This is a genomic window from Enterovirga sp. (assembly GCF_028290205.1).
In the GTDB taxonomy this organism is placed as follows: Bacteria; Pseudomonadota; Alphaproteobacteria; order Rhizobiales; family Beijerinckiaceae; genus Enterovirga.
This window is the reverse complement of record NZ_JAQGKF010000135.1, coordinates 1-45,016: the sequence shown is the minus strand read 5'-3', so window position 1 is coordinate 45,016 and position 45,016 is coordinate 1. Positions and strand designations below refer to the sequence as shown.

Sequence of the window (45,016 nt, the reverse complement as noted above, 5' to 3'; positions counted from 1 at the left end):
GGGGCGGCGGTGGCGGCGGTGGCGGCGGCGCCCTGGCCCGCGCCTTTCAGGCCCCGCGGCCCGAGCCCGAGACCGTGGCGTCCGCGCCCGAGCCGGCCCGGCCGGTGGTGCTGCGGCGCTTCGAGGATGTGGTCGCCATGGCGGGCGAGCGCCGCGACATCCGGCTCAAGGGCGCGCTTGAGCGCGATGTGCGGCTGGTCAGCTTCGAGGAAGGCCGGATCGAGATCGCGCTCGCCGACGGCGCCTCCCGGTCCATTCCGACCGATCTCGCCCGCGCCCTGCGGGATTGGACGGACCGGCAATGGTTCGTGAGCCTGTCGGCCGAGGACGCGCCCGCGGCCCCGACCATCTTCGAGGAGCGGCGGCGGCGGGACGAGGAGCGCCGGCACGGCGCCTCGGAGCACCCGCTCGTCCAGGCCGTGCTGAAGAGCTTTCCAGGAGCGCAGATTGTTGACGTGCGGGAGCGCCTGCCCGAACCGGAGCCGGAGGTGCTGACCGCGCCCGATCCGGACGAGGCGGGCGGCGCCCCAGAGGAGGACCAGGCATGAAAGACATCATGGGGCTGATGAAGCAGGCGCAGGGCCTGCAGCAGAAGATGCAGGACGCCCAGGCCGAGCTCGAGACCCTGCAGGTGGAAGGAGCGGCCGGCGGCGGCATGGTCCGGGTCGTCTCCACGGCCAAGGGGCAGGTGAAGTCGCTCCACCTCGATCCGTCGCTGCTGGTCCCGGAGGAGGCCGAGATCCTGGAGGACCTCATCGTCGCCGCCCTGAACGACGCGCGCGGAAAGGGCGAGCGGCTTGTGGCGGAGCGGATGCAGCAGCTCACCGCCGGTCTGCCGCTGCCGCCCGGCCTGAAGCTGTTCTGACGGCATGGCCCAGGCCACGGCCGGGCCGGAGATCGAGCGTCTGGTCCAGCTCCTGGCGCGGCTGCCGGGTTTCGGCCCGCGCTCGGCCCGGCGCGCCGCGCTCCATCTGATCGGCCGCCGCGAGCAGCTTCTGTCGCCCCTGGCGGACGCCATGCGGGTCGCCGCCGACCGCATCGTGGTCTGCGGCGCGTGCGGCAACCTCGACACCAGCGACCCCTGCACGGTGTGCCGCGACCCCGGCCGCGACACCTCCATCGTGGTCGTGGTGGAGGGCGTGTCCGACCTCTGGGCGCTGGAGCGGGCCGGCGCGCTCCGGGCCGCCTACCACGTGCTGGGCGGCGTGCTGTCGCCGCTGGACGGCGTGCGGCCGGAACACCTGTCGCTGGACGGGCTGGTAGCCCGCGCCTCCCGGCCGGACACCCGCGAGCTGATCCTCGCGCTCAACGCCACGGTCGATGGCCAGACCACCGCGCATTACATCACGGACCTGGTTGCCCACCTGCCCGTGAAGGTGACGCGGCTCGCCCACGGCGTGCCGATCGGCGGCGAACTCGACTACCTGGACGAGGGCACGCTGCAGGCCGCCCTGCGGCAGCGCACCGCCATGTGAGCGCAACAGGCGCCGGCGGGCCATCCGACGCTGGCGCCCCTGTCCTCACGTGGTTAAGCTTTGCTTGAGCGTTGCCGAAGAGCAGCCTCGTTGGAGGCTGCGCTCATGGTTCGGTTCTGTGTGGTCGGCGTGCTGGCCGTCGGTCTCTCGGGCTGTGGCAGCATCGTCAGGGGAACGTCCGAGCAGGTGGCCTTCGTCACCGACCCGCCCGGGGCAACCATGGTCACCACGTCCCGATATGCCTGCCCGGCAACGCCGTGCTCTCTCGAGGTCGAGAGAACCGACGAGTTCGACGTGACCTTCGCCAAGCCGGGGTTCGAATCCCAGGTTGTCCCGGTCCGCACGCGCGTCGTGGGGGCGGGCGCGGCCGGGATGGCCGGCAACATTCTGCTCGGTGGGATCATCGGCATCGGCGTGGACGCGGCGACCGGCGCCGCCATGGATCACGTGCCCAATCCCGTGGTCGCCACCCTCGTCCCGCTGCGGCAGCCCGACCGCAAGCCAGCCGTGCGACGGCGACGCGCCCCCGCGGCGCCGGCCACCTGAGGCCAAGCCGGCTCGGCCGCGGGCGGGCCATCCCCGCCCCGGCTACATCTCCCGCGCGATCTCTCGCAGGCGGAATTTCTGCACCTTGCCGGTGGAGGTCTTCGGCAGCTCGGTGAAGACGAGGTGGCGGGGCGCCTTGTAGTGGGCGAGGTGCTGGCGGCACCAGCCGATGAGTTCCTCGGCCGAGACCATCTCCGAGCCCTTCAGCTCCACAAAGGCGATCGGCGTCTCGCCCCATTTCTCGTCGGGCTTGGCCACGACAGCTGCGGCCGCGACGGCCGGATGGCGATACAGCGCCTCCTCAACCTCGATCGACGAGATGTTCTCGCCCCCCGAGATGATGATGTCCTTGGAGCGGTCCTTGAGCTGCACGTAGCCGTCCGGGTGTTTCACGCCGAGGTCGCCCGAGTGGAACCAGCCGCCCGCGAAGGCCGCGGCCGAGGCCTTGGGATTCTTGAGGTAGCCCTTCATGACGAGGTTGCCGCGCATCATGACCTCGCCCATCGTTTGCCCGTCGGCCGGGACGGCCTCCAGGGTCTCCGGGTCCAGCACGTCGAGCCCTTCGAGCGTCACGTAGCGGATCCCCTGCCGGGCCTTGCGGGCCGCCTGTTCGGGACCCGGCAAGGCGTCCCAGGCGTCGTCCCACTCGTTCACCACCGAGGGGCCGTAGGTCTCGGTGAGACCGTAGACGTGGGTGACGTCGAACCCGGCCTCCCGCATGGCCGCCAGAACGGCCTCGGGGGGCGGCGCCGCGGCGGTCAGAAACGAGACGCGGCCGGGCAGCGGCTTGCGGTCCGCGGCCGAGGCCCCGAGCAGCGTCGACATCACGATGGGAGCGCCGCACATATGCGTCACCCCGTGCTCGGCGATGAGCGAGAAGATCGCCCCCGCCCTCACCTGCCGGAGGCAGACATGCGTTCCGGCCAGAACCGAGATGGTCCAGGGAAAGGACCAGCCGTTGCAGTGGAACATCGGCAAGGTCCAGAGGTAGACCGGAGCCCGGTTCATGTTGCCGGCGAAGACGTTGCCGAGCGCGGACAGGTAGGCGCCGCGATGGTGGGTCACCACGCCCTTCGGATCGCCCGTGGTGCCCGAGGTGTAGTTCAGCGCGATGGCGTCCCACTCGTCGGGCGGGGGCGACCAGGCGAAGTCCGGGTCGCCCTCGGCCAGGAAGCTTTCGTAGTCGAGGGCGCCAAGCGGCTCGCCCGCACCCGTGAATTCCGGGTCGTCCACGTCGATGACGAACGGCCGGGACTTGGCCAGCGCCAGCGCGGCCCGCATCAGGCCCGCATATTCGCGGTCCACCAGGAGGACCTTGGCCTCGCCGTGGTCGAGCGAAAAGGCCAGCACGGCCGCGTCCAGCCGCGTGTTCAGCGCGTTGAGGACCGCGCCCAGCATTGGCACGCCGTAATGGCATTCCAGCATGGCGGGCGTGTTCGGCAGCATGGCCGCCACGGTGTCGCCGCGCCCGATTCCCCGCCGGGCCAGGGCCGAGGCGAGGCGGCGTGAGCGCCCGTAGAACTCGGCATAGGACCGCCGGATGCCGCCATGGACGATGGCGATGCGATCAGGAAAGGTCGAGGCCGCCCGTTCGAGGAGGCCGACCGGCGTCAGCTGCTGGAAATTGGCCGGATTGCGGTCGAGGTCGCGATCGTACACCCGGGATCCTCCCTTCGGGACGCGGCGCTCTGCGGCGCGGCTAGGTCCCGTCCCTGTGCCGGCCCGCCAGCGCCGCCGCAAGGGCCAGCGCGAGCCAGCCGGCGATCAGCGCCAACCCGCCGGCCGGCGCGGTCCAGCGGAGCAGGCCGCCGCCGGTCAGCCCCCGCAGCGTGAGATCGCCGCAGAACAGCACCAGCCCGATCGCCAGCAGCGCCGCGGCGGTGCAGCCCGCGGCGCGGTGCAGCAGCCCGAGATGGAGGAGAATGGCGAGGGCCAGCAGCGCCGGCGCGTGCAGCAGCAGGAACCGGGCCGCGGTGTCGAGGCTGCCGGGAGCCGCGTGTGCGGCGACGGCTGACATCACGACCCCGAGCCCGCCGGCAAGGGCGGCTGCGACCAGCAGCGCCCGCACCGGCGCCGCGACGCTCACAGGCTGTTGCGCTCCGAGAGGAGCTGGGCGACGTCGGCCCGCAATTCGGCGACGCCGAGCCCCGAGCGGCTGGAGGTCGGGCGGATCAGCGGAAAGGCGGCGGGGCGCCGGGCCAGGGCCGCGGCCGTGTCGGCCACGCGCCGCTCGAGTTCGGCCGCCTTGGGTTCGTCCGCCTTGGTGAGCACCACCTGATACGACACCGCCGCCACATCGAGGAGCTTCAGCACCTCGAGGTCGAGCTCCTTCAGGCCGTGGCGGGAATCCACCAAAACATAGACCCGGGCCAGGTTGGCGCGCCCGCGCAGATAGGCCCGAATCAGCCGCGTCCAGCCCGCGACCTTCTCCTTGGCGGCAGCCGCGTAGCCGTAGCCCGGCATGTCCACCATGGTGAGCCGGCCGCCCAGGTCGAAGAAGTTGAGCTGCTGGGTTCGGCCGGGGGTATGCGAGGTGCGGGCGAGCGTCTTGCGCCCGGTCAGCGCGTTGACCAGGCTCGACTTGCCGACGTTGGAGCGTCCCGCGAAGGCGATCTCCACCCCGCCCATGGGCGGCAGGTTGTCGGCCCGGCTCGCGGCCCAGATGAACTCGGCCTCGGCCGCGAACAGCTTGCGGCCGGCTTCGAACACCGCCTCGTCGTGAAGTGCAGGCTCATCCATGGGTGTCATGGCCGGGTTCGCCCCCGCCGTCCGATGCGGGTTGAGCCCCGCGGCGCCGCGATGAACATGGCCGGGTCACGCCCGGCCACGCCGAACCGTCAGCTCTTGGCCGGAGCCGGTTTCTTCGCGAAGAGGCCCCGCAGGTTGTCCCACAGTTCCACCTTCACGCCGTTGCGCCGCATGATGACGTATTGCTGCGTGACCGACAGCAGGTTGTTCCAGGCCCAGTAGATCACCAGACCGGCCGGGAACGAGGCCAGCATGAAGGTGAAGATGAGCGGCATCCAGGCGAACATCGCCTTCTGGACCGGATCCGGCGGCTCCGGATTCATCTTCATCTGCAGGAACATCGTGATGCCCATGATGATGGGCCAGATGCCGATATGCAGGAATTCCGGCACGGCGAAGGGCAGCAGGCCGAACAGGTTGAAGATGGAGGTCGGATCCGGCGCCGCGAGGTCGCGAATCCAGCCGAAGAACGGCGCGTGCCGCATCTCGATGGTGACGAACAGCACCTTGTAGAGCGCAAAGAACACCGGAATCTGGATCAGGATGGGCCAGCAGCCCGCCACCGGATTGATCTTGTCGCGCTTGTAGAGCGCCATCATCTCCTGTTGCTGCTTGACCTTGTCGTCCTTGAAGCGCTCCCGGATGGCGACCATCTCGGGCTGCACGGCCTTCATCTTGGCCATCGAGACGTAGGATCGGTTGGCCAGGGGCAGGAAGAAGCCCTTCAGGATGACGGTCACGATCAGGATCGAGACGCCGAAATTGCCGAACAGGCGGAAGAAGAAATCCAGCGCCTTAAACATCGGCTTGGTGATGAAATAGAACCATCCCCAGTCGATCATCAGATCGAACTTCTTGATGCCCAGCGCACGCTCATAGGCGTCGATCTGCTGGGTCTCCTTGGCGCCGGCAAACAGGCGGCGGGTCACCTCGACGGTGGCGCCGGGCGCGACCGTGCGGGCGTCCGACAGCACGTTCGCCTGGTAGGTGAAGGCCGTGCCTTCCTGCCGGGAGGTGAAGCTGCCCTGATAGGGCGTGGCCTGGTCCGGCACCACGGCGGCGGCCCAGTACTTGTCGGTGATGCCCAGGAAGCCGCCGACGGCCCCGTTCCACACCTTGCCGCGGGTCGACTGGCCCGGAATGGGGGTTTCCTTGTCCAGCGTGGCGTAGCCGTATTCCTGCAGGCCCTGGTCGCCGACGACCCCGATCAGGCCCTCGTGCAGCACGTAATAGCCCTGCGTCGGCGGCTTGCCGTGGCGGGAGACGAGCCCATACGGGTGCAGCGTCGCGGGCTCCTGGCCCTTGTTCTCGACCGTGTCCTGCACGGTGAACATGAACTTGTCGTCCACCTCCAGCCGGCGCCGGAACAGGAGACCGGCCCCGTTGTCGGCGGTCAGCGTGACGGGCCGTTCGGGGGTGAGGACGTCGGAATCGGCGGTCCAGACCGTGTCCAGGGTCGGCGCGCCCGGCCCGACCCAGCCGAATTCGGCATAGTAGGGAGTCGGGCTGCCCGACGGAGACAGCAGGACGATGCGGGGCGATTTCGGGTCGACCGTCTCGTGGTAGCCCTTCAGAGCAACGTCGTCGACGCGCCCGCCTTTGAGCGAGATGGAGCCGGACAGCGCCGGGGTCTCGAGCCGGATCCGGGGCGTGCGGGCCAGCGCCGCCTCGCGGGTCTCGACGGCCGGAACGTTGGAGGCAGTGCCCGGAACGGTGCCGGGATTGGGCGTGGAGGGCTGGCCCTCGCGCGGGGACGGGCTCGGCACCGTCGGGTTGTCCGCCTGGCCGGCCACGGTCGGCTGCGCCTGGCGCTGCCGTTCGAGCTGAGGCGCGCCGACGAAGTAGTTCCAGCCGATCAGGACCGCCACGGAGAGCGCGATCGCCAGGATCAGGTTCTTGTTGTCGGTGTTCAGCATGGGGCCAGTCAGGTGGAGGAGCGCCCTCGCGCGTCCCGGCCGGACCCGGATCGGGTCACGGCTTCCAGCGCTCGGGCAAGATCCTCGAGAAGGAGAGGGAACGGCGCCGACAGGGCTTCGCGGCGGCCGATCAGGACGACATCAACGGGCTCGGCGAGATGCCGCCCTGCAGCCTCGGCCGCGGCCGCCCGAAGCCGCCGGCGGATACGGTTCCGCTCGGTCGCGTGGCCGACCTTGCGGGTCAAGGTAAAGCCGATCCTCAGCCCGGAGGCTGTCCCGTCATCCGCCTCGCGTCGCCGTCCCTGGGCCGTGACGCGGCCCGTATGGAAGCGGCGACCGCGCGCGGCCTGCAGGAAATCCTGGCGCTTGAGGAGGCGCCCCCGCGCCGGAATGGGTCCGACGCGCAAGGCGCGCCCCAAAAGCTCAGGCCGACAGGCGCTTACGGCCGCGGGCGCGTCGGGCCGCGATGACCCTGCGGCCGCCAACCGTCGCCATTCTGGCGCGGTAGCCGTGGCGACGCTTGCGCACGAGCTTCGACGGTTGATAGGTCCTCTTCACGGCTCATCTCCGGTCGCGTGTCCGGGCAGGCACTCCCGACCGCATTGTGGTGCTGCTGGCGTGGTCTGAATAACCGGCGGGCGCCTGCGCGGCGCCTTTTCGCGTGGGCGGCTTATAGGTGTGCCGCGCCGGAGAAGTCAAACCTTGTCGGCGGGACCGGATGGCGCATGCCGCGGGCGGTCGCGATTGAGCCGGGAGCCGAAACATGCATGGTCCGGCGCCCCAACCGGAGGAGCCTCGTGCCGTACTGGCTGTACAAGTCGGAGCCGTCGTCCTGGTCGTGGCAGCAGCAGGTTGCGGCCGGCCCGGACGGCACGCCCTGGAACGGCGTCCGCAACCATTCGGCCAAGCTTCACCTCCAGGCCATGCAGGTCGGTGACCGGGGCTTCTTCTACCATTCCAATGACGGCCGGGCGGTTGTCGGGGTGGTGGAGGTGATCCGCCCCTATTACCCGGACGGCACCGACCCGAGCGGCCGCTTCGGCATGGTGGACGTGAAGGCCGTCGAAGAGCTGCCCAGAGCCGTGACGCTGGACGCGATCAAGGCCGAGCCGGGTCTCGCCGAGATGGTGCTGGTCAAGAACTCCCGCCTGTCCGTGCAGCCGGTGACGGCGGCCGAGTGGCAGATCGTGCGGCGCCTGGGCGGGCTCACGGCCGACTGAGCGAACCAGCTCGCCGGCCGGACGTTCTCTGGGAAACCGGAGCGCTCCGATGATCCGATTCCTGGTTCCCATCCTGCTGGCCGGCACGTGGCTCCTGGCCGGCCCGGCGCGGGCGCAAGCCACGCCGCCGGCCGGGAGCGGGCTATCCTCCTCCTCCGGCTCCGGTCCGGCCGCCCCGCTTCCGAACGCCACGGCCGGGGCCCGCGACCGCACGGGCGGGACCACCGCCGTGGGCCGGACCAAGCCGCCCGGCTCTCCCGTGGGCGACCGGGCCGGCACCACGCCCGAGCTGGACCGCAAGAGCCAGGCGCTGGACCGTCAGATCACCCGAGGCATCTGCAAGGGCTGCTGAAGGCGCTAGGCGGCTTCGAGCGCCGCCGCGACGGCATGGCAATAGACCTCGGCTCCGAGCACGATGTCCTCGTCCGCGGTGTTTTCGGACCAATGGTGGCTGATGCCGCCGATGGACGGCACGAACATCATGGCGGCCGGCATGACGCGGGCGAGATATTGTGCATCGTGGCCCGCGCCGCTCGGCATCCGGACGGAACAGCCGGGCCTGAGGCGCTCGGCCGCCGCGGCGATCAGGCTCTGCAGCCCCTCATCCATGAGGGCGGGCCGGCTCTGGCCCAAGACCTCGATCTCCATCGGGCACGGCCCGTGGGCGCTCGCCTCGGCGACGAGCCGGCGCAGTTCCGCGTCGAGCCGATCCAGAACCGCCGGGTTGGCATCCCGGAACTGGAACAGCATGGACGCCTTCCCCGGAATGATGGAGGGCGCGCCGGGCTCGAGCGTGATGCGGCCCGTGGTCCAGACGCTGGCGGGGCCGGCCAGATCCGGAAACCTCCGGTCGATCTCGCCGAGCAGCCGCACCAGGGCGAGGCCGGCATCGCGCCGGCGCGCCATGGAGGTCGTGCCGGCATGGTTCTGCTCGCCGGTCGCGGATACGCGGTATTGCCAGATCGCCACGATGGCCGTGACCACGCCGATCTTGAGGCCGGATTGTTCGAGGTTGGCACCCTGCTCGATATGGGCCTCGACGAAACCCCGGTAGCGGCCGGGCTCCACCTGCCGCCGGGCCACGCCCGCGAGGCCGGCCCTCGCCAGAGCGTCGCGCAGCGGCGTGCCGTCGTAGCGGTTGGCCAGGCGGTCGATCTCGGCCTCCTCGAGCAGGCCCGTGAAGGAGCGCGACCCGATGAAGGAGCCGAAATGGCCCTCCTCGTCGCACCACGCAGCAACGTCGACGCCGCGCCCGATGGCGCGCGCCGCCTCCAGCGCGAAGACCATGCCGAGCGCCCCGTCGAGCCAGCCGGCGTGGTTCTGGCTCTCCAGGTGCGAGCCGGTCAGGATCTTGGGGCCGGGGCCCGGGCACAGACCATAGACATTGCCGATGCCATCGATGGAGCTGTCGAGCCCCGCCTCCGAGAGCTTGCCGGCGAACCAGCGCCGCGCCGCCACGTCCTCGTCCGAAAAGGTCGGCCGGTGCACGCCCGTCTTGTAGGGGCCGAAACGGGCGAGCTCCCGCAGATCGGACAGGACGCGGTTCGGGTCGACGGAGAGACGCATGGATCTGTCCTGAGTGGCGCGCCACCGTAGAGGAAAGCCCCGCAACGACGAAAGTCGTTCCCGCGCGCCTTGCGGGCGCAAAACCGCTTCCGCTACACCCTGCCCGAGGATCGCCTGCAACGGCGCCACGGGAGGGGCCTGCCATGGACGTGAAGCTCTACGACGTCGCGCCGGATGCGGCAGCGCGCGCCCTCGTCGACGACCGCACGTACCGGGCGATGTACGAGGCCTCCGTGGCGGACCCGGAGACGTTCTGGTTCGAGCATGGCAACCGCATCGAGTGGTTCACCACCTACACACAGGTGAAGAACACCTCGTTCGGCGGGCCGGACGGAACGGGCGACGTGTCCATCCGGTGGTTCGAGGATGGCATCACCAACGTCGCCCATAACTGCATCGATCGCCACCTCGAGGAGCGGGGCGACCAGGTGGCGATCATCTGGGAGGGCGACGACCCAAACGTCTCCAAGCACATCACGTATCGCGAGCTGCACGCCGAGGTGTGCCGCATGGCGAACGTGCTCCGTAATCGCGGCGTCGAGAAGGGCTCGACCGTCACGATCTACATGCCGATGATCCCGGAAGCCGCCTACGCGATGCTGGCCTGCGCGCGGCTGGGCGCGATCCATTCCGTGGTGTTTGGCGGCTTCTCGCCCGATGCGCTTGCCGACCGCATCCAGGGCTGTGCCTCCCGCATGGTCATCACCGCGGATGAAGGGCTGCGGGGCGGCCGCTCGGTGCCGCTGAAGGCCAATGTCGACGCCGCCATCGCCAAGGTCGGCGAGGTCGATCACGTGCTGGTGGTGCGCCGCACGGGCGGCAAGGTCGACATGGTGCCGGGCCGGGACGTCTATCTCGATCAGGCGGTCGAGCAGGTCACCGACGAGTGCCCCTGCGAGCCGATGAACGCGGAAGATCCGCTCTTCATCCTCTATACGTCGGGGTCGACCGGGAAGCCCAAGGGCGTGCTGCACACGACGGGCGGCTACCTGGTCTTCGCCTCGATGACGCACCAATACGTCTTCGATTACCACGACGGCGACGTGTACTGGTGCACGGCCGATGTGGGCTGGGTCACCGGCCATTCCTACATCCTGTACGGACCGCTCGCGAACGGGGCCACGACCCTGATGTTCGAGGGCATCCCGACCTACCCGACCGTGTCCCGCTTCTGGGAGGTGGTCGACAAGCACAAGGTCAACATCTTCTACACCGCCCCGACCGCGATCCGGGCCCTGATGGGCGCCGGAGAGGAGGCCGTGCGCAAGACGTCGCGGGCCTCGCTCCGGCTGCTCGGCTCGGTCGGCGAGCCGATCAACCCGGAAGCCTGGGAATGGTATCACCGTGTCGTCGGCGACGGCCGCTGCCCGGTTGTGGACACCTGGTGGCAGACCGAGACGGGCGGCATCATGATCACGCCGCTGCCGGGCGCCACCAAGCTGAAGCCCGGCTCGGCGACGCGCCCGTTCTTCGGCATCGTGCCGCAGGTCGTGGATGCCGAAGGCAAGGTGCAGGAGGGCGCCTGCGAAGGGAACCTCGTCATCGCCGAGAGCTGGCCTGGCCAGATGCGGACCGTCTTCGGCGACCACCAGCGCTTCATCGAGACCTACTTCTCCGCCTACAAGGGCAAGTATTTCACCGGCGACGGCTGCCGCCGGGATGCGGACGGCTATTACTGGATCACCGGGCGGGTCGACGACGTCATCAACGTGTCCGGGCACCGCATGGGCACGGCCGAGGTGGAATCGGCGCTCGTCGCCCACCCCAAGGTGTCGGAGGCGGCGGTGGTTGGCTATCCGCACGACATCAAGGGCCAGGGCATCTACGCCTATGTCACGCTGATGTCCGGCGAGGCCTCCTCCGACGCGCTCAGGAGGGAACTCGTGGCCTGGGTCCGCAAGGAGATCGGGCCGATCGCCTCCCCGGATCTGATCCAGTTCGCGCCCGGCCTGCCCAAGACGCGCTCGGGCAAGATCATGCGGCGCATCCTGCGCAAGATCGCCGAGGACGAGTTCAGCAACCTCGGCGACACCTCGACGCTCGCCGATCCGGCAGTCGTCGACGATCTGGTAGCGAACCGGCAGAACAGGGCCCGCACGGCGCCCTAGCCGCGGGTGATCCAACCGGCCGGGCCAAGTCCGGCCCGGAGCAGACGTGCAGCGCAGCGCGAAGTAACTCGACGTGACCGGGCGCGCCGGTTAGGCGGTCGGTAGCATGGTCTTCTCCAGCCCTCTGACCCGGCTCGCCCCCGGCGTCCTGCTCTGCGCCGGCCTCACGCTGCTGGCGCTCGCCCTGCAGCGGGTCGAGGAGGCGGCGATCGGCTTCCCGTATGTGGAGGCCCTGGTGCTGGCGATCCTGCTCGGCACGCTGGTGCGCACGTTCTGGAACCCCGGCCCGGCCTGGCGGGAGGGCATCGCCTTTTCGGCCAAGACCTTGCTGGAAGTCGCCGTGTTCCTGCTCGGCGCGTCCGTGTCCTTCGGACTGATCGCCTCCGCGGGGCTCGGCCTGCTGGTCGGGATCGCGGCCACCGTCGCGATCGTCATCCTGGCGAGCTACGGCGTGGGCCGGCTGCTCGGCCTCCCGCGCCGCATGGCGGTGCTGATCGCCTGCGGTAACTCCATTTGCGGCAATTCGGCCATCGCGGCCGTGGCGCCGGTGATCGGCGCCAAGCCGGACGAGGTCGCGTCCTCGATCGCCTTCACGGCCGTGCTCGGCGTCATCGTGGTGCTGGCCCTGCCGCTGCTGGTGCCGCTGCTCACCCTGACGGAAACGCAATACGGAGTGGTGGCGGGGCTCACCGTCTATGCCGTGCCGCAGGTTCTGGCGGCCACGGTGCCGGTCGGGCCCGTGGCGGTCCAGATTGGCACCGTCGTGAAGCTCGTCCGCGTGCTGATGCTGGGGCCGGTGGTGGTCGTGATGGCGCTGCTCGCGCCGCGCATCTCGGGCCAGGGCGGCGGCGCCGCGGCCGTCGCCAAGCAGGGCATCGGCCGCTTCGTGCCGTGGTTCATCGCCGGCTTCCTCCTGCTCGCCGGCCTGCGCTCGCTCGGGCTGATCCCCGACGCAATGACCGGCCCCGTGAACGTGGTGGCGCGCTTCCTCACCATCGTGTCCATGGCGGCGCTCGGGCTCGGCGTCGACGTCCGGGTGCTCGGCCGCGTCGGCCCGGCCGTGGTGGCGGCCGTCACCGTGTCCCTGCTGCTCTTGGTCGCCATCAGCCTCGGGCTCGTGCGTCTCCTGCAGGTCTCTTAGGTCGCGCCCTTGGACCGCCCTGCCCGCTTGCGGTAATCAGCATCCTGGCTGGGCTGGGCGCCCGGAACATCGCGGGCCGGGGGGGCCTGCCACGGAGCGAGACACCATGTATCCAGAGACCCGCCTCCACATCGCCGGGGAGTGGCGTGGCGCCCGTTCGGGCGAGACCCTGCCGATCATGAACCCGGCGACGGGCGAGGAGATCGGGCGGCTGCCGAAAGCCGGCATTGCCGATCTGGACGAGGCTCTGGCCGCGGCGGAACGCGGCTTCAAGATCTGGAAGGCCGTGTCCGCCTTCGAGCGCTCCAAAATCCTGCGCAAGGCCGCCGACCTCCTGCGCGCGCGCGTGGATGAGATCGCCCGCACCATGACCATCGAACAAGGCAAGCCGCTTGCCGAATCCAAGGGCGAGACGCTGGCCGCGGCCGACACCATCGACTGGTTTGCCGAGGAGGCGCGCCGCGCCTATGGCCGCGTGATTCCGGCCCGGGCCGACGGCGTGCTGCAGATCGTCGTGCGCGAGCCGGTCGGGCCGGTGGCGGCCTTTACGCCCTGGAACTTCCCGATCAACCAGGCGGTCCGCAAGGTCTCGGCCTCGCTGGCGACCGGCTGCTCGGTGATCCTGAAGGGCCCGGAGGAGACCCCCGGGAGCTGTGCGGCGCTGATCCAGACCTATCTCGACGCCGGCGTGCCGGGCGACGTGCTCAGCCTCGTGTTCGGCGTGCCGGCCGAGATTTCGGGCTACCTCATTCCCCATCCGGTCATTCGCAAGGTGACGTTCACGGGCTCGACGCCGGTCGGCAAGCAGCTCGCCTCCCTGGCCGGCCTGCACATGAAGCGCGTCACCATGGAGCTCGGCGGGCACGCGCCGGCGATCGTGTTCCGCGACGCGGACGTGGACAAAGCCGTGAGCGTGCTGGTCGCCAACAAGTTCCGCAATGCCGGCCAAGTCTGCGTGTCCCCGACCCGCTTCCTGGTGCACGATTCCATTCTCGAGGACTTCACCGAGAAGTTTACGGCCGCGGCCAAGAAGCTGAAGGTCGGCGACGGGCTCGATCCCGCCACCCGCATGGGCCCGCTCGCGCATGACCGCCGCATCGGCGCCATCGAGGGCTTCGTGCAGGACGCCAAGCAGGCCGGCGCCGAGATCCGCACCGGCGGCAGCCGCATCGGCAACCAGGGCTATTTCTTCGAGCCCACAGTGCTGAGCAACGTGCCGCTCTCGGCCCGGATCATGAACGAGGAGCCTTTTGGCCCGGTGGCGGCCATCAACGGCTTCTCCGACGACGACGAGGCGCTGACCGAGGCCAACCGGCTCCCCTACGGGCTCGCGGCCTACGCCTATACCCGCTCCACCGAAACGGCCGAGCGGGCCGCCTCGCAGATCGAGTCCGGCATGGTGTCCATCAACCACCACGGCCTCGCCCTGCCGGAGGTGCCGTTCGGCGGCATCAAGGATTCGGGCTACGGCAGCGAGGGGGGTTCGGAGGCCATCGAAGCCTACCTGAACTCCAAGTTCGTGAGCCAGGCGCGAGCGTGACCGCCGCGACGGGCGAGCGCGCGACGACCGCGCTCGCCCACACCATCGCCCGCGAGTTCGGCACGCCCTGCGCCGTGGTCGACCTCGACCGGGTGGACGCGAACATCGCGCGCCTCCAGGCGCGCTGCGATGCGGCCGGAATCGCCAACCGACCGCATATCAAGACCCATAAGAGCCCGGAGATCGCCCGCCTACAGCGCCAGGCCGGGGCGGCGGGCATCACCTGCCAGAAGCTCGGCGAGGCCGAGATCTTCGCCGAGGCGGGCTTCCGCGACATCCTGATCAGCTACAACCTCCTCGGCGAGGAGAAGATCGCCCGGCTCGCCCGGCTCGCCAGGCGGGCCGACCCGATCGCCAGCGTGGACAATCCCGTCGCCGTGGAGGCGGCCGCGGAGGCAGCCCGTCGCGCCGGCCGCATCCTGCCGGTCGTGATCGAATGCGACACCGGCCGGAAACGGGCCGGCGTCGAGACGCCGGCGGAAGCGGTCGAGATCGCCCGGCTGATCCGGGACGCGGGCGGGCTCGAGATGGCCGGCTTCCTGCTCTATCCGCCCGAGGGCGGCGTCCCTGTCACGCAGCGCTTTCTCGACGAGGCCACGGCCGGCTGCCGGGATCTCGGGCTTCCGGCCCCTCGCATTGTGTCGACCGGCGGCACGCCGAATCTCGCTGATCTCGGCCGCATCGCCGGCACCACCGAGCACCGGGCCGGCACCTATGTCTTCAACGACCGCATGATGGTGGCTGCCGGGGCGGCCACGCTCGCCGATTGCGCGCTTACGGTGGTGGCGACTGTGGTCAGCCGGGGCGGGCCGACCCGCGGCATTCTGGATGCGGGGTCGAAGACCCTGTCGTCCGATACCGGCAAGCTCGACGGATTCGGCCTGATCCTGGAGCACCCCGAGGCCCGCATCCATGCCTTCGCCGAGGAGCACGGCTTTCTCGACCTCTCGGCCTGCGCCGCGCCGCCGCAGGTCGGCGACGTGGTCCGGGTGATCCCGAACCACGTCTGCGTGGTGGTCAACCTGCAGAACCGGCTCGTCGCGACCCGGGGCGGCCGGGTGGTCGGCGAGATCCCGGTCGCGGCCCGGGGCCGGATCAGCTAAGGGACGGCGTCGTCCAGACACCATCAATCCAGATTCCGCACGGTCTGTGAACCGGCGCGGGCTATCGTCAGGCGTATGGCTGCCGGCATCCCGCCCATGAGCGGTGGCAGGCAGCGGCGAGGGGGCCTCCATGAGGAAGTACTTCGGAACGGACGGCGTCCGTGGGCGGGCCAATGGCGTCATCACGCCCGAGCTGGCGCTCAAGATCGGGCAGGCGGCGGGCCTGCAATTCGTGCGCGGCAATCACCGGCACCGGGTGGTGATTGGCAAGGACACGCGTCTGTCGGGCTACATGATCGAGACCGCGCTGGTGGCCGGGTTCACCTCGGTCGGCATGGACGTGCTGCTGCTCGGCCCGATGCCGACGCCGGCCGTCGCCATGCTGACCCGCTCCATGCGGTGCGATCTCGGGGTCATGATCTCGGCCTCGCACAATCCCTACGAAGACAACGGCATCAAGATCTTCGGCCCGGACGGCTACAAGCTGTCGGACGAGACCGAGCAGGAGATCGAGGCGCTGCTGGACGGCGAGCTGACCTCGCGGCTGGCTCGGCCGGATTCGCTCGGCCGGGCCAAGCGCATCGAGTCGGTGCATGCCCGCTACATCGAGTTCGCCAAGCGCACGCTGCCCCGGCAGCTCGACCTGGAAGGGCTGCGCGTCGTGGTCGATTGCGCCAATGGCGCGGCCTACAAGGTCGCCCCGGAAACGCTCTGGGAGCTCGGCGCCGACGTGATCGCGATCGGGGTCGAGCCGGACGGCTTCAACATCAACCGCGACGTCGGATCGACGGCCCCGGCCGCGCTGATCGAGAAGGTGCGCGAGCGCCGCGCCGATATCGGCATTGCGCTCGACGGCGACGCCGACCGGGTGATCATCGTCGACGAGAAGGGCCGCCTGGTGGACGGCGACCAGCTCATGGCCGTGGTGGCCCGATCCTGGCGCGAGGACGGCCGCCTGACGCAGCCGGGCGTCGTGGCCACGATCATGTCAAACCTCGGCCTGGAGCGCTTTCTCGGCTCGATCGGGCTCGATCTCGTCCGCACGGCCGTGGGCGACCGCTACGTGCTCGAACACATGCGCGAGCACGGCTACAACCTCGGTGGCGAGCAATCCGGCCACATCATCCTGTCCGATTACATGACCACCGGCGACGGCCTGATCGCGGCGCTGCAACTCCTCTCCGTGGTGAAGCAGCTGAACAAGCCGGTCTCGGAAATCTGCCACTGTTTTGAGCCGTTGCCGCAGATCCTGAAGAATGTCCGCCACAGCGGCGGCCAGCCGCTGGCCGCCGACTCGGTCGTGACCGCGATCGCGGCGGGCCGGACGCGCCTGGGCAAGGAGGGCCGATTGGTGATCCGCGCCTCCGGAACCGAACCCGTCATCCGCGTGATGGCCGAAGGTGACGACCGGGCCCTGGTCAACGCCGTGGTGGACGATGTCGTGGATGCACTCTCGAAGGCAGCGGCCTGATCTCATCCACGAGACAAGTCTGTTTCGCGCCGTACCCGTCCAGCAACGTGAAGGTTAATGGGTAAGGTTAAGCCCCGCTTAACCCTCCTCTGCGAAGGTCCCTCCGTCAACCGGCGTAGCCCCGCGATCGGCCGCGCCAGAACTGAGGGACCCTGCTATGGGCAGCTTGAAAGTCTACGCTACTGTGGCGGGATTTCTCGCGGTCGCGACGTCGGTGACGACGGCGCGGGCGGCTGATCTCCTGCCTCCCCCCCCGCCGATGCCCGCCTACGAGCCGATCGCTGAGGATCTCGGCGGCTGGTATCTTCGCGGCGACGTGGGGGTGAGCCATTACGAAGGCAGCAAATTCAAAAGCAGCGACTACCCGGGCGCCGTGTTCTTCGGCGAGGATTTCGGCTCCGGCGCCTTCGCGGGCGGGGGCGTCGGCTACCGCTTCAACAGCTGGTTCCGGGCCGACGTCACGGGTGAATACCGCTTCTCCACCGGCATCCAGGTGCGCGACCGCGAGACCTTCTCGTCCGGCGGCTACCAGATCACCTCGCACGAGAAGACCAAGGGCGATTACGCCGCGGCCGTGGTCCTGGCCAACGGCTATGTCGACCTCGGCAGCTGGTACGGCATCACGCCGTTTGTCGGCGCGGGCGTCGGCTGGGCCTATCAGCGGCTCCACAATTTCGAGACCTCCACCCTCAACATCTACGACAGCCCGGGCATTCCGGTCGGCGTGAGCGGGGGCACTCTGCGGGACAAGAGCAAGGGCAACTTCGCCTGGGCTCTCCATGCCGGTCTCGGCTACGACGTGACGCCCAACGTGAAGCTGGAACTGGGGTACCGCTACCTCAACTTCGGCAGCACCCGGACGGGCCAGATCGACTGCTTCTGCGGCGCGAGCTACCAGGGCCTGAAGGTCAAGGACCTCGAATCGCACGACGTGAAGCTCGGCATGCGCTGGGCCCTCGGCGGCGGTGTCGCGGCCCCGGCCTACGAGCCCGAGCCCCTGATCCGCAAGTACTGAACCGGCGGCCCGGCTTGCCGGGCGGCACGATACGGCGCGGAAATCCTCCGCGCCGTTTGCGTTTTCCAGGCTGGCGCCATGTTGCGCCCCAAGAGACTTTGCCGCTATAGCGTCGCGCTCGCGTTCCGGCACCCTTGGAGGCCGTGGATGGCGAGGCGGACCGGCGCGGCCGGGGACCGCATGACGGAAGGGCCGCCTTTGGGGCGGCCTTCGATTTTTTCGGAGAGATGCCATGAGTGCTGTGAAAGAGCTCAGGGCCGTGGCGCGTGACCGGGTCGGCAAGGGGGCCGCCCGGGCTGTGCGTCGAAGCGGCCAGACCCCGGCCGTGATCTATGGCGGCGGCGACGCCCCCGCCCCGATCGCGCTGGACGCAAACGAGATGCGCCTGCTGATTTTCGGCGGCCATTTCCTGACCACGATCTTCGAGGTCGAGGTCGATGGCCGCAAGACGCGCGTCATCCCGCGCGACTACCACCTGGACCCGGTCAAGGACCTGCCTCTGCACGTCGACTTTCTCCGGATCACCGCCGGCCAGACCATCACGGTCGAGGTGCCGGTCCACTTCCTGCACCAGGACACGGCGCCCGGCATCAAGGCCGGTGGCGTGCTCAACGTCGTGCGCCATGCGATCGAGGTCGAAGCTCCGGCAGACCAGATCCCGGAGGCGATCGAGGTTGACCTGTCCGGCGTGGAGATGGGCGATTCGGTGCATATCTCGGCCGTCACCCTGCCGCCGGGCGTGAAGCCGACCATCGACCGCGACTTCACCATCGCGACCATCGCGGCCCCGGCCGGGCTCGGCGCCAAGGCCGAAGCGCAGGACGCCGCGGTCAGCCAGGCGGCCAAGGCCGAATCCGACGCCGCCAAGCAGGGCTAGTCGGCCGGCCTCCAGCCGGTCGCCACCATGCGGCTCTTCGTCGGACTCGGAAATCCCGGCTCCCGTTATGCCGGGCACCGGCACAATGTCGGCTTCATGGCCATGGACGCGATCGCTCGCGCCCACGCGGCGGCGCCCTGGCGCCGCCGCTTCCAGGGCCAGAGCAGCGACGCGGTGATCGGCGGCGAGAAGGTGATCCTGCTCAAGCCCGAAACGTTCATGAACGATTCGGGCCGGGCGGTCGGCGAGGCGCTGCGCTTCTTCAAGCTGGCCCTGCCCGACGTGGTCGTGTTCCACGACGAGCTCGACCTGCCACCCGGCAAGCTCCGGGTGAAGCAGGGCGGCGGCAATGCCGGTCACAACGGCCTACGGTCCATCACGGCGCTGTGCGGCAACGATTATCGCCGCGTCCGCATCGGCATTGGCCATCCGGGCCACAAGGACCTGGTCCACGGCTATGTCCTGCGCGATTTCGCGGTGGACGAGCGGCTGTGGGCGGAGGATCTGCTACGGGCCGTGGCGGAGGCCGCGCCGCTCCTCGCCACGGGCGACGATGCCGGCTTCCAGAACAAGGTCCATCTGGCGACGACCGCCTGACCCGCCCTGGCGCGCGGCGATCCGAGTGGACGCCCAACCTGAGAAAGACCCGGCACCATGGGCTTCAAATGCGGCATCGTCGGCCTGCCGAACGTCGGCAAATCGACGCTCTTCAATGCCCTCACCCAGACGGCGGCCGCCCAGGCCGCGAACTACCCGTTCTGCACCATCGAGCCGAATGTCGGCGAGGTCGCGGTGCCGGATCCCCGGCTGGACGCGCTGGCCGCGATCGCGGCCTCGCGTGAGATCGTGCCGACCCGCCTGACCTTTGTGGACATCGCCGGCCTCGTGCGGGGCGCTTCCAAGGGCGAGGGGCTCGGCAATCAGTTCCTGGCCAATATCCGCGAGGTGGATGCGATCGCACATGTCGTGCGCTGCTTCGAGGACCCGGACGTCACCCATGTCGAGGGTGCCATCCACCCTCTCGCCGATATCGAGACGATCGAGACAGAGCTGATGCTGGCTGACCTCGACAGCCTGGAGCGGCGCGTCATCGCCCTGGAAAAGCGCGTGCGGGGGGGCGACAAGGAGGCCAAGGAGACGCTGGACCTCGTGGCCAGGTCGCTCGTGCTGCTGCGCGAGGGCAAGCCGGCCCGGCTGGTGGCCCGCAAGCCGGACGAGGAGCGCCTGTTCGCCTCGCTCGGCCTGCTGACCTCGAAACCCGTTCTCTACGTCTGCAACGTCGAGGAGGCCTCCGCCGACCGCGGCAACAGCCGCTCGCAGGCGGTGATGGACTGGGCCGCCAAGGAGGGCGCCAAGGCCGTTGTGGTTTCGGCCAAGATCGAGAGCGAGATCGCGGTGCTGCCGCCGGACGAGCAGCGCGACTTCCTGGAAGCCGTGGGGCTCGAGGAGCCCGGGCTCAACCGCGTCATCCGGGCCGGCTACGACCTGCTCGGCCTCGTCACCTACTTCACCGTGGGTCCCAAGGAGGCCAGGGCCTGGACCATCACCCGGGGCACGCGCGCGCCCCAGGCCGCGGGCGTCATCCATACCGATTTCGAAAAGGGCTTCATCCGGGCGGAGACCATCGCCTACCCGGACTACGTGGCCCTCAAGGGCGAGGCCGGCGCGCGCGACGCCGGCAAGCTCAGGCTCGAGGGCAAGGAGTACCAGGTGGCCGACGGCGACGTGCTCCATTTCCGCTTCGCGAACTGACCCGCCGTGCCCGACATCTTCTTCGAGGACCTGCAGATCGGCGCCGTCCGGTCCTTCGGCGCCGTCCCGGTGCGGCGCGGCGACATGGTCGCCTTCGCACGCGAATTCGATCCGCAGCCCTTTCACCTCGACGAGGCGGCCGCCGCCGCGGCCCCGCCCGGCCGGCTGATCGCCTCCGGCTGGTATAGCTGCGCGATCCTGATGCGGCTCTTCTGCGACGCCTGGCTGCTGCGCGCGGCCTCGCTCGGCGGCCCCGGGGTCGAGGAGGTGCGCTGGCTGCGCCCCGTGGCGGCTGGGGACGTGCTCAGCCTGCGCCAGCGCATCCTGGACACCCGCGTCTCGCGCAGCCGCCCCGAGATGGGCCTTGCGACGCTCGAGAGCGAATTGCTGGACGCCGCCGGTACGCCCGTGCTGCGCATGCGCCACATCGGCATGTTCGGCCGGCACGACGGCGGCGGGGCCCCGCCCTCCCCCGTCCCGGCCACCGCTGGCGCCGCCCGGGCCGCCCCCGAGCGGCTCGACAGGCTGCCCGAGCCCGAGGATCCCGCCCTGGCGCCGCGCTGGCTCGACGACATCGAGATCGGCCGACGGGTGGATCTCGGAACCTACCATTTCGGGCGCGAGCGCTGCATCGACTTCGCCCGGGACTACGACCCGCAGCTCTTCCACCTCGAGGACGAGGCCGCGGCCGCCGGGCCCTTCGGCCGGCTCGCCGCCTCGGGCTGGCACACCGGCGCGGCCTGGATGAACCGCTTCGTGGCGCGGCTCGACCGCATTGCGGCGGCGGGCGGGCGGCCCCGAACCAGCGTTTCGCCGGGCCTGCGCGACCTGCAATGGCTGAAGCCGGTCTTCGCCGGCGACACGATCCGGTTCACAACCGAACCGGCCGAAACCCGCCCCCTCGCCTCCCGCCCGGGTTGGGGGCTGGTGACCAGCCGTAACGCGGGCTGGAACGAGGCCGGCGACAAGGTCTTCGCCTTTACCGGCATGGCCTTGTGGCAGATGCGGGCCGGCTGAGCCGCCGCCTCGCCGGCGTCTAGCCGCCCGTCTAGCGGCCCGCTTCGTCCGGGAACAGCTCCGCCAGACCGTCGCGGCTCGCAGCCGCGATGCCGCGCTCGGTGATGATGCCCGTGACCAGCCGGGCCGGCGTCACGTCGAAGGCCGGATTGGCGGCCGGGCTGCCCGGGGCCGAGACCTGCACGGTGACGAGATCGCCGGCGGCGCTCCGGCCCGTCATGTGGGTCACCTCCTCGGCGCCGCGCTCCTCGATCGGGATCTCGGCGACGCCGTCCTGGAGCGTCCAGTCGATGGTGGAGGCCGGAAGCGCCGCATAGAACGGCACGCCGTTGTCGCGGGCCGCGAGCGCCTTCAGGTAGGTGCCGATCTTGTTCGCCACATCCCCGGTTGCCGTGGTGCGGTCCGACCCGACGATGCAGAGATCGACGCGGCCGTGCTGCATCAAGTGGCCGCCGGCATTGTCGGCCACGATGGTGTGCGGAACGCCGTGCTGGCCGAGCTCGAAGGCCGTCAGCGCCGCGCCCTGGTTGCGAGGGCGGGTCTCGTCCACCCAGACATGAATCGGCACGCCGGCCTCGTGCGCAGCGTAGACCGGGGCGAGAGCGGTGCCCCAATCCACCGCCGCGAGCCAGCCGGCATTGCAATGGGTGAGGACATTCACCGTCCGGCCGGTACGGTCGTGCGCGGCCCGGATCAGCGCCGCACCATGCCGGCCGATGGCCCGGCAGGTCTCCACATCCTCCTCGGCCATGGCCCCGGCGAGCCGATAGGCCGCCGCGACGCGGTCGTTCACGTCCGGCCGCCGCAGGGCTGCGGCCATCCGGTCCAGCGCCCAGCGCAGGTTGACGGCCGTGGGACGCGTGGCCGCCAGTGCCGCGACGGCCCGGCTCAGCCCCTCCTCGGACGCGTCCTCCCGCATGGCGAGCGCGACGCCATAGGCCGCCGTGACGCCGATCAGCGGCGCCCCCCGCACCACCATGGTCCGGATGGCGACAGCGGCGTCCTCGACCGTCTCCAGCCTGCGCCAGGCGACCGTGTGCGGCAGCCGCGTCTGGTCGAGCACCTCCACCGACAGGCCGTCCTGGCCGAGGCGGATGGTGCGGGTGGGGACGCCGTCGACGTTCATCGGCTGGACCTCAATGCCCCTCGAAGCTGATCAGGGTCCTGACTTCGACGCCGTCCGCCCTGAGCTTGTCGGCCCCGCCGAGCTCGGGCAGGTCGATCACGAAACAGGCGGCCACGATCTCGGCGCCGAGCTGGCGCAGCAGCTTCACGGCGGCCCCGGCCGTGCCGCCGGTGGCGATCAGATCGTCGACCAGGATCACGCGCTCGCCCTCGACCAGGGCGTCGGCATGCATCTCCACCTCGTCCTCGCCGTATTCCAGCAGATACGAGACCCGGACGGTGGTGTGGGGCAGCTTGCCCTTCTTGCGGATGGGCACGAAGCCGGCCGAGAGCTGGTGCGCCACCGCGCCGCCCAGGATGAAGCCGCGTGCCTCGATGCCGGCCACCTTGTCGGCCTTGCCGCCCGCATAGGGATGCACGAGCTCGTCCACGGCGCGCCGGAAGGAGCGAGCATCCCCGAGCAGGGTCGTGATGTCCCGGAACATGATCCCGGGCTTCGGGTAATCCGGGATGGTGCGGACCACCGCCTTGAGGTCCCTCATCGACGACTCCATCCCCACCCCCAATATGCTCCTGACGCATTGCGCGCGGAGCCCGTCCATGGCCGATCCGAATTCCTATCGCACGACCATCACCGACATCGACATCCCGTTCGGCCGGCTGGTGGCCTTCATGGTCAAGGCGAGCCTTGCCGCCATTCCAGCCGCCATCATCGTGGCCGTGATCTTCTGGCTTCTGGCGACCGTTCTCGGGGCCCTGCTGGGTCTCCCGTTCCGGGGCATGCCCTACTGAGCCAACGTCACGCCCGGCCGAGTACGCGGCCCGCCACGGCGTCGAGCCGGGCCAGCAGGGCGGGGTCGCGCGCCCCGGGCGCCGTCATGATGGCGTGTTCGAGGGCCCGGTCCGACCGGACCGGGCAGGGCTCGTGCTCGGCCGGGAAATCGCGCGCCAGCCGGGCCAGCAGCCGGGCCGCGTTGCCAGCATTGGCCCGCGCCACCGCGATCACGTCGGACACCTCGACCGCCTCGTGCCCCGGGTGCCAGCAATCGTAGTCGGTCACCATGGCGACGCTCGCATAGGTGATCTCGGCCTCGCGGGCGAGTTTGGCCTCCGGCATGTTGGTCATGCCGATGACGTCGTAGCCGGCCGCCCGGTAGCCGAGCGATTCGGCGAGCGAGGAGAATTGCGGCCCCTCCATACACAGGTAGGTGCCGCCCACCGAGACCTCGATTCCCTCGGCGGCCGCCGCTTCGGCGAGACGCTGCTGCAATCGCGGCCCGACCGGATGGGCCATCGACACATGCGCCACGCAGCCTGCGCCGAAGAAGGATGTCTCGCGCCGGAAGGTGCGGTCGACGAACTGATCCACCAGCACGAAGCGGCCTGGCGGGAGGTCCTCCCGGAAGGAGCCGCACGCCGAGACGGAGACGAGGTCGGTCACGCCGGCCCGCTTCAGGACGTCGATATTCGCCCGGTAGGGGATGTCGGAGGGAGAGAGGCGATGGCCGCGGCCGTGCCGGGGCAGAAACACGACCCGCGTGCGGCCGATCCGGCCGAGCCTGAGGGCGTCGGAGGGCTCGCCCCACGGGGAGGCGATGCGCTCTTCGCGGACATCCTCCAGCCCCGGCAGGTCGTAGACCCCGGAACCGCCGATCACGCCGAGGACAGCCTCTGTCATGTCGGGACGATCCTTGCGGTGCGGGGAAGCGCGTCCGCCGGCCGCATCACCTGTCGGGCTCTGCGGCGCGGGGTCCCAGATCGGCCCGGCCGGGACGGGCCCGGCCGGGTCAGAGTGTCGTCAGGATCAGCCCGTCGGGCCGAGCGGCGCAGTGCCCGGCAGGCCCTCGGCCTCGCCGCCCACCTTCGCCCAGACCTTCTTCTTGGCGTACCACATGCCGGCGCCGAGCACGGCGAGGAAGATCAGGGCCATGAACCCGGTGCGCTTGCGCTGCTCGAGATGCGGCTCGGCCGCCCACATCAGGAAGGCCGACACGTCCCGGGCGTATTGATCGACCGTCTCGGGCACGGGCGACTTGCCGTCGGGGCCCTTCGGATACTCGATCTGGCCGTCCGAATTGAGCGGCTTCGGCATGGCGATGACGTGGCCAGGGAAGTACTTGTTGTAATGCCCGCCCGGCGGAACCGTGACGCCGGCCGGCGGCTCCTCGTAGCCGACCAGCAGCGCCTTTACGTAATCGACCCCGTGCTCCTGGTAGGACAGAAACGGCATCGCGTCGAAAACGAACCACGGGAAGCCGCGCTCGAAGCCGCGCGCCTTGGCGATCAGCTGCAGGGGCGGCGGCGCCTTGCCGCCGTTCGCGGCCGCGGCGGCGTTTTCGTTCGGGAAGGTCCAGGGCAGGTTGTCAGCCGGCCGGGCCGGCCGCTCGAACATGTCGCCGGCGTCGTTCGGGCCGTCCTGCACCTTGTACTCGGCCGCCAGCGCCGTGACCTGCGCCGTCGAGAATTGCGGGCCGCCGTTCTGGGCCAGGGTCCGGAACGGGATCTTCAGCTGGTGGCAGGCCTGACAGGCCTCCCGGTAAACCTTGAAGCCGCGCTGCAGCTGAGCGCGGTCGAACGTCCCGCTGATGCCCGAGAAGGTCCAGCTCTGGCGCGGCGGCTGCGGGGTGCCCTCGGCCGCCGAGGCGGCCTGAGACAGGGCAAGCCCGAAGCCGAGAGCGAGGGCTGCGACGAAGCGGCGTGAGGTCATTGGCCTGTGATCCGAACGCGCCACGATTCAGCCCTTGATCGAAGGTTCGGCGGCAGCGCCGACCGGAAGCCCCGCGCCGCCGCCCTTGCGGCCCGCATGGACGGTTTCGAGGATCGAGGATGGCAGCGGCTTCGGCGTCTCGAACAGGCCGAGCAGCGGCAGCACCACGAGGAAGTGGATGAAGTACCAGGCCGTGCAGATCCGGGAGGCGATCACGTAGCCTCCCTCCGCCGGCTTGGCGCCGAGCCAGCCGAGCAGCACGCAGACCACGCAGAACGCCCAGAAGAACTGGCGGTAGAGCGGCCGGTAATTGGCCGAACGCACGCGGGAGGTGTCGAGCCAGGGCAGGAAGGCCAGCACCACGATCGCGCCACCCATGGCCAGCACGCCGCCGAGCTTGTCCGGGATGGCCCGCAGGATCGCGTAGAACGGCAGGAAGTACCATTCCGGCACGATGTGGGCCGGCGTCACGGCCGGGTTGGCCGGGATGTAGTTGTCGGCATGGCCGAGATAGTTCGGCACGAAGAACACCCACCAGGCGAAGAACATCACGAACACGATGGTCGCGAACAGGTCCTTGATGGTGGCGTAGGGCGTGAACGGCACCGCGTCCTTGCCGGACTTGATCGGCACGCCGGTCGGATTGTTCTGACCCACCACGTGCAGCGCCCAGACGTGCAGCACGACCACGCCGGCGATCATGAACGGCAGCAGGTAGTGCAGCGCGAAGAAGCGGTTCAGCGTCGGGCTGCCGACCGAGTAGCCGCCCCACAGCAGGGACACGATGGTGTCGCCGACGAGCGGGATGGCCGAGAACAGGTTGGTGATGACCGTGGCGCCCCAGAAGGACATCTGACCCCAGGGCAGGACGTAGCCCATGAAGGCCGTCGCCATCATCAGCAGGAAGATGATCACGCCGAGGATCCAGAGAATCTCGCGCGGCGCCTTGTAGGAGCCGTAATACATGCCCCGGAAGATGTGGATGTACACCGCGATGAAGAACATCGAGGCGCCGTTGGCGTGCAGGTAGCGCAGCAGCCAGCCGTAATTCACGTCGCGCATGATGTGCTCGACGGATTCGAACGCCCTGGTCGCCTCCGGAACGTAGTGCATCGCAAGCCACACGCCGGTGACGATCTGCGCCCCCAGCATGAAGATCAGGATGGCCCCGAAGGTCCAGAAATAGGTCAGGTTGCGGGGAACCGGGAAGGCGACGAAGGAGGAATGCACCAGGCCGGCGATCGGAAGCCGGCTCTCGAACCACTTCGCGGCGGCGCTCTTCGGCACATAGGTGGTGGCATGCTGGCTCATGACGTCGCCCTGGTCTTCAGCTTCACGCGGCCGCGGTCTTCGTGGCGGTCTTGGATTCTTCGCCGATCCGGATCTTCGTGTCGGACACGAAGGTATAGGGCGGAACCGGCAGGTTGATGGGCGCGGGGCCCTGGCGGATGCGGCCCGACGTATCGAAGACCGAGCCGTGGCAGGGGCAGAACCAGCCCTTGAACGCGCCCTCGTTGCCGAGCGGCACGCAGCCGAGATGGGTGCAGTTGCCGTAGACCACGAGGAAGTTGGCGTGGCCCTGCTTCACGCGGGCTGAATCGGGCTGCGGATCCGGCAGGGTCGCGACGTTGACGTCCTCTGCGGCCTTGATCTCGGCATCCGTGCGGTGACGGACGAAAATCAGCTTGCCGCGCCAGAACACCTTCACGATCTGCCCGGCCGCGATCGGCCCGAGATCGACCTCGACAGGCGCACCGGCCGCCACCGTCTGGGCGTCGGGCGCGAGGGCGGCGACAAAGGGCCAGGCCACGGCGGCCGCGCCCACGGCGCCGACGGCGCCGGTCGCGATCAGGAGGAAGTCGCGTCGCGTGGCTGGGGGGGCTGCGGTTGCAGTCGTGGCCAAGGTCAAGCTCCAGGCGGGTCCAGGACGGTCCGGGACACGGACGCGACCAATGTGCCGCGGGAGCCCCGGAACGCGGCGGCACAGAGCCTTCGCCCTGGTGTCGACGCAATGCGGCGGTGGGTCGCCGACCGGGTCTTTGGCATGGTTCAAAAGCCCTGTCCACGCTTCGCGCGGCCGTTCCACACCGGCTGAGCCGGGTTAATCCCCGGCCCTGCGGGTCAGTCCCAAACGGTCACGCCGGCTCCAGCGCCAGAGCATCAGGGCGGACACCACGGCGAGGCCGGCCGCGAGCCCGGTCCAGACCCCCGGCCCCCTGAAGCCGAGCGGGAAGGCGAGCGCAAAGCCGAGCGGCGCGCCCACGCCCCAATAGCCGAGAGCGGCGTAGATCATGGGAATGCGCGTGTCCTGGAGACCTCTGAGCATCCCGGCGCCGACCGTCTGCGCGCCGTCGGCGATCTGGAACAGGGCCGCGAGGGCCAGCAGCAGGACGGCCAGCCCCGCCACTTCGGGATGGGCCGCCGTGTCGATGAAGGCGGCCACCAGCGGGCCCGGGGCGACGAACAGGATCAGCGCCGTGCTGCTCATGAACGCGACGGCCAGGCCGAACGCGATCCATCCGGCGCGGCCCACTCCCTCTCGTTCGCCCGCCCCGAAGGCCTGCCCGACCCGGATGGTCGCTGCCTGCCCCAGTCCCAGCGGCACCATGAAGCAGAGCGCCGCGATCTGCAGCGCGATGGCGTGGGCGGCCAGTTCCGTGGTGCCGAGCGCGCCCATCAGCAGGCCGGAGCCGTTGAACAGGCCGACCTCGAGGGCGAGCGTCGCACCGATCGGCAGGCCGAGCCGCCACACCCTCCGGAAGCGCGGCCAGTCCGGCCGCCAGAAACGGCCGAAGATGTGGAAGCGGCGAAAGCCCCGGTCGAAAGCCAGCACGAGGCACAGCGCGACAAGGCCGAGCAGCGTGGTGGCGGTGGTCGCGATGCCGGCGCCCACGAGCCCGAGCGGCGGAATGCCGAATCCGCCGGAGATCAGCAGCGCGGCCAGCCCGCCGTTCACCGGAACCCCCAGCAGCGCGATGGCGAGGCCCCAGCCGGGCCGGCCGATGGAAGCGATAAACAGCCGCAGCACCAGAAAGGCGAGGCTCGGCAGCAGCGCCCAGAGAAGAGCCCGGAGATAGAGCCCGGCTTCGGCCGCAAGAGCCGGATTTTGCCGCAGCAGGACCAGCAGGGGTTCGCCGGCCGCCAGGAGTGCCATGGCCGGGATGCTGGCCGCCACCGCGACCCACAGCCCCTGCCGAACGGTGCGCCGGATCTCCCGCACCGCGTGGCGGCGCCGCCCGAATTCCTCGGCCACAAGGGGCGACACCGCCGACAGCAGCCCGATCAGGGCGATGAACACGGCATGGTACAGGTTTGTGCCGAGCGCCGCGGCAGCCAGCTTCTCGGCCCCGAGGCGCCCGACCAGCACCACGTCGATCGTGGTCATGGCCGTGCCGGCGAGGTTCGACAGGATCAGGGGCCAGGCCAGGCTGATCGTGGCGAGCGCCTCGACGCGCCACGGCCGCGGCCGGCGCGGAGGATGGCTCTCGGGTGGGGACATGAGCGCTTCTAAGCGGGCCGGTGGGACGAGGGAATGGCGCACGCGCCCCGGTTCGGGACGAGCGCCGGGACGCGACGTCGGGGGAGCGCCGACCCGCCCCGCGCTCTATTCAGCGGCTTCCGCGCCCCTCGGCTCCTCGCCCAGGAAGCCACCAGATTGCCGGTGCCAGAGCCGGGCATAGAGGCCGCCGCGGGCCAGGAGCTGGGCGTGGCCGCCCTCTTCCACGATGCGTCCCCCCTCCACCACCACCAGCCGGTCCAGCGCCGCGATGGTGGAGAGCCGGTGGGCGATGGCGATCACGGTCTTGCCGGCCATCAGGGAGGACAGCGAGTCCTGGATCGCGGCCTCGATCTCGGAATCGAGGGCCGAGGTCGCCTCATCCAGCACCAGGATGGGCGCGTCCTTGAGGATCACGCGGGCGATGGCGATTCGCTGACGCTGGCCGCCCGACAGCTTCACGCCGCGCTCGCCGACATGGGATTCGTAGCCGCGCCGGCCCCGGTGGTCCTCGAGTGCTGCGATGAACGCCTCGGCATGGGCGAGCCGCGCGGCCCGCTCCACATCGGCCTGCGTCGCGCCGGGCCGGCCATAGGCGATGTTGTCCCGGATGGAGCGGTGCAGGAGCGAGGTGTCCTGCGTCACGACGCCGATCTGCCGCCGCAGCGAATCCTGCGTCGCGGCGGCGATGTCCTGCCCGTCGATCAGGATGCGGCCGCTCTCGAGATCGTGCAGCCGCAGCAGCAGCGACGTGATGGTGGTCTTGCCGGCACCGCTCGGACCGACGAGCCCGACCTTTTCGCCCGGCCTGATGGTGAGGGAGAAGCGGTCCAGGATGCCGTCCTGGCGGCCGTAGTGGAAACTCGCCTCCTCGAAGCGGATCTCGCCGCGCGTCACGGCCAGCGCCGGCGCGCCCGGCCGGTCGGTGATGGCGTGCGGCCGGGCGATGGTGGCCATCGCCTCCTGGATCACGCCGACGTTTTCGAACACGCCCCGGACGGTCTGCATGACCCAGCCCGACATGGCCAGAATGCGCATCACCAGGGCGAGCCCGGCCGCCGCCTCCCCGCCCGTCATGCGGCCGTTCGACCAGAGCCAGACCGAGAGGGCGCCGACCGCGAACAGCAGCAGGCTGTTCAGCACCGAGAGCGCCGCCGTGACGCCGGTGATCAGCCGCATCAGATCCAGAAACGCGGCCATCCAGCGGGCCAGCGCGTCCCGGACTGAGGAGCGCTCGTCGTCCGCCCGCGCAAACAGCTTCACGGTCAGGATGTTGGTGTAGCTGTCGACCACGCGGCCGACTGTGACGGAGCGCGCATCGGCATTGGCCAAGGAGCGGACCTGCGCGCGCGGCACGAAAAACCACATCAGCCCGAGATAGGCCGCCATCCAGAGCGCCATGGGCAGGGCGAGCCAGAGCGAGATCGAGCCGAACAGGCCGAGGGCGGCCAGCGCGAAGATGCCCACATAGGTCAGCGTGTCGAGCACGGTGACGGCAACCTCGCGGATGGCCGGTCCGACCTGGGTGACACGGTTGGCAAGCCGGCCGGCGAAATCCGCCTGGAAATACCCGACCGCGTGGCCGAGCGTGTAGGCGTGCGTCCGCCAGCGGATCATGGTCGTGGCTTGCGGCACGATGATCTGGTTCGAGATCGCCTCGTGCGCAGCGTGAAACAGCGGCCGCAGCACCAGCACGAGCACGGCCACGAGGACGAGTTCGGTGCCGTGCTCGGCGAAGAAGGTGGCCGGGTTGGACCGGACCAGCAGGTCCACGAACCAGCCGATCAGCAGGTAGAGACCGGATTCCAGTACGCCCACGGCCACCGACGCCCCGAACAGGACGAGCAGCCACCAGCGGATGGGCCGCAGATAGGCCCAGGCGAAGGGCGCCACCTTGCCGGGCGGCATTTTGGCGTCGTCGAACGGCGCGAAGGGATCGATGAGGGTCTCGAGGCGGCGCAGCATGGAAATCCGGGCAGGATGACGGTCCGGCAGGGATGACGGTCCGGCAGGCGGGTCGGTCGCCGGCAACTCGCCGGCGGTCCGACGGTTCGCGGACGCGGCCCTATGCCTCTTCACGATGGCGGCACGGTGGTCGGCGGGGCCCAGAAATGGGAACGGCACCCGAAGGTGCCGTTTCTGTTGCTAGGCTTTCCCGAGCCCCGGATGGTCACGCCGCGAGGCGGACCGCACCCATGTCAACGTTGTCGTTGGCATTTGTGGTTTTGCACAATTAAGGCCGTAGCTCAGCCTAATCGCAGCCTAGCCTTTATCGCGCCTAGTCGAACCCAAGTCGTCCCCAACAGGAACCCGCCCAGGCGCCCTTTCGGGCAGCGGGCTCATGGTGGAGACGGCGGGAATTGAACCCGCGTCCTAAACGCCTATTCCACTCTGCCTCTACGATCATAGCCGGGTTGCCCCGACCCGCCTGATATAGGTCACCGGCGGGTTCTCGCCAAGGGTCCTCGCATAGCGCCGTGTGCGGCCTTCGTCTGAGGGAGCGGGCCGGAGCAGGCGCGTGGCGCCACGGCCCTCCGGTGGCTTCATTGACAACAGGCCGGCGAGCAATAGATTCACCGCGGTGCCGCCGCTGAGGCGGCGCTTTCGTTTCCGGGCCCCGGCCCGCCACGGAGGAGTTCCCCGTGACCTCGTCGTCCATGTTGCCGGTCTATGCGCGCGCGCCTCTCGCCTTCGAAAGCGGAGAGGGTGCCTGGCTGCGGACCGAGGATGGGCGACGTTTTCTGGATTTCGCCGCCGGCATCGCCGTGAACGCGCTGGGCCACGCCCATCCGCATCTCGTGGAGGCGCTTCGGGACCAGGCCGGCAAGCTCTGGCACATCTCGAACCTGTACCAGAACCCGGCCGGCGAGCGGCTGGCCCGGCGTCTCTGCGAGGCCACCTTCGCGGAGGTGGTGTTTTTCACCAATTCCGGCGCCGAGGCGCTGGAAGCCGCGATCAAGATGGCCCGCAAGTACCACGCCGTGAAGGGTGATCCGGACCGGTTCCGCATCGTCACCTTCGAGGGCGCCTTTCACGGCCGCACCCTCGCCACCATCGCGGCCGGCGGGCAGCCGAAGTACCTGGAGGGCTTCGGCCCCAAGGTCGAGGGCTTCGACCAGGTGCCGTTCGGCGACGACGAGGCGCTCAAGGCGGCCTGCGGCCCGAACACCGCCGCGATCCTGATCGAGCCGGTGCAGGGCGAAGGCGGCATCCGGCCGGTTCCGCCGGAGCGGCTGCGCTTCCTGCGCCGCCTCTGCGACGAGCACGGCATGCTGCTGATCCTGGACGAGGTGCAGTCCGGCGTGGGCCGGACCGGCAAGCTGTTCAGCCACGAATGGGCCGGGATCGCGCCCGACATCATGGCGGTGGCCAAGGGCATCGGGGGCGGCTTCCCGGTGGGGGCGTGCCTCGCCACCCGGGACGCGAGCTCGGGCATGAAGCCCGGCACCCACGGCAGCACCTTCGGCGGAAACCCGCTCGCCATGGCGGTCGGCAATGCCGTGCTGGACGTGGTGCTGGCGGACGGCTTCCTGGACCAGGTCCAGCGCACCGGGCTGTTGCTGAAGCAGCGGCTGGCCGAGCTCAAGGACCGCCATCCGGCAGTGATCGCCGAGGTCCGGGGCGAGGGATTGATGGTCGGCCTGCGCCTGCACGTTCCGAACGTCGACCTCGTCAAGGCTGCCGAGCAGGAGGAACTGCTTGTGATCTCGGCCGGCGACAACGTGGTCCGTCTGCTGCCGCCGCTGATCGTCAGCGATGCCGAGATCGCGGAGGCGGCCGCCCGGCTCGACCGGGCCTGTGAGGCCCTGGAGGCCGCGATGCGGCAGCCCGCCCGCGAGGCCGCGGCATGAGCATGCCGCGCCACTTCCTCGACCTGTCCGATTTCAGCGGAGCGGAGCTCCGCGGCCTTCTCGACCTCAGCGCCGGCCTCAAGGCCCGGCGCCGGCGCGGAGAGGTGCCGGATCGGAAGCCCCTCGCCGGCAAGTTCCTGGCGATGATCTTCGACAAGCCGTCCACCCGGACGCGCGTGTCCTTCGACGTCGCCATGCGCGAGCTCGGCGGCGAGACCCTGATGCTGACCGGCCAGGAGATGCAGCTCGGCCGCGGCGAGACCATCGCCGACACGGCGCGTGTCCTGTCGCGCTATGTCGACGCGATCATGATCCGCATCCTGGACCACGGCACGCTGGTCGAACTCGCCGCCAACGCCACCGTGCCGGTGATCAACGGCCTCACCAAGACCTCGCATCCCTGCCAGATCATGGCCGACGTGCTGACCTTCGAGGAGCACCGAGGCTCGATCCGGGGCCGCACGGTGGCCTGGTCGGGCGATGTCAACAACGTGCTGGCGTCCTGGGCGCAGGCCGCCTCGCTGCTGGATTTCCGGCTCAACGTGGCGGCCCCGGCCGAGCTGCAGGCCGGGTCCGAGCTGCTGACCCGCCTCGCCGCCGATGGCGGGCCGATCCGGGTCCTGACCGATCCGCTGGAGGCCGTGGCCGGCGCGGACGCCGTGGTCACCGATTGCTGGGTGTCCATGGGCGACGAGGACGAGACCAACCGGCACAACCTGCTGGCCCCCTATCAGGTCAATGCCCGGCTGATGGCCGCCGCCGCGCAGGACGCGATCTTCATGCACTGCCTGCCGGCGCATCGAGGCGAGGAGGTCACCGACGAGGTGATCGACGGTCCCTGCTCGGTGGTGTTCGACGAGGCCGAGAACCGGCTCCACGCCCAGAAGGGCATCCTGGCCTGGTGCCTCGGTGCGGGCCTGGAGGCCTCGGGGGCCCAGGCGGCATGAGCGCCGAGGACCGGCTCGAGGGCCAGGACGACGTCGTCCTCCCCTTCGCCGTGGAGGCGCTCGATGTGCGGGGCCGCGCCGTCCGGCTCGGCGCGGCGCTTGACGCCATGCTGGCCCGGCACGCCTATCCGGACGCGGTGAGCCGCGTGGTTGGCGAGGCCGCGGCGCTGACCGCGTTGCTCGGCGCGTCCCTGAAATTCGAGGGACGGTTCCAGCTCCAGACCAAGACGGACGGGCCGGTCGACATGGTGGTGGTGGATTTCGACGCGCCCGACCGGCTGCGCGCCTATGCGCGGTTCGACGCGGCCCGGGTCGAGGCGGCAGGGGCCCGGCCCCGCACCGGCGAGCTTCTCGGCACCGGCATCCTGGCCATGACCATCGACCAGGGCTCCAGCGCGAGCCGCTACCAGGGCGTGGTGTCGCTGGAGGGCGGCGGCTTCGACGAGGCCGCGCACCAGTATTTCCGGCAGTCGGAGCAGATCCCGACCGTGGTCCGGCTCGCGGTGGCCGAGGAATTCGCCGGCGGGCGCCGGCGCTTCCGGGCCGGCGGGCTGCTGATCCAGTTCCTGCCCTCCTCGCCCGACCGCGCCCGCGCCGCCGACCTGCCGCCCGGCGACATCCCGGCCGATCACCCGGCGACCTCGGCCGAGGCTCCCGGCGAGGACGATGCCTGGCGCGAGGCCAAGGCGCTGGTGGAGACGGTGGAGGACCACGAACTGGTCGACCCCGCCGTGTCGAGCGAGCGGCTCCTCTACCGGCTGTTCCACGAGCGCGGGGTGCGGGTGTTCGATCCGCAGCCGGTGCGCGAGGTGTGCCGCTGCTCCCGCGACCGCATCTTCGCCATGATGCGCAACTTTTCGGCTCAGGACCGCCACGACATGGTGGGCGAGGACGGCCGCATCGGGGTGACCTGCGAGTTCTGCTCGCGGCATTACGATCTGGATCCGGCCGAGGTCGAGGCCGAGGTCGAAGCCGCTCCGGAGGCGGGCTGAGCGGTCCGGCCTAGTCGGCCGCGCAGCGGGCGATCAGGCGCTGCATGAAGCGCTCGCCGGCCGCCAACGCATCAAGCGTGATGTACTCGTCGGGCTGGTGAGCCTGGTTGATCGAGCCCGGCCCGCACACCACCGTCGGGATCCCGGCGGCCTGAAAATGGCCGGCCTCGGTGGCGAAGGGCGCCGTGGTGGTCTCGGCCGTGCCGGTGAGATCGAGCGCGAGCCGCTCCGCCGGCGAGCCCGGATCGGGCCGCAGCCCAGGCACCAGCACCTCGCGCATTGTTGCGATGCGGCCGAACGGGCCGTAGCGGTTCAGCCGGTCGCGCAGCACAGCCGCCGTGGCCGCCGCGAAGCGGGTCGGCACCTCGTCCGGATCGAGATCCGGCAGGGCGCGGAATTCCCAGGAGATGAAGCACTCCTCGGCCAGGATGTTGCGGGCGCGGCCGCCCTGCAGGATCCCGACATGGACGGTCGAAAAGGCCGGGTCGAAACGGCCGGACGGGTCGCCGCGCCTCTCGAGGTCGTCCGCGATGCCGTTCAGCGCGGCGACGAGGTCGCCGGCCGCCATCACGGCGGAGGCCCCGAGATGGGGCTTGGCCGAATGGGCCGCAAAACCGTGCACGCGGGTCACGAAGGTCGCGACGCTCTTGTGCGCGTCGACCACGCGCAGCTCGGTCGGCTCACCCACGATGGCGGCCACGGGCCGGGGCAGGTCATGGCCAAAGCGGGCGATGACGCCGTTGGCGCCGAGGCAGGTGGTTTCCTCGTCATAGGACAGGAGGATGTGGATCGGGGTCTTCAGCCCGGCCCGCAGGGCCTCGGGCAGCGCCGCGAGCGCCAGCGCGTCGAAGCCCTTCATGTCGACGGCGCCGCGGCCGATGGCCCGCCCCTCGCGCAGCCGAAGCCGGAACGGATCGCCGGTCCAGTCCTGCCCGGCCACCGGCACGCAATCGGTGTGGCCCGACAGGACGACCCCGCCGCGGTCGCGGGGCCCGACGGTGGCGAACAGGGCCGCCTTGCTGCCGTCCGCATTCGGCACGCGGACCGACGGCACGCCGAGTTCGCCGAGATAGCTCTCGACGGCCTCGATCAGGCGGAGGTTGGAGACGCCGCTCTCCGTGTCGAACCCGACCAGGAGCTCGAGCAGGTCGAGCGCCGTGCGGCCCGTCGCGGCGCTCAATGCACCACGCGCTTTACAAAGGGGCTGTCGAGCGAGAAGGCCGGGATCTCGGCCCGAAACACCTCGCCGCTTTCCGACGTCATGGTGTAGTCGCCCGCCATGGTTCCGTCCGGCGTCGGCAGCGGGCAGCCGCTCGTATAGGTGAAGCTCTCGCCCGGCCCGAGCACGGGCTGCTTGCCGACCACACCCGCGCCCCGCACCTCCTGCACGGCGCCGCGGCCGTCGACGATGCGCCAGTGCCGGGAGCGGAGCTGGACCCGGTCGGTGGTCAGGTTGGTGATCTCGACCGTGTAGGCGAAGAAGAACTTGCCCTTGTCGGGCTGCGATTCCTCCTCGACGAAGCGTGGCTCCACCGTCACCCGGATGCCCCGCGTCACGGCCTTGTACATGATCGCGGCTCCCTTCCCGGCGGCGCCGTCGTCGCCGACGCGGCCCCCATGATCAACGCCCGACCGATCGTCCGCAAGGCTGTGACTCCCCGCTCGGTCATGCACCGGACGGGTCGCGCGGGCGCCCTCACGCCTCGATCTCCTCCCGCAGGATCTCGAGGTCCAGCCATTCCGTCTCCGCCGTCTCCAGCTCGGCGGCCTTTTTGGCCAGCGTCGTGGAGGCCGCCTCAAACGCGGCCGGGTCGCGCCCGAACAGGGCGGGGTCGGCAAGCCGCGCCTGGAGCTTGGCGATCTCCGCCGTGAGCGCCTCGATCCGGGAGGGCAGCGTTTTCAGCGCGTGAAGCTGGTGGAAGCTCAGCCGCCGCCGCGCCGCCTCCGGCACCGCCGGGCTGCGCTCGGGCCGGCTCGCCTTGGCGGCCCGGGCCTTGGTCAGCCCGGTGTCGCGAACCAGATCCGCGCCCCTCTGGGCCAGCATGTCGGTGTAGCCGCCCGCGTATTCGAGCCAGCGTCCGCTCCCCTCCGGGGCGATCACCGAGGTGGCGACCCGGTCCAGGAAGTCGCGGTCGTGGCTGATCAGCAGGATCGTGCCCGGGTAGTCGCCGAGCATCTCCTCCAAGACGTCCAGGGTCTCGAGATCAAGGTCGTTCGTGGGCTCGTCGAGGACCAGAAGATTGGAGGGCTTGGCCAGGGCCCGGGCCAGCATCACCCGGCCGCGCTCACCGCCCGACAGGACGCGGAGCGGGGTCCGGATCTGCTCGGGCGAAAACAGGAAATCCTTGAGATAGCCGACCACGTGCCGCGGCGTGCCGCCGACCATCACGCTGTCGCCGCTCCCGCCGGTGAGGGCCTCGGCCAGGGTCGCATTGGGGTCGAGGCTGTCCCGGCGCTGGTCCAGCGCCGCCACCTCCAGGGCCTGGCCGAGCCGGACGGTGCCGGAATCGGGTGCAAGTTCGCCCGTGAGGAGCTTCAGGAGCGTGGTCTTGCCGGCGCCGTTCGGGCCGACGATGCCGATGCGGTCGCCGCGATGCACGCGCAGCGAGAAGCCGCTCACGATGGGCCGGTCGCCGAAGCTCTTGCCTACGTCCTTGGCCTCGATCACCAGCGTGCCCGAGCGGCCGCCTTCGGCGGCCTGGAGGGCGGCTGAGCCGTCCGCTCGGCGGGCGGTGCGACGCTCGGTGCGCAGGTCCCGCAGGGCCTCCATGCGGCGCACGTTGCGCTTGCGCCGGGCCGTCACGCCGTACCGAACCCAATGCTCCTCGGCCGCGATCTTGCGGTCGAGCTTATGCCGCTCGGCCTCCTCCTCAGCATAGGTGGCGTCGCGCCAGGCTTCGAAGGCGCCAAAGCCGCGGTCGAGCCGGCGAGTCTGGCCGCGATCCAGCCACACGGTGGCCCGCGACAGGTTTTCCAGAAAACGCCGGTCGTGGCTGATCAGGACCAGGGCCGAGCGACGGCTCTTCAGCTCCGCCTCGAGCCACTCGATGGTGGCGAGGTCGAGATGGTTGGTGGGCTCGTCCAGGAGCAGGATGTCCGGATCAGGGGCGAGCGTGCGGGCGAGCGCGGCACGGCGCGCCTCCCCGCCGGAGAGGTCGTCCGGCCGCTCCTCGCCGGTGAGACCGAGCTCCGCCAGCAGGTGGTGGGCCCGGTAGGGCTCGTCCGCCGGCCCGAGCCCCGCCTCGACATAGCCGAGCACGGTCTCGTGCCCGCTCATGTCCGGCTCCTGCGGCAGGTAGCGCAGCGTGGCGTCGGGCTGGAGGAAGCGCAGGCCGCGATCGGCCTCCACCAGGCCGGCCGCGATGCGGAGCAGGGTCGACTTGCCCGAGCCGTTGCGGCCGACCAGGCAGACCCGCTCGCCCGCCCCGACGGACAGGTCGGCGGCTTCGAGCAGGGGGGTGCCGCCGAAGGTCAGCGCGGCCCCCTGGAGGGAGAGGAGAGGAGCAGCCATCGGTCAGGCCACGCGACCGCAGGTGCGGGAAAGGTTCATGCGGCTGCCTAGCCCGGAACGGCGCCGCGGTCAGCCCCGCGCCCAGCGGCTGGGCGGGGACTGCCGGTCCCCGCCCTCGCCCGTCAGTTCAGCGCCACGCCGGCCGGGCGCTTCTCCTCGCCGACCGCGAGGTCGCCGATCAGGAGCCCGAGCGGGCCGGCCCGCACCGGCACCGTTTCGCCGTCCAGGATGCTGCCCGACAGGATCATCTCGGCCAACGGATCCTGCACGGACTTCTGGATCACCCGCTTCAGCGGCCGCGCGCCGTAGGCCGGATCATAGCCCTTCTCGGCCAGCCAGCCGCGTGCGCTCGGGTCGAGCTCGAGGGTGATGCTGCGCTCGTCCAGCAAGCGCTGGAGGCGGCCCGCCTGGATGTCGACGATGGCGCCCATCTCCGACCGCTTGAGGCGATGGAACAGGATGATCTCGTCGATCCGGTTCAGGAATTCCGGCCGGAAGTGGCCCCGGACCACCGCCATCACCTCGTCCCGAACGGCGTCCGTGTCCTCGCCCTCCTTCTGGGTGACCAGGTACTCGGCCCCGAGATTCGAGGTCATGATGATGAGCGTGTTGCGGAAATCGACCGTGCGGCCCTGCCCGTCCGTGAGCCGCCCGTCGTCGAGCACCTGCAGCAGGACGTTGAACACGTCCGGATGCGCCTTCTCGATCTCGTCGAACAGCACGACCTGATAGGGCCGGCGGCGGACGGCCTCGGTGAGCGCCCCGCCTTCCTCGTAGCCGACATAGCCGGGAGGCGCGCCGATCAGCCGCGAGACCGAGTGCTTCTCCATGTATTCCGACATGTCGATGCGCACGAGCGCGGCCTCGTCATCGAACAGGAACTGGGCCAGCGCCTTGGTCAGCTCGGTCTTGCCGACCCCCGTCGGGCCGAGGAACATGAACGAGCCGATCGGCCGGTTGGGATCCTGCAGGCCGGCGCGGGCACGCCGCACCGCGGTCGCGACGGACCGCACGGCCTCCTCCTGGCCGACCACGCGCTTGCCGAGTGCAGCCTCCATGGCGAGCAGCTTTTCCTTCTCGCCCTCCAGCATCTTGTCGACCGGAACCCCGGTCCAGCGCGACACCACGCCGGCCACGTGGGAGGGCGTCACCGCCTCCTCCATCATGCCCGACCCATTGCCCCGGGTGCCGTCCTGGGCGCGCGCCTCAAGGTCCGACAGCTCCTTTTCGAGCGCCGGGATCTGGCCGTAGGCGAGTTCCCCGGCCCGCTGGTACTGGCCCTGACGCTGCGCCTGGGCGAGTTCGTTGCGAGCCTCGTCGAGCTTCTTCTTCAGCTCCGCCGCCCGGCCGAGCTTGTCCTTCTCGGCCCGCCACCGGGCCGTAATGGCCGCCGACTGCTCCTCGAGATCCGCGAGCTCCTTCTCGAGGCGGCCGAGGCGATCCTTGGAGGCCGAATCGGTCTCCTTCTTCAGCGCCTCCGCCTCGATCTTCAGCCTGACGATCTCGCGGTCGACATTGTCGAGCTCCTCCGGCTTGGAATCGACCTGCATGCGCAGGCGCGAGGCGGCCTCGTCGACGAGGTCGATCGCCTTGTCGGGGAGGAAGCGGTCGGTGATGTAGCGGTTGGACAAGGTCGCAGCCGCGACCAGGGCCGCGTCCTGGATGCGGACACCGTGGTGCTGCTCGTACTTCTCCTTGATGCCGCGCAGAATCGAGACCGTGTCCTCGACCGTCGGCTCGCTGACGAAGACGGGCTGGAAGCGCCGCGCCAGAGCGGCGTCCTTCTCGACATGCTTCCGGTACTCGTCGAGCGTGGTCGCGCCGACGCAATGCAGCTCCCCCCGGGCGAGCGCCGGCTTCAGCAGGTTGGACGCGTCCATGGCTCCGTCCGCCTTGCCGGCGCCGACCAGGGTATGCATCTCGTCGATGAACAGCACGATGCCGCCGGCCGCCGCCGTTACCTCGGACAGCACGGCCTTCAGCCGCTCCTCGAACTCGCCGCGGTATTTGGCGCCGGCGATGAGCGAGCCCATGTCGAGCGCGAGCAGCTGCTTGTCCTTCAGGCTTTCCGGCACGTCCCCATCGATGATGCGCAGCGCCAGTCCCTCGACGATGGCCGTCTTGCCAACGCCGGGCTCACCGATCAGCACGGGATTGTTCTTCGTGCGCCGGGACAGGACCTGGATGGTGCGGCGGATCTCCTCGTCGCGGCCGATCACCGGGTCGAGCTTGCCGTCCCGCGCCGCCTCGGTCAGGTCGCGCGCATATTTCTTCAGCGCGTCGTAGCCGTTCTCGGCCGAGGCGCTGTCCGCCGTGCGGCCCTTGCGCAGGGCCTCGATGGCGGCATTCAGGTTCTGCGGGGTCAGGCCGGCGGCGGCCAGCATGCGGCCGGCCTCGGCGTCCTTCTCGATCGTGAGCGCGAGCAGCAGGCGCTCCACCGTGACGAAGCTGTCGCCGGCCTTCTTGGCCGCCGCCTCGGCGGTGTCGAACAGGCGCACGAGGTCGCGCGTCGCCTGCGGCTGCGCGCCCGCGCCGGAGACCTTGGGCTGCTTGCCGAGCCACGTCTCGACCGCCAGCCGGACATCGCGCGAGCTGCCACCCGCGCGGTCGATGAGGCCGGAACAGAGGCCCTCGGGATCGTCCAGCAACACCTTGAGCAGGTGGCCGGGGGCGAGCTGGGGATGGCCTTCCCGCATGGCCAGATTCTGGGCGGCCTGGACGAAGCCGCGGGCGCGCTCGGTGTAGATTTCGAAATTCACTGGCACTCTCCTTCGCACCGGCGGCGACCGCCCCCCTCGGGCACGGTGCCGCCGCGACGAGCTCCCTCCGCCTCGCGGCAGGAGCGCCGGCGCCGTAAGGGCCGCCGACCAGATCCATGTGGTGTTGCAAATCGGCACCACAAGGGCGGCGCGATGCCTCCGCCGGGTCAGATGCGGTAGTGGCCCGACCGGCGCGAGAGGTTCGGATTGTAATACGGGTCCGCCTGCAGCCGCGCCCCCCAGCGCTCCTGCATCACGGCGGTCTCGCGCTGGAATCGGGCGATCTTTTCCGGCGTGTCCTCGGGGCCGCGGCTCTTCGATTCGTGGTGGATCAGGCGGCTGAACGGCGTCCAGACGATGCGGTACCCGGCCTCCCGCACCCGCAGGCAGAGGTCGATGTCGTTGAAGGCGATCTTGAGGTGCTCGGCGTCGAAGCCGCCCACCTCGGCGAAGACCTCCCGGCGCATGGCCAGGCAGGCGCCGGTCACGGCCGAGACCTCCTGGGCCAGGAGCAGCCGGGCGAAATAGCCGCCGTCGCTCTCCGGGAGGCCGAGATCGGCGTGGCCGGCCACCCCGCCGATGCCAAGCACGATGCCGGCATGCTGGATCGTCCCGTCCGGGTAGAGGAGCTTCGCGCCGACCGCGCCAGTCTCAGGCTCCAGCGCCTGCCGGACGAGTTCGGCGAGCCAATCCGGCTCGATCACCTCGACGTCGTTGTTGAGGAACAGGAGCACGGAGCCGGAGGCGGCCGCGGCGCCCTGATTGGACAGGTCGGAGAAGTTGAACGGCCCGGGCGCAGGCAGGATGCGAACGCGCGGGTCGTCCGCGTAGCGGGCGAAGAGCCGCGCCGTCTCGGGCTCGCGACTGCCGTTGTCCACCACCACGGCCTCGATGGCCGGGTAGTCCGTGTGGCCGAACAGCCCCTCCAGCACCGTCCCGAGCAGTTCCGCCCGGTCACGGGTCGGGATGATGCAGGAGACCAGCGGCGGCGCCTCGGGCAGCGGCCGAACCAGGCGGTTGAAGCCGCGATGGCCGGTCTCGGCCCGCCCGCCCCAGGGTGCGGCCGCCTCGGCCAGCGCCCTGAGGCGAGCCGCTTCGGCCACCGAGGCCGAGCGGTCCGAGAAGGTGCGCGAGCCCGGGGCCGCGCGCCAGTGGTACAGCACGGCCGGAATGTGCCGGATCTCGTCCCGCCGCAGGCCGGCCGTGAGCCGGAGCAGCAGGTCGTGGTCCTGGCTCCCCTCGAAGCCCGGCCGCAGCCCTCCCAGCTGCCGCAGCCGGTCGGTCCTGATCACGGTCAGGTGGTTGATGTAGTTCTGGGCGTAGAGGCGCTCGCGGTCGAAGCCCGGCTTGAAATGCGGGTCGTGCCGGCGGCCCCGGCTGTCCAGCTTGTCCTCGTCCGAATAGATCAGGACGAGGCCCGGATCCTCCCGCACCACGCGGGCGACCTCATACAGCGCCTGTTCCGGCAGGGCGTCGTCGTGGTCCATGAAGGCCGCATAGAGGCCCGTCGCGAGGCCGAGCGCGTCGTTGGTGGCGCGCGCGATATGTCCGTTCTCGGCGCGGCGCACGAGCCGCATCCGGGGCTCGCCCCTGGCGAAGCGCTCGAGTTCGCGCCAGACCTCGGGATCGGTCGAGGCGTCGTCGGTGACGCACAGCTCCCAATGCGGATAGAGCTGCGCCGAGACCGATCGGAGGGCGACCCGCAGAACCGCCGGCGCCGGATTGTGCACCGGCATCAGGATGGAGATCAGCGGCGGCGCCGCCCAGCCCGCGACCTCCGCCCGGATCCGCTGCCGGTCGGCCTCCCGAAGCGTGCTGTTGCGCCGGATCCAGGCCGCATAGCCGGTTTCGCGCGGGTGCCGGACGGCCCGGTCGAGCAGTCCACGGCCCCGCATGCGCTTACCCAGAATCCGCCAATACACCGCCCTGGCGGCCAGGGCCGGGTCGCGTCCGAGCGCCCGCCCGATCAGGGCCGCGCGCCCGCGCCGGCGGATCTCGATCCGGACCGGGGCGGGATCGCCGCTGCGCAGGCTGACGAGGTGCAGCGCGGAGGTGTCCTCGGGCAGGCGCCCGGTCCAGCCGAATCGGCCGGCGCCGAGAGCCTCCTCCAGCAGCGGCGGGCCGAGGCGTCGCCCGTCGGAGCCGACCAGAAACATCAGCCGCCGTGCGGTGCGGCCCGTCTCGGGCGCCTCCCGCAGCGTGATCGCGACCCAGCGTCCGCCGAGCCCGGTTCCCAGCAGATCGACGGACAGCCCGTCCGGCTCGCGGCGGAGCGGCAGGTCCCGGCCCGCGCCGCCGAGCAGCGTCGCAGACCCGTTCACCACCCGCTCGGCTCCGGAACGCCGAGCGCCCCTCCGGCATTATCCCGCGTCGCCCGAGGCACCACCATGTCCGACCCGAAAGATCCCCGCAGCGAGAGCGAGAAGGCACGCGCGGCCCTGAAACGCAACGACGAGATGGGGCTCGCGGTGCCGGAGAGCGAGGTAGAGCGACGCCCCTCCGTGACCTCGGCCACCTTCGGAGGGCGGGCCGCGCCCGGTTCCGACAACGACCCGGTCCACCGCGAAGAGCGCGACGATCCCCTGCCGCAAGCGCCCTGAACCGCTTTGCCGGGCTCAGGCGCGTTGCGGCCTGCACTTCCGCGGGATATAGCGGCGGCCACGCGCCCGTCGCGTCCAGGAGTGTAGCTCAACTGGTTAGAGCACCGGTCTCCAAAACCGGGGGTTGGGGGTTCGAGTCCCTCCACTCCTGCCAGCCTGGCAGGATCCTGATTTCAGCCCGATCGGCGTGATGCGCCGCCTCAACCGAAGGGCTCGGGCGCGCCCTGGGGCACGGGCACCTCGAAGGCGTTGATGGTCATCGAGATCAGCCCGTAATAGCCCAGAATGCCGACGAGTTCGACGACGCCCTTGGGGCCGAGCTCGCGCTGCGCCGCCTCGTAGGTGGCGGCCGAGACTTGGCGGCGCGTCCAAAGCTCCCGCGCGAAGGCGTGAACGGCTGCCTCGTCGCTCTTCGCGAAACGCGGCGAGCCGCCCGTCCGGATCAGCTCCACGGCCTCCGGATCCAGCCCGGCCTCGATGCCGATCGGGGCGTGGACGTGCCACTCGAAGCCGGAGCGCCACTGGGCGCCCGTGACCAGGATCGCGAGTTCGGACAGGCGGGGCGGCAGCGAGGTGCCGTAGCGGCAGAATGCCCCGAGCGCCTGAGCCGTGTCGGCGAGGTCGGGCGAGGTCAGCCAGACCCGAAGCGGGCCTTCCACCAGGCCGCGCGGCCCTGAGGCGATGCGGTCGTGCACCTCGCGCCCCCTGGGCGAGAGCGTCGCGGGATCAAGATCGGGAAGGCGCGGCATCAGGGACCTCTGCTGGGTTAGGCCGGCTGCAGGCCCAGGCGCTCGTCGCGCCGGCGCAGCCAGAGCACCGCCGGAATGGCGAGCAGGACCATCCACATCTTCCCGACCACCTGCCCGGGCAAGTAGTCCTGACTGCCGAAGGCGAGCTGCAGGAAGACCGACGAATCGACCACGAGCCCGACCAGGCTCGACAGCATGACGGCGAGCACGAAGCGGCGCCGCTGCAGCGGCGTGTAGACCAGGAGGTCTGCGAGTTCGGACAGCAGGAAGGCGGCCGTGGAGGCGAACACGATGGCGGGCGGGGCCACGGCCCAGGACACCACCGCGCCGAGCCCGACCGCCGCGACGCTCGGCCAGAAGCCGAGCCGGCGCTGCACCAGATCGCGCAGCACAAGAGCGAGGCCCGCCATGATGACACCGGAGGGGGCCATCAGGCCGGGGGCGACCGGGACCAGGCAGGGCCCGGCCGGCACGCAGCTCGTGCCGACATGGCCGATCATCCAATTGGCGAGCGGAATGGTGAGCGTGAAGGCGGCGAAGGCGAGCCCGCCCTCGACCCTGCGGCGACCCAGCGTCATGGCGGAGCCTGTCGGCCGGGCCACCCGGGCCGTCAAGCCGGCCCGGCGCCGCACCCGCCCGCTCAGCGGGCGATCCGCATTCCGGTGATGAGCGTGTGGATCTTGGTGAAGACCGGATCGATCTGCGACACGTCCTGCACGTCGTAATACATGTCGTCGGCACTGGCGCATTCCCGCAGCAGGGTCGAGTTCCCCTCGATGATGCG

General features: G+C 70.3%; 42 protein-coding genes, 1 tRNA gene, 1 other RNA gene and 1 pseudogene. 22 read left to right on the top strand and 23 right to left on the bottom strand.

The genetic code is table 11. The features are described 5' to 3' along the window. The 4 genes and pseudogenes from JWR86_RS09680 to JWR86_RS09665 form a co-directional block, all read left to right on the top strand. A pseudogene (locus JWR86_RS09680) lies at positions 1-548 on the top strand (DNA polymerase III subunit gamma/tau); the annotation flags it as partial. Next, positions 545-865: a YbaB/EbfC family nucleoid-associated protein gene (locus JWR86_RS09675; RefSeq protein ID WP_299564270.1), complete on the top strand. Its 321-nt coding sequence runs from the start codon at positions 545-547 to the stop codon at positions 863-865. The pseudogene JWR86_RS09680 and the gene JWR86_RS09675, both read left to right, overlap by 4 nt. A gap of 4 nt (positions 866-869) precedes the next feature. After that, the gene (recR, locus tag JWR86_RS09670; RefSeq protein ID WP_299564267.1) at positions 870-1,475 is read left to right on the top strand and encodes a recombination mediator RecR; all 606 of its coding nucleotides are present in this window, start codon (positions 870-872) and stop codon (positions 1,473-1,475) included. Positions 1,476-1,580: 105 nt separating this feature from the next. After that, positions 1,581-2,021, top strand: coding sequence for a translation initiation factor 2 (locus JWR86_RS09665; protein ID WP_299564264.1), 441 nt, complete (start codon positions 1,581-1,583; stop codon positions 2,019-2,021). 42 nt (positions 2,022-2,063) lie between these two features. Here JWR86_RS09665 and JWR86_RS09660 read toward each other — a convergent pair whose 3' ends face one another. From JWR86_RS09660 to rpmH, 6 genes are all read right to left on the bottom strand, one after another. Beyond that, positions 2,064-3,680, bottom strand: a complete 1,617-nt coding sequence (locus tag JWR86_RS09660; protein WP_299564261.1) for an acyl-CoA synthetase — start codon at positions 3,678-3,680, stop codon at positions 2,064-2,066. Between the two features lie 40 nt (positions 3,681-3,720). Further along, the gene (locus JWR86_RS09655) at positions 3,721-4,107 is read right to left on the bottom strand and encodes a DUF423 domain-containing protein (protein ID WP_299564258.1); all 387 of its coding nucleotides are present in this window, start codon (positions 4,105-4,107) and stop codon (positions 3,721-3,723) included. Then, complete coding sequence (gene yihA, locus JWR86_RS09650; RefSeq protein ID WP_299564255.1) at positions 4,104-4,769, bottom strand: ribosome biogenesis GTP-binding protein YihA/YsxC; 666 nt, start codon at positions 4,767-4,769, stop codon at positions 4,104-4,106. Before yihA ends, JWR86_RS09655 begins: the two co-directional genes overlap by 4 nt. A gap of 89 nt (positions 4,770-4,858) precedes the next feature. After that, positions 4,859-6,685, bottom strand: a complete 1,827-nt coding sequence (gene yidC, locus JWR86_RS09645; protein ID WP_299564252.1) for a membrane protein insertase YidC — start codon at positions 6,683-6,685, stop codon at positions 4,859-4,861. An 8-nt stretch (positions 6,686-6,693) separates the two neighbouring features. After that, complete coding sequence (gene rnpA / locus JWR86_RS09640) at positions 6,694-7,092, bottom strand: ribonuclease P protein component (RefSeq protein WP_299564249.1); 399 nt, start codon at positions 7,090-7,092, stop codon at positions 6,694-6,696. A gap of 16 nt (positions 7,093-7,108) precedes the next feature. Next, complete coding sequence (rpmH, locus tag JWR86_RS09635; RefSeq protein WP_299564244.1) at positions 7,109-7,243, bottom strand: 50S ribosomal protein L34; 135 nt, start codon at positions 7,241-7,243, stop codon at positions 7,109-7,111. Positions 7,244-7,482: 239 nt separating this feature from the next. Between rpmH and JWR86_RS09630 the strand changes: the two genes are divergently transcribed. Together JWR86_RS09630 and JWR86_RS09625 are read left to right on the top strand one after the other, a co-directional pair. Then, a complete protein-coding gene (locus tag JWR86_RS09630) occupies positions 7,483-7,905 on the top strand; it encodes an EVE domain-containing protein (protein ID WP_299564241.1) in 423 nt (140 codons plus the stop codon). 49 nt (positions 7,906-7,954) lie between these two features. Beyond that, a complete protein-coding gene (locus JWR86_RS09625; RefSeq protein ID WP_299564238.1) occupies positions 7,955-8,257 on the top strand; it encodes a hypothetical protein in 303 nt (100 codons plus the stop codon). 5 nt (positions 8,258-8,262) lie between these two features. Here the strand turns inward: JWR86_RS09625 and JWR86_RS09620 are convergent, their stop codons facing one another. Beyond that, the gene (locus tag JWR86_RS09620) at positions 8,263-9,471 is read right to left on the bottom strand and encodes a Zn-dependent hydrolase (protein ID WP_299564235.1); all 1,209 of its coding nucleotides are present in this window, start codon (positions 9,469-9,471) and stop codon (positions 8,263-8,265) included. Between the two features lie 143 nt (positions 9,472-9,614). Between JWR86_RS09620 and acs the strand changes: the two genes are divergently transcribed. The 10 genes from acs to JWR86_RS09570 all read left to right on the top strand — a co-directional run bounded on the left by acs (position 9,615) and on the right by JWR86_RS09570 (position 21,495). Beyond that, positions 9,615-11,579, top strand: coding sequence for an acetate--CoA ligase (acs, locus tag JWR86_RS09615; RefSeq protein WP_299564233.1), 1,965 nt, complete (start codon positions 9,615-9,617; stop codon positions 11,577-11,579). Positions 11,580-11,685: 106 nt separating this feature from the next. Further along, complete coding sequence (locus JWR86_RS09610) at positions 11,686-12,720, top strand: putative sulfate exporter family transporter (protein ID WP_299564230.1); 1,035 nt, start codon at positions 11,686-11,688, stop codon at positions 12,718-12,720. 106 nt (positions 12,721-12,826) lie between these two features. Further along, entirely contained in the window at positions 12,827-14,260 is a 1,434-nt protein-coding gene (locus tag JWR86_RS09605; RefSeq protein WP_299564227.1) for an NAD-dependent succinate-semialdehyde dehydrogenase, read from the top strand. Beyond that, positions 14,257-15,363, top strand: coding sequence for an alanine racemase (locus JWR86_RS09600; RefSeq protein WP_299564224.1), 1,107 nt, complete (start codon positions 14,257-14,259; stop codon positions 15,361-15,363). Before JWR86_RS09605 ends, JWR86_RS09600 begins: the two co-directional genes overlap by 4 nt. A 130-nt stretch (positions 15,364-15,493) precedes the next feature. After that, the gene (gene glmM, locus JWR86_RS09595; protein WP_299564222.1) at positions 15,494-16,834 is read left to right on the top strand and encodes a phosphoglucosamine mutase; all 1,341 of its coding nucleotides are present in this window, start codon (positions 15,494-15,496) and stop codon (positions 16,832-16,834) included. Positions 16,835-16,991: 157 nt separating this feature from the next. After that, on the top strand, positions 16,992-17,849 hold the full coding sequence (locus JWR86_RS09590; RefSeq protein WP_299564219.1) for an outer membrane beta-barrel protein: 858 nt from the start codon (positions 16,992-16,994) through the stop codon (positions 17,847-17,849). Between the two features lie 232 nt (positions 17,850-18,081). Further along, a complete protein-coding gene (locus JWR86_RS09585; protein ID WP_299564216.1) occupies positions 18,082-18,726 on the top strand; it encodes a 50S ribosomal protein L25/general stress protein Ctc in 645 nt (214 codons plus the stop codon). 27 nt (positions 18,727-18,753) lie between these two features. Beyond that, positions 18,754-19,323 (top strand): aminoacyl-tRNA hydrolase, encoded by a 570-nt coding sequence (gene pth / locus JWR86_RS09580; protein WP_299564212.1) that lies wholly within the window; start codon positions 18,754-18,756, stop codon positions 19,321-19,323. 57 nt (positions 19,324-19,380) lie between these two features. Then, the gene (gene ychF / locus JWR86_RS09575) at positions 19,381-20,478 is read left to right on the top strand and encodes a redox-regulated ATPase YchF (RefSeq protein ID WP_299564208.1); all 1,098 of its coding nucleotides are present in this window, start codon (positions 19,381-19,383) and stop codon (positions 20,476-20,478) included. Between the two features lie 6 nt (positions 20,479-20,484). Continuing rightward, on the top strand, positions 20,485-21,495 hold the full coding sequence (locus JWR86_RS09570; RefSeq protein WP_299564205.1) for a MaoC/PaaZ C-terminal domain-containing protein: 1,011 nt from the start codon (positions 20,485-20,487) through the stop codon (positions 21,493-21,495). 31 nt (positions 21,496-21,526) lie between these two features. Here JWR86_RS09570 and mtnA read toward each other — a convergent pair whose 3' ends face one another. Continuing rightward, positions 21,527-22,621 (bottom strand): S-methyl-5-thioribose-1-phosphate isomerase, encoded by a 1,095-nt coding sequence (mtnA, locus tag JWR86_RS09565; protein WP_299564202.1) that lies wholly within the window; start codon positions 22,619-22,621, stop codon positions 21,527-21,529. Positions 22,622-22,631: 10 nt separating this feature from the next. Further along, positions 22,632-23,162 carry an adenine phosphoribosyltransferase gene (locus JWR86_RS09560; RefSeq protein ID WP_299564199.1) on the bottom strand — a complete coding sequence of 177 codons (531 nt, stop codon included), beginning with the start codon at positions 23,160-23,162 and terminating at the stop codon, positions 22,632-22,634. Here JWR86_RS09560 and JWR86_RS09555 point away from each other — a divergent pair. Continuing rightward, positions 23,149-23,412 carry a hypothetical protein gene (locus JWR86_RS09555; protein WP_299564196.1) on the top strand — a complete coding sequence of 88 codons (264 nt, stop codon included), beginning with the start codon at positions 23,149-23,151 and terminating at the stop codon, positions 23,410-23,412. The genes JWR86_RS09560 and JWR86_RS09555 overlap by 14 nt on opposite strands. A 7-nt stretch (positions 23,413-23,419) precedes the next feature. Here JWR86_RS09555 and JWR86_RS09550 read toward each other — a convergent pair whose 3' ends face one another. The 7 genes from JWR86_RS09550 to ssrA all read right to left on the bottom strand — a co-directional run bounded on the left by JWR86_RS09550 (position 23,420) and on the right by ssrA (position 31,286). Further along, positions 23,420-24,298 (bottom strand): S-methyl-5'-thioadenosine phosphorylase, encoded by an 879-nt coding sequence (locus JWR86_RS09550; RefSeq protein WP_299564193.1) that lies wholly within the window; start codon positions 24,296-24,298, stop codon positions 23,420-23,422. Positions 24,299-24,424: 126 nt separating this feature from the next. After that, on the bottom strand, positions 24,425-25,327 hold the full coding sequence (locus JWR86_RS09545; RefSeq protein WP_299564190.1) for a cytochrome c1: 903 nt from the start codon (positions 25,325-25,327) through the stop codon (positions 24,425-24,427). Positions 25,328-25,354: 27 nt separating this feature from the next. After that, the gene (locus tag JWR86_RS09540; protein ID WP_299564187.1) at positions 25,355-26,638 is read right to left on the bottom strand and encodes a cytochrome b N-terminal domain-containing protein; all 1,284 of its coding nucleotides are present in this window, start codon (positions 26,636-26,638) and stop codon (positions 25,355-25,357) included. A 22-nt stretch (positions 26,639-26,660) separates the two neighbouring features. Beyond that, on the bottom strand, positions 26,661-27,230 hold the full coding sequence (petA, locus tag JWR86_RS09535; protein WP_299564184.1) for a ubiquinol-cytochrome c reductase iron-sulfur subunit: 570 nt from the start codon (positions 27,228-27,230) through the stop codon (positions 26,661-26,663). Positions 27,231-27,428: 198 nt separating this feature from the next. Beyond that, positions 27,429-28,826: an MATE family efflux transporter gene (locus JWR86_RS09530; protein WP_299564181.1), complete on the bottom strand. Its 1,398-nt coding sequence runs from the start codon at positions 28,824-28,826 to the stop codon at positions 27,429-27,431. A 105-nt stretch (positions 28,827-28,931) separates the two neighbouring features. Next, entirely contained in the window at positions 28,932-30,788 is a 1,857-nt protein-coding gene (locus tag JWR86_RS09525) for an ABC transporter ATP-binding protein (RefSeq protein WP_299564178.1), read from the bottom strand. A gap of 162 nt (positions 30,789-30,950) precedes the next feature. Next, positions 30,951-31,286, bottom strand: a transfer-messenger RNA (tmRNA) gene (gene ssrA / locus JWR86_RS09520). A gap of 194 nt (positions 31,287-31,480) precedes the next feature. On the opposite strand from ssrA, the gene JWR86_RS09515 reads away from it, so the two are divergent. From JWR86_RS09515 to JWR86_RS09505, 3 genes are read left to right on the top strand one after another with little or no spacing between them, the layout of a single operon-like run. Continuing rightward, positions 31,481-32,674, top strand: a complete 1,194-nt coding sequence (locus tag JWR86_RS09515) for an aspartate aminotransferase family protein (RefSeq protein ID WP_299564273.1) — start codon at positions 31,481-31,483, stop codon at positions 32,672-32,674. Beyond that, complete coding sequence (argF, locus tag JWR86_RS09510) at positions 32,671-33,621, top strand: ornithine carbamoyltransferase (protein ID WP_299564175.1); 951 nt, start codon at positions 32,671-32,673, stop codon at positions 33,619-33,621. Before JWR86_RS09515 ends, argF begins: the two co-directional genes overlap by 4 nt. Then, complete coding sequence (locus tag JWR86_RS09505) at positions 33,618-34,613, top strand: Hsp33 family molecular chaperone (protein WP_299564172.1); 996 nt, start codon at positions 33,618-33,620, stop codon at positions 34,611-34,613. The genes argF and JWR86_RS09505 overlap by 4 nt, the downstream gene beginning before the upstream one ends. Positions 34,614-34,623: 10 nt before the next feature. Here JWR86_RS09505 and argE read toward each other — a convergent pair whose 3' ends face one another. The 5 genes from argE to JWR86_RS09480 form a co-directional block, all read right to left on the bottom strand. Next, positions 34,624-35,793 carry an acetylornithine deacetylase gene (gene argE / locus JWR86_RS09500; protein ID WP_299564169.1) on the bottom strand — a complete coding sequence of 390 codons (1,170 nt, stop codon included), beginning with the start codon at positions 35,791-35,793 and terminating at the stop codon, positions 34,624-34,626. Continuing rightward, a complete protein-coding gene (gene apaG / locus JWR86_RS09495) occupies positions 35,790-36,182 on the bottom strand; it encodes a Co2+/Mg2+ efflux protein ApaG (protein WP_299564166.1) in 393 nt (130 codons plus the stop codon). Before apaG ends, argE begins: the two co-directional genes overlap by 4 nt. 127 nt (positions 36,183-36,309) lie before the next feature. Continuing rightward, positions 36,310-38,124 carry an ATP-binding cassette domain-containing protein gene (locus JWR86_RS09490; RefSeq protein ID WP_299564163.1) on the bottom strand — a complete coding sequence of 605 codons (1,815 nt, stop codon included), beginning with the start codon at positions 38,122-38,124 and terminating at the stop codon, positions 36,310-36,312. Between the two features lie 122 nt (positions 38,125-38,246). After that, positions 38,247-40,883, bottom strand: coding sequence for an ATP-dependent chaperone ClpB (gene clpB, locus JWR86_RS09485; protein ID WP_299564160.1), 2,637 nt, complete (start codon positions 40,881-40,883; stop codon positions 38,247-38,249). 167 nt (positions 40,884-41,050) lie between these two features. After that, positions 41,051-43,204: a glycosyltransferase family 2 protein gene (locus JWR86_RS09480; RefSeq protein ID WP_299564157.1), complete on the bottom strand. Its 2,154-nt coding sequence runs from the start codon at positions 43,202-43,204 to the stop codon at positions 41,051-41,053. Between the two features lie 66 nt (positions 43,205-43,270). Between JWR86_RS09480 and JWR86_RS09475 the strand changes: the two genes are divergently transcribed. Together JWR86_RS09475 and JWR86_RS09470 are read left to right on the top strand one after the other, a co-directional pair. Beyond that, complete coding sequence (locus JWR86_RS09475) at positions 43,271-43,483, top strand: hypothetical protein (protein WP_299564154.1); 213 nt, start codon at positions 43,271-43,273, stop codon at positions 43,481-43,483. 77 nt (positions 43,484-43,560) lie between these two features. Next, positions 43,561-43,637: transfer RNA gene (locus tag JWR86_RS09470), tRNA-Trp, on the top strand. Positions 43,638-43,683: 46 nt separating this feature from the next. Here the strand turns inward: JWR86_RS09470 and JWR86_RS09465 are convergent. Beyond that, complete coding sequence (locus tag JWR86_RS09465; protein WP_299564151.1) at positions 43,684-44,232, bottom strand: carboxymuconolactone decarboxylase family protein; 549 nt, start codon at positions 44,230-44,232, stop codon at positions 43,684-43,686. Between the two features lie 17 nt (positions 44,233-44,249). Next, positions 44,250-44,810 carry a VUT family protein gene (locus JWR86_RS09460; protein ID WP_299564148.1) on the bottom strand — a complete coding sequence of 187 codons (561 nt, stop codon included), beginning with the start codon at positions 44,808-44,810 and terminating at the stop codon, positions 44,250-44,252. Positions 44,811-45,016 lie beyond the last annotated feature (206 nt).

Excerpts from the sequence above, each read along its gene's own strand:
- JWR86_RS09675 (WP_299564270.1), top strand. The coding sequence starts at position 545 with ATGAAAGACATCATGGGGCTGATGAAGCAGGCGCAGGGCCTGCAGCAG.
- recR (WP_299564267.1), top strand. The coding sequence starts at position 870 with ATGGCCCAGGCCACGGCCGGGCCGGAGATCGAGCGTCTGGTCCAGCTC.
- JWR86_RS09665 (WP_299564264.1), top strand. The coding sequence starts at position 1,581 with ATGGTTCGGTTCTGTGTGGTCGGCGTGCTGGCCGTCGGTCTCTCGGGC.
- yihA (WP_299564255.1), bottom strand. The coding sequence starts at position 4,769 with ATGACACCCATGGATGAGCCTGCACTTCACGACGAGGCGGTGTTCGAA.
- yidC (WP_299564252.1), bottom strand. The coding sequence starts at position 6,685 with ATGCTGAACACCGACAACAAGAACCTGATCCTGGCGATCGCGCTCTCC.
- JWR86_RS09625 (WP_299564238.1), top strand. The coding sequence starts at position 7,955 with ATGATCCGATTCCTGGTTCCCATCCTGCTGGCCGGCACGTGGCTCCTG.
- JWR86_RS09620 (WP_299564235.1), bottom strand. The coding sequence starts at position 9,471 with ATGCGTCTCTCCGTCGACCCGAACCGCGTCCTGTCCGATCTGCGGGAG.
- acs (WP_299564233.1), top strand. The coding sequence starts at position 9,615 with ATGGACGTGAAGCTCTACGACGTCGCGCCGGATGCGGCAGCGCGCGCC.
- JWR86_RS09610 (WP_299564230.1), top strand. The coding sequence starts at position 11,686 with ATGGTCTTCTCCAGCCCTCTGACCCGGCTCGCCCCCGGCGTCCTGCTC.
- JWR86_RS09605 (WP_299564227.1), top strand. The coding sequence starts at position 12,827 with ATGTATCCAGAGACCCGCCTCCACATCGCCGGGGAGTGGCGTGGCGCC.
- glmM (WP_299564222.1), top strand. The coding sequence starts at position 15,494 with ATGAGGAAGTACTTCGGAACGGACGGCGTCCGTGGGCGGGCCAATGGC.
- JWR86_RS09590 (WP_299564219.1), top strand. The coding sequence starts at position 16,992 with ATGGGCAGCTTGAAAGTCTACGCTACTGTGGCGGGATTTCTCGCGGTC.
- JWR86_RS09585 (WP_299564216.1), top strand. The coding sequence starts at position 18,082 with ATGAGTGCTGTGAAAGAGCTCAGGGCCGTGGCGCGTGACCGGGTCGGC.
- pth (WP_299564212.1), top strand. The coding sequence starts at position 18,754 with ATGCGGCTCTTCGTCGGACTCGGAAATCCCGGCTCCCGTTATGCCGGG.
- ychF (WP_299564208.1), top strand. The coding sequence starts at position 19,381 with ATGGGCTTCAAATGCGGCATCGTCGGCCTGCCGAACGTCGGCAAATCG.
- mtnA (WP_299564202.1), bottom strand. The coding sequence starts at position 22,621 with ATGAACGTCGACGGCGTCCCCACCCGCACCATCCGCCTCGGCCAGGAC.
- JWR86_RS09560 (WP_299564199.1), bottom strand. The coding sequence starts at position 23,162 with ATGAGGGACCTCAAGGCGGTGGTCCGCACCATCCCGGATTACCCGAAG.
- JWR86_RS09550 (WP_299564193.1), bottom strand. The coding sequence starts at position 24,298 with ATGACAGAGGCTGTCCTCGGCGTGATCGGCGGTTCCGGGGTCTACGAC.
- JWR86_RS09545 (WP_299564190.1), bottom strand. The coding sequence starts at position 25,327 with ATGACCTCACGCCGCTTCGTCGCAGCCCTCGCTCTCGGCTTCGGGCTT.
- JWR86_RS09540 (WP_299564187.1), bottom strand. The coding sequence starts at position 26,638 with ATGAGCCAGCATGCCACCACCTATGTGCCGAAGAGCGCCGCCGCGAAG.
- JWR86_RS09530 (WP_299564181.1), bottom strand. The coding sequence starts at position 28,826 with ATGTCCCCACCCGAGAGCCATCCTCCGCGCCGGCCGCGGCCGTGGCGC.
- JWR86_RS09525 (WP_299564178.1), bottom strand. The coding sequence starts at position 30,788 with ATGCTGCGCCGCCTCGAGACCCTCATCGATCCCTTCGCGCCGTTCGAC.
- JWR86_RS09515 (WP_299564273.1), top strand. The coding sequence starts at position 31,481 with ATGTTGCCGGTCTATGCGCGCGCGCCTCTCGCCTTCGAAAGCGGAGAG.
- argF (WP_299564175.1), top strand. The coding sequence starts at position 32,671 with ATGAGCATGCCGCGCCACTTCCTCGACCTGTCCGATTTCAGCGGAGCG.
- JWR86_RS09505 (WP_299564172.1), top strand. The coding sequence starts at position 33,618 with ATGAGCGCCGAGGACCGGCTCGAGGGCCAGGACGACGTCGTCCTCCCC.
- apaG (WP_299564166.1), bottom strand. The coding sequence starts at position 36,182 with ATGTACAAGGCCGTGACGCGGGGCATCCGGGTGACGGTGGAGCCACGC.
- JWR86_RS09490 (WP_299564163.1), bottom strand. The coding sequence starts at position 38,124 with ATGGCTGCTCCTCTCCTCTCCCTCCAGGGGGCCGCGCTGACCTTCGGC.
- JWR86_RS09475 (WP_299564154.1), top strand. The coding sequence starts at position 43,271 with ATGTCCGACCCGAAAGATCCCCGCAGCGAGAGCGAGAAGGCACGCGCG.
- JWR86_RS09465 (WP_299564151.1), bottom strand. The coding sequence starts at position 44,232 with ATGCCGCGCCTTCCCGATCTTGATCCCGCGACGCTCTCGCCCAGGGGG.
- JWR86_RS09460 (WP_299564148.1), bottom strand. The coding sequence starts at position 44,810 with ATGACGCTGGGTCGCCGCAGGGTCGAGGGCGGGCTCGCCTTCGCCGCC.